This is a genomic window from Catellatospora sp. NPDC049111 (assembly GCF_040648615.1).
Taxonomy (GTDB): Bacteria; Actinomycetota; Actinomycetes; order Mycobacteriales; family Micromonosporaceae; genus Catellatospora; species Catellatospora aurea.
The window spans coordinates 1-56,475 of sequence record NZ_JBEZEB010000019.1 but is presented as its reverse complement, the minus strand read 5'-3'; the positions used below and the strand labels follow the sequence as shown (position 1 = coordinate 56,475).

General features: G+C 71.0%; 51 protein-coding genes (1 of these 51 only partly in view). 22 read left to right on the top strand and 29 right to left on the bottom strand.

Annotated features, from left to right (window positions below; genetic code table 11):
• Positions 1 to 311, bottom strand: partial view of an NUDIX domain-containing protein gene (locus tag AB0B66_RS24430; RefSeq protein ID WP_360534140.1) — the 5' portion only. The gene continues 196 nt to the left of window position 1, outside the view; only the first 311 of its 507 coding nucleotides appear in the window; the start codon lies at positions 309 to 311; its stop codon lies beyond the left edge, outside the window.
• A 108-nt stretch (positions 312 to 419) separates the two neighbouring features.
• Here AB0B66_RS24430 and AB0B66_RS24425 point away from each other — a divergent pair, with 108 nt between their 5' ends.
• From AB0B66_RS24425 to AB0B66_RS24415, 3 genes are all read left to right on the top strand, one after another.
• Positions 420 to 1,202, top strand: coding sequence for a hypothetical protein (locus AB0B66_RS24425; RefSeq protein WP_360534137.1), 783 nt, complete (start codon positions 420 to 422; stop codon positions 1,200 to 1,202).
• 225 nt (positions 1,203 to 1,427) lie between these two features.
• Positions 1,428 to 2,258, top strand: coding sequence for a DUF3152 domain-containing protein (locus tag AB0B66_RS24420; protein WP_360534134.1), 831 nt, complete (start codon positions 1,428 to 1,430; stop codon positions 2,256 to 2,258).
• Positions 2,259 to 2,298: 40 nt separating this feature from the next.
• A complete protein-coding gene (locus AB0B66_RS24415; protein ID WP_360534131.1) occupies positions 2,299 to 3,324 on the top strand; it encodes a hypothetical protein in 1,026 nt (341 codons plus the stop codon).
• On the opposite strand, the gene AB0B66_RS24410 is transcribed toward AB0B66_RS24415, so the two are convergent.
• Positions 3,258 to 3,635, bottom strand: coding sequence for a hypothetical protein (locus tag AB0B66_RS24410; protein WP_360534128.1), 378 nt, complete (start codon positions 3,633 to 3,635; stop codon positions 3,258 to 3,260). The two genes, AB0B66_RS24415 and AB0B66_RS24410, sit on opposite strands and share 67 nt — an antisense overlap.
• A gap of 156 nt (positions 3,636 to 3,791) precedes the next feature.
• Between AB0B66_RS24410 and AB0B66_RS24405 the strand changes: the two genes are divergently transcribed.
• Positions 3,792 to 4,634 (top strand): hypothetical protein, encoded by an 843-nt coding sequence (locus tag AB0B66_RS24405; RefSeq protein ID WP_360534125.1) that lies wholly within the window; start codon positions 3,792 to 3,794, stop codon positions 4,632 to 4,634.
• A gap of 65 nt (positions 4,635 to 4,699) precedes the next feature.
• Here the strand turns inward: AB0B66_RS24405 and AB0B66_RS24400 are convergent, their stop codons facing one another.
• Positions 4,700 to 5,728 carry a LacI family DNA-binding transcriptional regulator gene (locus AB0B66_RS24400; protein ID WP_360534122.1) on the bottom strand — a complete coding sequence of 343 codons (1,029 nt, stop codon included), beginning with the start codon at positions 5,726 to 5,728 and terminating at the stop codon, positions 4,700 to 4,702.
• A gap of 190 nt (positions 5,729 to 5,918) precedes the next feature.
• On the opposite strand from AB0B66_RS24400, the gene AB0B66_RS24395 reads away from it, so the two are divergent.
• The 5 genes from AB0B66_RS24395 (at position 5,919) to AB0B66_RS24375 (ending at position 14,483) form a co-directional block, all read left to right on the top strand.
• Positions 5,919 to 7,814 carry a beta-L-arabinofuranosidase domain-containing protein gene (locus AB0B66_RS24395; protein ID WP_360534119.1) on the top strand — a complete coding sequence of 632 codons (1,896 nt, stop codon included), beginning with the start codon at positions 5,919 to 5,921 and terminating at the stop codon, positions 7,812 to 7,814.
• Positions 7,815 to 7,881: 67 nt separating this feature from the next.
• Positions 7,882 to 9,171, top strand: a complete 1,290-nt coding sequence (locus AB0B66_RS24390) for a sugar ABC transporter substrate-binding protein (protein ID WP_360534116.1) — start codon at positions 7,882 to 7,884, stop codon at positions 9,169 to 9,171.
• Between the two features lie 165 nt (positions 9,172 to 9,336).
• Positions 9,337 to 10,230 carry a sugar ABC transporter permease gene (locus AB0B66_RS24385; RefSeq protein ID WP_360534113.1) on the top strand — a complete coding sequence of 298 codons (894 nt, stop codon included), beginning with the start codon at positions 9,337 to 9,339 and terminating at the stop codon, positions 10,228 to 10,230.
• A gap of 11 nt (positions 10,231 to 10,241) precedes the next feature.
• A complete protein-coding gene (locus AB0B66_RS24380; RefSeq protein WP_360534110.1) occupies positions 10,242 to 11,051 on the top strand; it encodes a carbohydrate ABC transporter permease in 810 nt (269 codons plus the stop codon).
• Between the two features lie 126 nt (positions 11,052 to 11,177).
• Positions 11,178 to 14,483, top strand: coding sequence for a discoidin domain-containing protein (locus tag AB0B66_RS24375; protein ID WP_360534107.1), 3,306 nt, complete (start codon positions 11,178 to 11,180; stop codon positions 14,481 to 14,483).
• 71 nt (positions 14,484 to 14,554) lie between these two features.
• On the opposite strand, the gene AB0B66_RS24370 is transcribed toward AB0B66_RS24375, so the two are convergent.
• Entirely contained in the window at positions 14,555 to 15,727 is a 1,173-nt protein-coding gene (locus tag AB0B66_RS24370; protein ID WP_360534104.1) for a serine hydrolase domain-containing protein, read from the bottom strand.
• 413 nt (positions 15,728 to 16,140) lie between these two features.
• Between AB0B66_RS24370 and AB0B66_RS24365 the strand changes: the two genes are divergently transcribed.
• Positions 16,141 to 16,362 carry a hypothetical protein gene (locus tag AB0B66_RS24365; protein WP_360534101.1) on the top strand — a complete coding sequence of 74 codons (222 nt, stop codon included), beginning with the start codon at positions 16,141 to 16,143 and terminating at the stop codon, positions 16,360 to 16,362.
• Between the two features lie 33 nt (positions 16,363 to 16,395).
• Here the strand turns inward: AB0B66_RS24365 and AB0B66_RS24360 are convergent, their stop codons facing one another.
• Positions 16,396 to 16,599, bottom strand: a complete 204-nt coding sequence (locus tag AB0B66_RS24360) for a hypothetical protein (protein WP_360534098.1) — start codon at positions 16,597 to 16,599, stop codon at positions 16,396 to 16,398.
• 213 nt (positions 16,600 to 16,812) lie between these two features.
• Here AB0B66_RS24360 and AB0B66_RS24355 point away from each other — a divergent pair, with 213 nt between their 5' ends.
• From AB0B66_RS24355 to AB0B66_RS24345, 3 genes are all read left to right on the top strand, one after another.
• Positions 16,813 to 18,018: a helix-turn-helix transcriptional regulator gene (locus tag AB0B66_RS24355; protein WP_360534095.1), complete on the top strand. Its 1,206-nt coding sequence runs from the start codon at positions 16,813 to 16,815 to the stop codon at positions 18,016 to 18,018.
• Complete coding sequence (locus tag AB0B66_RS24350; protein WP_360534092.1) at positions 18,015 to 18,884, top strand: hypothetical protein; 870 nt, start codon at positions 18,015 to 18,017, stop codon at positions 18,882 to 18,884. The genes AB0B66_RS24355 and AB0B66_RS24350 overlap by 4 nt, the downstream gene beginning before the upstream one ends.
• A gap of 121 nt (positions 18,885 to 19,005) precedes the next feature.
• Entirely contained in the window at positions 19,006 to 20,493 is a 1,488-nt protein-coding gene (locus AB0B66_RS24345) for a hypothetical protein (protein ID WP_360534089.1), read from the top strand.
• Between the two features lie 7 nt (positions 20,494 to 20,500).
• On the opposite strand, the gene AB0B66_RS24340 is transcribed toward AB0B66_RS24345, so the two are convergent.
• The 7 genes from AB0B66_RS24340 to AB0B66_RS24310 all read right to left on the bottom strand — a co-directional run bounded on the left by AB0B66_RS24340 (position 20,501) and on the right by AB0B66_RS24310 (position 26,050).
• Positions 20,501 to 21,160 (bottom strand): hypothetical protein, encoded by a 660-nt coding sequence (locus tag AB0B66_RS24340; RefSeq protein WP_360534086.1) that lies wholly within the window; start codon positions 21,158 to 21,160, stop codon positions 20,501 to 20,503.
• A 40-nt stretch (positions 21,161 to 21,200) separates the two neighbouring features.
• Positions 21,201 to 22,247, bottom strand: coding sequence for a hypothetical protein (locus AB0B66_RS24335; RefSeq protein WP_360534083.1), 1,047 nt, complete (start codon positions 22,245 to 22,247; stop codon positions 21,201 to 21,203).
• 51 nt (positions 22,248 to 22,298) lie between these two features.
• The gene (locus AB0B66_RS24330; RefSeq protein ID WP_360534080.1) at positions 22,299 to 23,111 is read right to left on the bottom strand and encodes an ATP-grasp domain-containing protein; all 813 of its coding nucleotides are present in this window, start codon (positions 23,109 to 23,111) and stop codon (positions 22,299 to 22,301) included.
• An 80-nt stretch (positions 23,112 to 23,191) separates the two neighbouring features.
• Positions 23,192 to 24,229 (bottom strand): serine hydrolase domain-containing protein, encoded by a 1,038-nt coding sequence (locus AB0B66_RS24325; protein WP_360534077.1) that lies wholly within the window; start codon positions 24,227 to 24,229, stop codon positions 23,192 to 23,194.
• Positions 24,226 to 25,188 (bottom strand): hypothetical protein, encoded by a 963-nt coding sequence (locus AB0B66_RS24320; protein WP_360534074.1) that lies wholly within the window; start codon positions 25,186 to 25,188, stop codon positions 24,226 to 24,228. The genes AB0B66_RS24325 and AB0B66_RS24320 overlap by 4 nt, the downstream gene beginning before the upstream one ends.
• Complete coding sequence (locus tag AB0B66_RS24315; protein ID WP_360534071.1) at positions 25,185 to 25,523, bottom strand: PadR family transcriptional regulator; 339 nt, start codon at positions 25,521 to 25,523, stop codon at positions 25,185 to 25,187. Before AB0B66_RS24315 ends, AB0B66_RS24320 begins: the two co-directional genes overlap by 4 nt.
• Positions 25,524 to 25,657: 134 nt before the next feature.
• On the bottom strand, positions 25,658 to 26,050 hold the full coding sequence (locus AB0B66_RS24310) for a DUF6220 domain-containing protein (protein ID WP_360534068.1): 393 nt from the start codon (positions 26,048 to 26,050) through the stop codon (positions 25,658 to 25,660).
• A gap of 192 nt (positions 26,051 to 26,242) precedes the next feature.
• Here AB0B66_RS24310 and sigJ point away from each other — a divergent pair, with 192 nt between their 5' ends.
• Both sigJ and AB0B66_RS24300 read left to right on the top strand, forming a co-directional pair.
• Entirely contained in the window at positions 26,243 to 27,157 is a 915-nt protein-coding gene (gene sigJ, locus AB0B66_RS24305) for an RNA polymerase sigma factor SigJ (RefSeq protein ID WP_360534065.1), read from the top strand.
• Between the two features lie 19 nt (positions 27,158 to 27,176).
• The gene (locus AB0B66_RS24300; protein WP_360534062.1) at positions 27,177 to 27,875 is read left to right on the top strand and encodes a DUF6193 family natural product biosynthesis protein; all 699 of its coding nucleotides are present in this window, start codon (positions 27,177 to 27,179) and stop codon (positions 27,873 to 27,875) included.
• 52 nt (positions 27,876 to 27,927) lie between these two features.
• On the opposite strand, the gene AB0B66_RS24295 is transcribed toward AB0B66_RS24300, so the two are convergent.
• Entirely contained in the window at positions 27,928 to 28,839 is a 912-nt protein-coding gene (locus AB0B66_RS24295) for a GNAT family N-acetyltransferase (protein WP_360534059.1), read from the bottom strand.
• A 156-nt stretch (positions 28,840 to 28,995) separates the two neighbouring features.
• Between AB0B66_RS24295 and AB0B66_RS24290 the strand changes: the two genes are divergently transcribed.
• Both AB0B66_RS24290 and dinB read left to right on the top strand, forming a co-directional pair.
• Complete coding sequence (locus AB0B66_RS24290) at positions 28,996 to 29,550, top strand: TIGR03086 family metal-binding protein (RefSeq protein WP_360534056.1); 555 nt, start codon at positions 28,996 to 28,998, stop codon at positions 29,548 to 29,550.
• Positions 29,551 to 29,612: 62 nt separating this feature from the next.
• Positions 29,613 to 30,803, top strand: coding sequence for a DNA polymerase IV (gene dinB / locus AB0B66_RS24285; protein WP_360534053.1), 1,191 nt, complete (start codon positions 29,613 to 29,615; stop codon positions 30,801 to 30,803).
• A 4-nt stretch (positions 30,804 to 30,807) separates the two neighbouring features.
• On the opposite strand, the gene AB0B66_RS24280 is transcribed toward dinB, so the two are convergent.
• The 5 genes from AB0B66_RS24280 to AB0B66_RS24260 form a co-directional block, all read right to left on the bottom strand.
• Positions 30,808 to 31,425 carry an MBL fold metallo-hydrolase gene (locus AB0B66_RS24280; RefSeq protein WP_360534050.1) on the bottom strand — a complete coding sequence of 206 codons (618 nt, stop codon included), beginning with the start codon at positions 31,423 to 31,425 and terminating at the stop codon, positions 30,808 to 30,810.
• 212 nt (positions 31,426 to 31,637) lie between these two features.
• Positions 31,638 to 33,167: an ankyrin repeat domain-containing protein gene (locus AB0B66_RS24275; protein ID WP_360534047.1), complete on the bottom strand. Its 1,530-nt coding sequence runs from the start codon at positions 33,165 to 33,167 to the stop codon at positions 31,638 to 31,640.
• Between the two features lie 240 nt (positions 33,168 to 33,407).
• Complete coding sequence (locus AB0B66_RS24270; protein WP_360534044.1) at positions 33,408 to 35,906, bottom strand: reverse transcriptase domain-containing protein; 2,499 nt, start codon at positions 35,904 to 35,906, stop codon at positions 33,408 to 33,410.
• Positions 35,907 to 36,035: 129 nt separating this feature from the next.
• Entirely contained in the window at positions 36,036 to 36,545 is a 510-nt protein-coding gene (locus tag AB0B66_RS24265; RefSeq protein WP_360534041.1) for a hypothetical protein, read from the bottom strand.
• Between the two features lie 83 nt (positions 36,546 to 36,628).
• Positions 36,629 to 37,645, bottom strand: a complete 1,017-nt coding sequence (locus AB0B66_RS24260; RefSeq protein ID WP_360534038.1) for a WYL domain-containing protein — start codon at positions 37,643 to 37,645, stop codon at positions 36,629 to 36,631.
• Positions 37,646 to 37,709: 64 nt separating this feature from the next.
• On the opposite strand from AB0B66_RS24260, the gene AB0B66_RS24255 reads away from it, so the two are divergent.
• A complete protein-coding gene (locus AB0B66_RS24255; RefSeq protein ID WP_360534035.1) occupies positions 37,710 to 38,171 on the top strand; it encodes a hypothetical protein in 462 nt (153 codons plus the stop codon).
• Between the two features lie 81 nt (positions 38,172 to 38,252).
• Here the strand turns inward: AB0B66_RS24255 and AB0B66_RS24250 are convergent, their stop codons facing one another.
• The 5 genes from AB0B66_RS24250 to AB0B66_RS24230 all read right to left on the bottom strand — a co-directional run bounded on the left by AB0B66_RS24250 (position 38,253) and on the right by AB0B66_RS24230 (position 44,106).
• A complete protein-coding gene (locus AB0B66_RS24250) occupies positions 38,253 to 39,116 on the bottom strand; it encodes a sugar phosphate isomerase/epimerase family protein (RefSeq protein ID WP_360534031.1) in 864 nt (287 codons plus the stop codon).
• Between the two features lie 69 nt (positions 39,117 to 39,185).
• On the bottom strand, positions 39,186 to 40,370 hold the full coding sequence (locus AB0B66_RS24245) for a substrate-binding domain-containing protein (protein WP_360534028.1): 1,185 nt from the start codon (positions 40,368 to 40,370) through the stop codon (positions 39,186 to 39,188).
• 33 nt (positions 40,371 to 40,403) lie between these two features.
• The gene (locus AB0B66_RS24240) at positions 40,404 to 41,408 is read right to left on the bottom strand and encodes an ABC transporter permease (protein ID WP_360534025.1); all 1,005 of its coding nucleotides are present in this window, start codon (positions 41,406 to 41,408) and stop codon (positions 40,404 to 40,406) included.
• Positions 41,405 to 42,403: an ABC transporter permease gene (locus tag AB0B66_RS24235; protein ID WP_360534022.1), complete on the bottom strand. Its 999-nt coding sequence runs from the start codon at positions 42,401 to 42,403 to the stop codon at positions 41,405 to 41,407. Before AB0B66_RS24235 ends, AB0B66_RS24240 begins: the two co-directional genes overlap by 4 nt.
• 191 nt (positions 42,404 to 42,594) lie before the next feature.
• Positions 42,595 to 44,106: a sugar ABC transporter ATP-binding protein gene (locus AB0B66_RS24230; protein ID WP_360534019.1), complete on the bottom strand. Its 1,512-nt coding sequence runs from the start codon at positions 44,104 to 44,106 to the stop codon at positions 42,595 to 42,597.
• A 437-nt stretch (positions 44,107 to 44,543) separates the two neighbouring features.
• Between AB0B66_RS24230 and AB0B66_RS24225 the strand changes: the two genes are divergently transcribed.
• Positions 44,544 to 48,104: a ThuA domain-containing protein gene (locus AB0B66_RS24225; RefSeq protein ID WP_360534016.1), complete on the top strand. Its 3,561-nt coding sequence runs from the start codon at positions 44,544 to 44,546 to the stop codon at positions 48,102 to 48,104.
• Positions 48,105 to 48,318: 214 nt separating this feature from the next.
• On the opposite strand, the gene AB0B66_RS24220 is transcribed toward AB0B66_RS24225, so the two are convergent.
• Entirely contained in the window at positions 48,319 to 49,578 is a 1,260-nt protein-coding gene (locus AB0B66_RS24220) for an AI-2E family transporter (protein ID WP_360534013.1), read from the bottom strand.
• 229 nt (positions 49,579 to 49,807) lie between these two features.
• Between AB0B66_RS24220 and AB0B66_RS24215 the strand changes: the two genes are divergently transcribed.
• Positions 49,808 to 49,978, top strand: a complete 171-nt coding sequence (locus tag AB0B66_RS24215) for a hypothetical protein (RefSeq protein WP_360534010.1) — start codon at positions 49,808 to 49,810, stop codon at positions 49,976 to 49,978.
• A gap of 38 nt (positions 49,979 to 50,016) precedes the next feature.
• Here the strand turns inward: AB0B66_RS24215 and AB0B66_RS24210 are convergent, their stop codons facing one another.
• From AB0B66_RS24210 to AB0B66_RS24200, 3 genes are all read right to left on the bottom strand, one after another.
• On the bottom strand, positions 50,017 to 50,769 hold the full coding sequence (locus AB0B66_RS24210) for a class I SAM-dependent methyltransferase (protein ID WP_360534007.1): 753 nt from the start codon (positions 50,767 to 50,769) through the stop codon (positions 50,017 to 50,019).
• A gap of 99 nt (positions 50,770 to 50,868) precedes the next feature.
• A complete protein-coding gene (locus AB0B66_RS24205; protein WP_360534004.1) occupies positions 50,869 to 52,158 on the bottom strand; it encodes a S1 family peptidase in 1,290 nt (429 codons plus the stop codon).
• A 106-nt stretch (positions 52,159 to 52,264) separates the two neighbouring features.
• Complete coding sequence (locus tag AB0B66_RS24200; protein ID WP_360534001.1) at positions 52,265 to 52,717, bottom strand: DUF4440 domain-containing protein; 453 nt, start codon at positions 52,715 to 52,717, stop codon at positions 52,265 to 52,267.
• A gap of 61 nt (positions 52,718 to 52,778) precedes the next feature.
• Here AB0B66_RS24200 and AB0B66_RS24195 point away from each other — a divergent pair, with 61 nt between their 5' ends.
• Together AB0B66_RS24195 and AB0B66_RS24190 are read left to right on the top strand one after the other, a co-directional pair.
• Positions 52,779 to 54,068 (top strand): aldehyde dehydrogenase family protein, encoded by a 1,290-nt coding sequence (locus AB0B66_RS24195; RefSeq protein ID WP_360533998.1) that lies wholly within the window; start codon positions 52,779 to 52,781, stop codon positions 54,066 to 54,068.
• A gap of 69 nt (positions 54,069 to 54,137) precedes the next feature.
• Complete coding sequence (locus tag AB0B66_RS24190) at positions 54,138 to 54,623, top strand: hypothetical protein (RefSeq protein ID WP_360533995.1); 486 nt, start codon at positions 54,138 to 54,140, stop codon at positions 54,621 to 54,623.
• Positions 54,624 to 54,712: 89 nt separating this feature from the next.
• Here AB0B66_RS24190 and AB0B66_RS24185 read toward each other — a convergent pair whose 3' ends face one another.
• Together AB0B66_RS24185 and AB0B66_RS24180 are read right to left on the bottom strand one after the other, a co-directional pair.
• A complete protein-coding gene (locus AB0B66_RS24185) occupies positions 54,713 to 55,501 on the bottom strand; it encodes a hypothetical protein (protein ID WP_360533992.1) in 789 nt (262 codons plus the stop codon).
• Positions 55,502 to 55,597: 96 nt separating this feature from the next.
• Positions 55,598 to 56,119: a GNAT family N-acetyltransferase gene (locus tag AB0B66_RS24180; protein WP_360533989.1), complete on the bottom strand. Its 522-nt coding sequence runs from the start codon at positions 56,117 to 56,119 to the stop codon at positions 55,598 to 55,600.
• Between the last annotated feature and the right edge of the window lie 356 nt (positions 56,120 to 56,475).

Genomic DNA, 56,475 nt, shown 5'->3' with positions numbered 1-56,475 from the left:
GACGTCGTGCGTACCAGGAAGATGTCGTTGACGACGCCGTCGAAGCCGGTGATGTGGCCCTCCCGGACGACCTCCTGATGCCACACGTGCGGCGGATCGGCGGCCAGCGCCAGCCCGATCTCCTCGGTGAGCTCGCGCCGCAGCGCGGCCAGCGGTGTCTCGCCGGGCTCGATCCCGCCGCCGGGAGTGCCCCACACCACGATCGGCTCGGGCTTGTCGAAAGCCCATCGGCACAGCAGCACCCGGTCCCGTTCGTCCAGCACGATGGCGCGTACACCGGCGCGCAGCCGGGGGAAGGTCGACGGCAGCATACCGACGAACCTATCCGCATCGACCGTACGCGCGCCCCCGCATTTCGCCCCGCCCGCCGGTACAGTCGACGCCTCGACCTGCGAAGGGCGGCCACCATGCGGGTGCAGATGACGAGCGCTGCGGCCCGCACCGGCCGGGTGAACGAGGACTTCACCGGTGCCACGGCGTCGGCGGCGGTGCTGCTCGACGGGGCCGGCATCCCCGGCGCGGAAGCGGTCTGCCGGCACGGCGTCGCCTGGTACGCCCACCGCCTGGGCGGTTGCCTGCTCGGCCTGCTCCCGCTGCGCGACGATCGCAGCCTCGCCGCGGTGCTCGCCGAGGCCATCACCCAGGTGACCGGTGAGCACCGGGACACCTGCGACGTGGCCGACCCGATCAGCCCGTCCGCGACCGTGGCGATGCTGCGGATCTCCAGCGGCCTGGTCGAATACCTGGTGCTCGGGGACACCGTAGTCGTGCTGGACATGTCGCACGGTGCGCCGCTCGTCGTCACCGACCCCCGTGAGCTGGTCATCAGCCGGTCGTACCAGCCTGCATACGAGGCGGCCGCCGAGGGCAGCGACGAGCGGCGGCGGGTCCTGCGCGAACTGCGCGCCCACCGCAACGCGCCGGGCGGATTCTGGCTGGCCAAGGACGACCCACGGGCCGCCGACGAGGCGCTCACCGGGAGCCGCCCGGTCCCGGAGCTGTCCGGTGCCGTCCTGCTCAGCAACGGGGCCGGCCGTTTCGTGGACCGGTTCGGGCTCGCCGACTGGCCCGGACTTCTGGCGCTCCTGGCGTCGAGCGGGCCCGCCGAGGTCGTCCGCCGGGTCCGGCAGGCGGAGGCGCGCGACGCGGTGGCGGCCGACGACGCGACGATCGCCTACTGCACCGGAATCGACGAGTCCTGACCCCGCCGAACCGCGGCGGCGCAGAAGGTGATCACCGCACTGCGGACGCACCGGTTCTTCAAAGGTTCTTGATCGTCTGCTGCCTACCGTCCGTCCGTGGCGAACGCGACGCGGACCGCACCCGCGAGAAAAACCCCCGGCACAGGCACCGCGCATTCCGGTCTCCCGAACTCGTCCGGCACCCACCCGGGCGTCCCGGAACCGGGCATCGGCCAGGACCGCTCGGTGCGATCGCGTCCGGTCCTGCGGAGGAGAACGGCGCTGCGGCGACACGGCCGGCTCGCGTTGCTGTGCCTGGCGGCGGGAGCCGTGCTGGTCGGACTGGGGCTGCTGCGCGGAGTCGACGAACCGGCCGCGCAGCCGAGGCCCGTGGCGGGCGACAAAATCTCCCCGGCGCCGTCGTCCGTCCCGGCGTCGCCGGGCCCGTCGGCGTCACCGGCACCGGTCTACCAACTGCCTGGGGACTTTCCGGCGTCCGGGCCCGGCACCTGGAAGTACGCGAGCGGTCAGGGTGCGGTGCTCGGCAGCGCGGGCGGGCTGCGGCGGTACCGGGTCGCGGTCGAGTCCAACGTCGCCGGGGCCGAGCTGGCCGAGTTCACCCGGACCGTCGACCGGACGCTCGGCGACCCCCGCGGCTGGATCGGCGGACGGGAGCGCCGCCTGCAGCGGGTGCCCGCAGGCTCGGCGTACGACTTCACGATCTACCTGGCCACCGGCGAGACCACCCGCAGGCTCTGTGCCACCGGCGGGATGGACACCCGGCTCGACGGGGTGTCGTACACATCCTGTCGCCTGCCCGGACGCGTCGTGATCAACCTCAACCGCTGGCGGCTGTCCGTGCCCGACTATGTGAACGGGCGGGTCGAGCTGTCGGTGTACCGCAGCTACGTGATCAACCACGAGGTCGGCCACGAGTTCGGCCGCGACCACGAGCGCTGCCCCGGCAAGGGCCGACCAGCGCCGACGATGCAGCAGCAGACGTACGGCCTGCGCGGCTGCCGCGCCAACCCCTGGCCCTACCTCGACGGCAAGCGCTACGCCGGCCCGCCCCTGTGACCCGTTGCCACCATGCGGCGATCATGGCACGCTTCCGGCGATGGAACCGCTGAACGAGATCACTCAGGTGTCCGGGCGATCACCGGACGCTGCCGCGGACGGCCACGCGGCCAAGGCCGACCGGTTGCTGATGGTGATCGAGCGGTTCGCCGAGCTGGTCGACCCGCCCGCCGAAGACGTGATCGCGCGGATCCTGACCGACGCGGGATGGGGTCCCGGTGACCCGTTCGGCCGTGGCTTCGCGTCAGACGGCATGACCGCGGCGATCTTGCGCGTCACCGGTGGCGCGCGGGTGAGCTTCGAACTGGCCGACTTCGGGTGCTCGGAGGATCTCGACTACGACGACTTCGAGGACGACGACGCCTACTCGGCTGCCGTGGACCAGCAGTACCTCGACGCGCAGGCGGGGGTGGCGACCGTGTCCGCCCGGCTCGGCCTTCCTCCCGCGGACGACCTCGCCGTCGACCCGGTGCTCGACGGGTCGCGGGTCCGGCTGCGGGCCGGGCACTGGGCGGTGACCGTCGCGGCCGTACAGGAGGACACCGACCTGCCGATCCTTCTCGAAGTGGACCTGAGCTACGGCGCGGACCTGCCCGGCCGCCTCGCACAGCTCGTACCGCCTCCGTCGGACATCATCCCGGTCGACTGGGACGCGGTGTCGTCGCGCCTGCACGTGACCCTGCCCGCCGACTACCGCTGGCTGGCCGAACGGTACGGCCGCGGCACGTTCGGCGGCCGCGTCACGGTGCTGCCGCCGTCCGAGCTGTCCCCACCGCTGCTCGGACCCCTGCAAGGCCCGATGCGGTACATGACAGCACGAACGCTGCCGGTCGCGACGACCTCGGACGGCGCGCTCGTGTCCTGGGTGCTGGACCCGGAGGAACAGGCCGACTGGTGGCGCCTGCGTTTGTCCAAGCCGGGACATCCGGACGAGGAGATCGAGGCGGGGCTGCTGCAGTTCCTGGTGGTGACGCTGTCCGGGGCGTACCGGGCCCGGTGTCAGGACTCGTGCCGCGTATGCCGTCCGGCACCTTCGGCGGGCGGGAGCGGCTCTGGCTCGGTGTAGCCGTACGCCCGCTCGGCGAGCATCTGGCCGAAGACGCCGTTGAAGCTGCCGCAGTCGCGGCACTGGAAGTTCTCGTCGAGCCGAGGGCCGCCGCAGTGGTCGCACCGGCCCTGGTCACGCGGGTCGTGGTAGTCCTGCAGTGCCAGCCGCAGCGCCTGCGCGACCGGCTCGCTCAGCATGATCCGCGACTCGCGACCGTCGACGCGCACGGTCAGCTCGGTGCGTGCCGGGGCGTGCGGGTCGAGCGCGTGAATCCGCGCCACGAACCCGCCGATCTCACCCAGAATATCCGCCGCCTGCTCACTCGCCATGCCCCGACCGTACGACATCCACGACCATGACTCGCCTCTAGCCGCGTCCACGGGCGGATCTGGAAGAGTTGTGGTCGCTCTGACGACCACAACTCTTCCAGATCCGGGCCAGTACAGTCATGCAGGCGTTGAGCCTGGTCTCGCTGGAGTGGATACATGAAGTTCGACCCGATGCGGGTCCCGGAGAACGTCCGGCACCTGGTGCCACTGGCCGAGAGGTGGAGCGTGCCGGAGGACGGCGAACGCGCCGACCTGCTGAAGGCCGGGTCCGACGCACAGCTGCGCGAGCTGGTCGACGCGGTGACCACGTCGGTCGACGATCTTGACCGTTGGCTCTGCGGCGACGAAGCCCTGTCCCCCGAGCCGTCCGACGAGTACGTCGCGTTCAGTTGCCTGTCGATGGCGGCCGATCTCGCCGACGTCTTGTTGGCGAAGCGGTCACGGCCGGTGCGCCCGACACCGCCCATGCCCCCCACAGCCGAGATGAGAGAACGGCTCATCCCGGGGCCGGACGGCACCAGAAGGACGGCCGCCGAGTGGGCCGAAATCGCGCGGAAGAAACCGGCGAGGCGGCCGGCGTCCCTGTGGACAGAGCGAGCCGTCACGCTGATCCGCGACTCTCGTGACGTGTCGGGGGTGCTCCGGTGGAGAGTCGAGCACGTGCACCCCCGCCCGAAGTGTCACCTGAGGCTCCGCGCTTGCGGCGTCGATGTGGCGGCCCATGGATCAGACCTGTTCGTGGGCCTTAAGGAGATCCGGCGGCAGTTGGAGGAGACCGGACATCAGATCGCTGTGCAGGGCGCTCGGCTGAACACGCAACCCTCGGGCATGCTGCTGTCCATGACGCTGGGCCAGCAGGCTTATCTCCTCACCGTGGGAGCGTCGGTGAAGATGGAAGACATCGTGGACATCTTCGATCCAGCTGACGTGGAGACCTTGGCCTCGGTGGATGAGCAGGAAAGGTTCTACCGCGGCTGGCTCATCGACCTTAGCCGTTGAGCGAGCCGGTGTGGACGCAGATCCGGTGGGGCCGAGCACGGTCCATGCCGCGTGTCGGCGGATCTTCATCCCTGCTGGGGGAGGGGGCCGGTGGATTCGCGGACGACCAGGCGGCAGGGTTGGCGGATGACGCCGGAGGACGGGGTGCCGTCGAGGGCGGCGAACAGGTGCATGACCGCGGTCGCACCGAGCTGTTCCAGGTTGAGGTCGACCGTGGTCAGCGGCGGGCGGCAGTCGGCGGCCATCTCCTCCCAGTTGTCGTACCCGATGATGGCGACGTCGTCGGGGACCCGGCAGCCGTGCTCCTGTAGTGCCTGCGCGGCTCCGGCGGCGATCTGGTCGTTGCCGCAGAAGATCGCGTCGATCTCCGGGTGGGCGGTGATCAGCATGCGGGCGGCGTGCCGGCCCCAGCGCTGTGACCATTCGCCGTACAGCGGCTCGCCGCCGACCAGCTCCCATCCGGACTCGGCGAGCACGGCCTGCAGGCCGGTGACGCGGTCGCGGGCGGCGCGGTAGCTCTGCGGCCCGGTGATGTGGGCGATGTTGCGCCGGCGCAGGCTGACCAGGTGTTCCATGGCGATGCGCCCGCCGCCCTCGTCGTCGGCGAGCACGCTCAGGTCGGCGGGGTCGGTGGACTGGCCGTACACGTAGACGACCGGCACCGGGATGTCGCGGCTGAGCGAGGGGCGCAGGTCGTTGCTGTCGCCGAGGATGATGAACCCGTCGACCTGCCGGGCGAGCAGGGTGCGGATGTAGTGCTGGCGGCGGATGGCGTCGCCGCGGGCGTCGCACAGCAGCACCGACATCTGCTCGTTGCCGAGAGCGTTTTCGGCGCCGAGCAGGATCGGGATGGAGAAGCGCCCGCCGAGTTCGTCGGTGAGCAGGCCGATGGTGCGGGTGCGCCCGGAGATGAGCCCCCGGGCCAGCACGTTGGGCTGGAAGCTGAGCTGGTTGGCGGCCTGCAGCACGCGCAGCCGGGTGTCGGGCGCGACCTCGCCGCGCGCGTTGAGCGCCTTGGAGGCGGTGGCCACGGAAACCCCCGCCAGCCGGGCCACGTCGGTGAGGGTCACCGACGTCGATCGCCGCCTGCCCATGGAAAGCCTTTCGCTCGTTTTTCGACAACGTGTCGGAGCATACGCACCAAGGCATTGCCGTGGCTAGCGCTGTCCACGTTATCGAGATGTGATACGACGGCCATCTTGCCGAAAAGGTTTTCGGCGTCCATCGTTGCTCCAACGTCGAAGTGACCGCGGTCACGAGAGTCTGTTGGAGGCGGAGATGACGGTGGCGGCGCGAACCGCCGACCTCACCGGAGGTCGGCCCGTGGTGCCGTCGCGAGGAGTCCTGCGACCGCTGGGCCTGAGCGAGGTTCGGATCACGGGGGGCTTCTGGGCGCAGCGGCAGGCGACCAACAGTCGGGCGACGCTCGACCACGGTCGCGAATGGATGGACAAGCTCGGCTGGACCGGCAACTTCACCGCTGAAGTGGGCCGGGGCAGCGCCGAGCGGCGCGGTCGCGAGTTCTCCGACTCCGAGGTGTACAAGCTGATCGAGGCGATGTCGTGGGAGACCGGCCGGCAGGCCGACCCGGCCCGCGACGCCGAGATCGCCGAGCTGACCACGATGATCGCCGGTGCGCAGGCCGCCGACGGCTACCTGCACACCGCGTTCGGCCGGGCCGGGCAGCGCGCCCGGTACGGCGACCTGGCCTGGGGGCACGAGCTGTACTGCGCCGGGCACCTGCTGCAGGCGTCGGTGGCGCGGGCCCGCACCAGCGGCGACGACGCGTTGCTGAACGTGGCCCGGCGCGTGGCCGACCACGTGTGCGAGGAGTTCGGCCCGGCCGGGCGCGACGCGGTCTGCGGGCACCCGGAGATCGAGCCGGGGCTGGTCGAACTGTTTCGGGCGACGGGGGAGCAGCGCTACCTGGACCAGGCGGCGCTGTTCGTGGCCCGGCGCGGCCGGCGTACGCTGCCGCGGCACGAGTTCGGCTGGAGCTACTTCAGCGACGACATCCCGGTGCGGGAGGCCAAGGTGCTGCGCGGGCACGCCGTGCGGGCCCTCTACCTGGCCGCGGGCGTGGTCGACCTGGCCGTGGAGACCGGCGACGACGAGCTGCTGGAGACGGTCGCGGCGCAGTTCGACCGGACCCTGGCCCGGCGCACCTATCTGACCGGCGGCATGGGCTCGCGGCACCTGGACGAGGCGTTCAGCGACGACTTCGTGCTGCCGGCCGACCGGGCCTACTCGGAGACCTGCGCGGGCATCGCGGCGATCATGGTGGCCTGGCGGCTGATGCTGGCCACCGGCCGCGAACGCTACGCCGACGTCATCGAGCGCATCCTGTACAACGTCGTGGCCACCGCGATCGGTGACGACGGGCGGTCCTTCTTCTACGCGCACACGCTGCACCAGCGGTCGCTGACCGCGGTGCTGCCCGGCGACGTGGAGCAGCTCGGTTTCGGCGGCGGCCCGCGCGCGCCGTGGTTCGAGGTGTCGTGCTGCCTGGCCAACACGGCCCGGATGCTGGCCAGCCTGTCCACGTACGTGGCTTCGGTCGACGACGACGGGCTGCGCGTGCACCAGTACGCCGACGCCGACATCGACACGACGCTGGCCGACGGGCGGCGGGTCGGACTGCGGATGCGGACCGGCTACCCCGACGACGGCACGGTCGGCATCGAGGTGACCGCGGTCGAGCCCGGCCCGTGGACGCTGGCGCTGCGGCTGCCCGCGTGGGCGGCGGGTGCCGCGGTCACGGTCAACGGGGAACCGCAGCCGGTCGACGGCGACCGCTTCGTGCTGCGGCGCGACTTCGCCGTCGGCGACCGGATCGTGCTGGCGCTGCCGATGCGGCCCCGGTTCACCCGCCCCGACCCGCGCATCGACGCGGTCAGAGGCTGCGTGGCGGTGGAGCAGGGGCCGGTCGTGCTGTGCGCCGAATCCGTCGGCGGCGAGCTGGACCTGGACAGCCTGCGGGTCGACGCGGGCACCGATCCGGCCGCCGACGGCGGGGTCACGGTCCGCGGGGTGGCCGAGGAACTGCCCGAGCGGCCGTGGCCGTACGCCGACGCGGGTCCCGTCGGGCAGCGCACCACCCTGGACGTGCCACTGGTCCCATACCACCGCTGGGCGCGCAGCGGACCCTCCACCATGCGGGTCTGGCTGCCCACCACCTGATTCACCGCGAACGCACCACCGCACCTCCGCTCCACTGCTCGTCTACATACCGATGGAAGGAGAGATTGTGAGATCTAGAGGACTTCGGGCGCTCGCCGTCACGGCGGCGGCCCTGCTGGTGACCGCTGTCGCCGCGTGCGGCGGCGACGACCCGGAGGCTCCCGGCGCGTCGGGCACCGCCGGTGTCGACGACGGTGCGCAGCTCACGCTGTGGACCCGTGCGGCCACCGAGTCGATGTCCAAGGCGTACGCCGACGCGTACAACGCCACGCACAAGAACAAGGTGACCGTCACCTCGTACCCGAACGAGGAGTACCCGGCGAAGCTGGCCAGCGCGGCCGGCGCGAAGGCGCTGCCCGACCTGTTCGGCGCGGATGTGGTGTTCGCGGCGCAGTACGCCTCGCAGGGCCTGTGGACCGACCTGACCGAGCGCCTTTCGGCCAGCGGCCTGAAGGACAAGGTGTCGCCCGGACACCTCAACGCCGGCACCTGGGAGGGCAAGAACTACGCCGTCCCGCACACCGTCGACATGTCGGTGATGCTCTACAACAAGGACCTCTACACCAAGGCCGGCCTGGACCCGGAGAAGGGCCCGACGTCGCTGAAGGAGTTCGCCGAGCACGCCCGCAAGATCGACAAGCTGGGCGGCGACGTGAACGGCACCTACTTCGGCGGCAACTGCGGCGGCTGCGTCGAGTTCACCTTCTGGCCCTCGGTCTGGGGCGCGGGCGGCGACGTGCTCGACGCCAAGGGTGAGAACGCCAAGGTCGACTCCAAGGAGATGGCCGACGTCTTCGCGCTCTACCGGGCGCTGTACGACGAGGGCGTGGCAGCTCCGGCGTCCAAGGACGAGGCCGGTCCGACCTGGCTCGGCGCGCTGCAGAGTGGCAAGATCGGCATCGCCCCCGGGCCGTCGGTGTGGCTGGGCCTCATCGAGGAGAAGGGCGTGAAGATGGGCGTCGCGCCGATCAGCGGGCCCGACGGCGGCGACTCCACCTTCATCGGCGGTGACGCGATCGGCGTCGGCGCCACCAGCACCAAGGCTGCCCAGGCGTGGGACTTCCTGCTCTGGACCATGTCCGACGAGGCGCAGGTCGAGGTCATCGCCAAGAACAAGGGCGTGCCGATCCGCACCGACCTGGCGTCGAACAAGTACTCCTCGGCCGACCCGCGCATCGTGCTCATCAACAGCCTGGTCGCCAAGGGCAAGACGCCGTACGCGAAGAACTTCAACGCCTCCTTCAACGACCCGCAGAGCCCCTGGCTGCAGACGGTCCGCGGAGCCCTGTTCGGTGACGCCGCCAAGTCCCTGGCCGACGGCAACACCGCGATCACCAAGTCACTCCAGCAAGGCTGACCCGACCCGGCCCGGCCGCCACCCCTCACGCGGCGGCCGGGCCACCCAAGACCGACCCGGAGACGCGATGACTGCGACATGCTCGCCCGCTCGCGCGGCCTTGATCGCCGCCTTCCTCCGCTGCGCTGCGGAAAGCACCGAGCGGCCGCGACCGCTGGCTTCGAAATGGTGACCCTGCTGCGGCGCAACGCCGCTCGCAGCCGCGCCGTCCTCGGAGCGCTCTACGCGACGCCCACCGCGGTCATGGTCGGCCTGTTCTTCCTGGTGCCGCTGCTGCTGGTCGGCTGGATGTCGCTGCACAAGTGGCCGCTGCTGGGCGCGCCGACGATGAACGCCCCCGACAACTACACCCGCATCGCCGACAACGAGCTGGTCGCCTCGGCGGTCTGGTTCACCGTCAAGTACACGGTGCTGATGACGGTGGGGCTGTTCGTGGTCGCGTTCGGGCTGGCACTGCTGGTGCAGCAGCGCCGGCGCGGGGTCGGCTTTTTCCGTACGGCGTTCCTGCTGCCCATGGCGGTCGGCTTCGCCAGCGCCTCGCTGCTGTTCCTGGGGCTGCTGTCCGACGAGATCGGCCCGATCAGCGACCTGCTGCGCAAGCTCGGCGTGATCGACGGCTACGTCTCCTGGACCAGCGGCAGCTCGGAGTCCGCGCTGGGTTCGGCGATGGTGCTGGTCCTGTGGCGCTTCGCCGGGTTCAACATGCTGATCCTGCTGACCGGCCTGCAGGCGATCCCGCTGGAGGTGTACGAGGCGGCCCGCATCGACGGCGCGAGCCGCTGGCAGACCTTCCGCCGGGTCACCATTCCGCTGATGCGCCCGACGATCGCGCTGGTGCTCACCATGATGATCACCGGTTCGCTGCTGGCCTTCGACCAGTTCTGGATCCTCACCCGCGGCGGCCCGGACAACAGCACCACGTCCCTGGTGATGGTGATCTACCGGGAGGCGTTCATCCGCCTCGACCTCGGCTCCGCCGCCGCCATCTCGGTCGCGCTGCTGGCCGTGCTCGTCGTCTTCAACGTCATCCAGCTCGGCGTGCTGCGCCGGCGCTCCTAGGAGAGGCATCCATGACCAGGTCTTCCTTCACGAGCCGGTGGAGCTATTACGTCACCGGCACGGCGCTGGCGATCCTGTTCCTGTCGCCCCTGCTGTGGAGCGGCTGGGCGTCGCTGCGCACCGGCACCGGCTTCGGGCTGGAGAACTACGACCGGCTGTTCACCTCCGACAACGGCATCCGAGTGCACCACATCGTCAACAGCATCACCGTGAGCGCGCTGACCGTGGCGGGCACGCTGCTGGTGGCGACTCTCGGCGGGTACGCCTTCGGCCGGTTCCGCTTCCCCGGCCGGGACCTGCTGTTCCTGCTCACCCTGGCGATCCTGATGGTGCCCTACGCGACCATCCTCATCGCGCTGTACGTCCTGCTCGGCTGGATCGGCCTGCAGGACAGCCTGATCGGCCTGAGCCTGGTGCTGATCATGTTCCAGCTGCCGTTCTCGATCTTCATGATGCGCAACTCGTTCGAGGCCGTGCCCCGCGAGCTGGAGGAGTCGGCCCAGGTGGACGGCTGCAACAGCGTCTCCACGCTGATCCGGATCATGCTGCCCGCGGTGAAGCCCGGCCTAATCACCGTCGGCCTGTTCGCGTTCCTGACCTCGTGGAGCGAGTTCTTCGCGCCGCTGATCCTGCTGAACTCGACCGACCGGTTCACGACGACCCTGGCCGTGGTCAACATGCGCACCGCCAGCCACGGCTCCATCGACTACGCCGCACTGGAGGCCGGGGTGGTCTTCATGGCCGTGCCCTGCCTCCTGCTGTTCGCCTTCATGCAGCGCAGCTACGTCCGGGGGTTCACCTCCGGCGCGCTCAAGGGCTGAGCAGCCCGACAGCCCCCGGCCGTGCCCGCTCCGCCTACCCGGCGGGCGCGGCCGGGTCACCAGACCTCTCACCGCCGAACACTCACCGCGTTCCCCCCAACCGTCCCCCAAGTGGAGGTGAACAACATGCCACTGCTTTCGCGCCACCGGCGCAGAAGCCTGGCACTCGGCCTGTCCGTTGCACTGGCCGCCGGAGTGGTCGCCGTACAGGCGAGCAACCCGGCGATGGCGGCGCAGACCATCGGCTTCCCCACGTTCAGCGGCCCGGCCATCCCGGCCCCGCCGGTGGCCTACACCAGCGGCAACATGATGCAGGCCATCTACAACGCGGAGTCGGGCGGCACCGACTTCTGGATGGACCGGCTGCTGGCCCGGCCCGGCAACGACCCGGCCGGCACCTGGCTGATGACCCGCGGGCGTGCGCTGTACATGAAGACGCACACCCCGGGCACGCTCGGCTTCGCCGGCCAGGCCGCCTACTGGGAGAGCATCAACAACGGCAACGCGTACACCGTCGCGGTCACCCCCGGCACGTTCACCGAGCAGGTGAACTCGCGTTGGCAGGCGCCCAGCCACTGGAAGAGCGTGCACACCAGCGGCTCGATCACGATCAACCAGACGAAGTTCATCACCGACAACAACGTCGCCGTGACGAACCTGTCGATCACCAACGGCGGCAGCAGCTCCACTACGCTGCAGCTGCGGGCCACCTCGCCGTTCGCCACCTCGGGCAGCGGCAGCGAGCTGACCGGCCAGGTCAACGCGTACAACAACCTGACCACGCTGTATCCGCGGCTGACCGGTGACGGGTTCACCGTCTCCAGCGGCGGGCTCAACCGCTCGGTGACCATCGCGGCGGGCGCCACCGTGACCGCCAAGGTCGTCATGGGCTTCGTCGCCAACGAGATCCCGGCGTCGCTGAGCGAGTACAACGCTTACGCCGGCTACAGCAACGCGACCGCGTTCGCGACGCACGTGCGGGCGTACAACCTGTGGTGGGCACAGAACCTGCCCTACATCGACGTCGCCGAGCCGGCGATCAAGAAGAACATCTACTACCGCTGGTGGCTGATGCGCTTCAACAACCTCGACGCCGACATCCCGGGGCAGACGTTCCAGTTCCCGACGTCCACCGAGGGTGTGCTGGGCTACAACAACGCCATCGTGCTGACCCAGCCCATGCACATCGACGACCTGAAGTACCTGCGCAACCCGATCTACGCGTTCGGCAACGTGCTGTCGACCGGGCAGGTCTCCAAGGGCGGGCGCTTCCTGGACAACCCGGGCGACCCGGAGAACTGGTCCAACAGCTACACCCAGTACATCGGCGAGGCGGCGTGGAAGGCCTACCAGATCTACGGCGGCCAGCCGGCGATCGCGGGCAACATCGCCAAGTACAGCGAGGGTGACGTCAAGGGCCAGCTGGCCTTCTACGACACCAACAACAACGGGCTCATCGAGTACGACTGGGGCGCGCTGACCGGTAACGACGCCGACGCGGTGTCGTTCCACTACCGCTCGGGCCGGATGGACCGCGCGGAGTCGGCCTACCAGTACTCGGGGGCGCTGGCGGCGGCGCAGGCCTACGACGCTATCGGCAACACGACCAAGGCCGCCGAGATGCGCACACTGGCCACGCGGATCCAGAACGCGATCACCGGCGTGCTGTGGAACTCCAGCCGGCAGCTGTTCGAGCACCGGTACCCCGACGGGACCTTCAACCCGTGGAAGGAGATCAACAACTACTACCCGTTCGCGGTCGGCGCGATCCCGAACACCGACACCTACAAGCAGGCGCTGCGGCTGTACGACAGCCCGCAGCAGTACCCGATCTTCCCGTTCTACACGGCCAACCAGGTGGACAAGGCGGCCGCGGCCGCGCAGGGCCAGCCCGGCTCGAACAACTTCTCCACCATCAACTCCACGGTGCAGTTCCGGCTCTACTCCTCGGTGCTGCGCAACTACCCGAACTCGTGGATGACCGCGCAGGACTACAAGAAGCTGCTGTACTGGAACGCCTGGGCGCAGTACCCCAGCGGCAACACCCAGTACCCGGACGCCAACGAGTTCTGGGCCGACTGGAACGGCAGCTCGATCCAGTACCGCTCCTGGATCCACCACAACATCCTCGGCTCGTCCAACTGGACCGTGATCGAGGACGTGGCGGGCCTGCGGCCGCGCAACGACAACAAGGTGGAGCTGTCACCGATCAACATCGGCTGGACCCACTTCGCGATCAACAACCTGCGCTACCGCAACGCCGACCTGTCGATCGTCTGGGACGACCCGGCCGACGGCGTGGTCCGCTACACCGGCATCCCGCAGGGCTACTCCATCTTCATCAACGGCAACCGCGTCGCCACCGTCAACAGCCTCGTCCCGTTCACCTGGGACCCGGCCACGGGCGCGGTCACCACCAGCGGCACCGTCGCCTTCAACACCGCGGTCTCGGGCCTGCAGGCCCCGACCCAGGTGGTGCACAGCGAGGCCCGGATGACCGACATCATGGCCAAGGCCGGCGTCGACCTGACCGCCAACCTCACCAACCTGGCGGCCATGGGCACGGCCAGCGCCTCCTTCACCGGCTCGGGCACCAACCTGGCCGGGGCCCGGGACGGCTTCCCGATCAACGAGCCCTACTGGGGCGCGGGCGGCTCGTCCAACAGCCAGGACTGGTACGAGGTCAACTTCGGTTCGCCGCAGACCTTCAACGAGGTCCGGCTGTACTTCAAGGACAGCCGCCCGGCCAGCAGCACCTACCGGGCTCCGTCGGCGTACGACATCCAGTACTACAACGGCAGCGCCTGGGTGACCGTGTCCAGCCAGGTCAAGAGCCCGTCGGCGCCGCGTGCCAACTACAACGTGGCCACCTTCACAGCGGTCAACGCGCAGCGGGTACGCGTGCTGGCGACCAACGCCTCCGGCGCGAAGACCGGTCTCACCGAGATCAAGATCTTCAACCGGGGCGGTGTCCAGCCGCCGGACCCGCCGGTGTCGACCAACCTGGCCCTGTCGGGCAGCGCGGTCTGCTCCTACACGTCCTCGTGGGAGGCCTGCTCGGCGATCCACAACGGTGACGAGCCGACCAGCTCCAACTACGGCGGCACCAACCAGGGCAACCGCTGGGGCACCTGGCCGGAGACCGGCACCCAGTGGGCCGAGGTCCAGTGGTCGTCGGCCCAGTCGGTGAAGCAGGCCCAGGTCTACTTCTTCGACGACGAGCAGGGCATCGACATGCCGTCGACCTGGAAGCTCCAGTACTGGAACGGCAGCGCCTACGTCGACGTGCCCGGCGCGAGCACGTACACCCTCACCAAGAACGCCTACAACACGATCAACTTCACCTCGGTGAGCACCACGAGACTCCGCGTCTCCCTCACCGCCACCGGCACGGCCTCACTAGGCCTCCTGGAGGTCAAGGCCTTCGCCTGATGAACAAGGAAGGGCACCTTCACATCGCTCCGCGATGTAGAAGGTGCCCTTCCCATCATTCAGACCGGGTTTCAGCTGGTCGGGCTGGGTGCGGGGGTCGGCGGCGGCGTGGTCGGCAGGTTGAGGCCCGCGTACACCTGGTTGAGGACCGTCGGCAGCAGGACGTTGGCCGTCGTGCGGCTGGCCGGGTCGAGGGTCAGGTTCGTCCAGATCACCATCGTCACGTCGTTGGCCAGGTCATGGCCCATGAACGAGTTGAAGCCCGGCATCTCGCCGCCGTGGAAGTGCAGCGCCACGTTCGGCGCGATCCGCTGGTACGCGATGCCGTACCCGTACTGCTGCCCACTGGCCCCGGCGGCCGGGTCCTCGGCCTGGAAGCTGCCCAGCCACTGCCGCTGCATGTCCGTGTTGAAGACCTTGCCGGTGGCCAGTGACTTGATCCAGGTGGCGATGTCCTCGGCGGTGGAGATCGCTCCGCCCGCGGCGGCCGCGTACGACGGGTTCTGGTTCGTGTAGTCGATCGGCGCCAGCGTCCCGTCCCGCATGGCTGCCTGCATCTCCGCGGAATACGGCTCGTCGGTCATCGCGTAGGCCGAGCCGCCGTAGAGGTAACCGTGCGAGCCGGGGGCCGGGATCGTGTTGTCCTCGGGCGCGGGCAGCGACGTCTGGTCCAGCCCCAGCGGGCCGTACAGCCGCTCCTGGAACTGCCCGCCCAGCGGGCCGCCGCCGACCTTCTCCGCGACCAGTCCGAGCAGGATGAAGTTGGTGTTGTTGTACTCGTACTCCGTGCCCGGCGCGGCGTTCGGCGGGTGCCGGAACGCGATGTCCAGCACTTCCTGCGGCGTCCACACCTTCGCCGGATCGGCGTCCATGGTCGCGGACAGCTCCGGCGCGTCCGTGTAGTTGTACAGGCCGCTGCGCATCCTCAGCAGCTGCTCGATGGTGATGTTCTCCCCGTTGGGCACGTCCGGGACGTGCGCCGAGATCGGGTCGCTGAGCTTGAGCTTGCCGTCCTGGGCCAGGAGCAGGATCGTCGCGGAGGTCATGGTCTTGGTGTTCGAGCCGATCCGGAAGTGCGTGCTGGTCGCGGGCGGCGTCTGCGTGCCCCGCTGGAGGGTGCCGGACAGCACGGTGTTGACACCCTGCGGCGTGCAGACCAGCACCACCGCTCCGGGGACGAGCATCTGCTTGACGGCGGTGTCCACGGCGGCCTGCAGGGACGCCTGGTCGATCTGCTTCAGCACGGATCCCCCCGGTGACGGTGCGGCCCCTGCGACGGGCGGTGCGCAGGCCTGCGTGACGGGGGCGGTTGACGCTGGTGTGCCGGGCGACGCGACCGCAGCCGACCAGCTCACGGCCAGCATCGCCGCGCATGCCAGGCGAGCGCCCGGGGCCGGTGACCATGGTGTGCCGCGCCGATGGCGCAGATCCGTTCCGCTGACCGCCCGAGAACGCCTCAACATCGCCATCACGGCCTTCGTCGTGGACTCCGTGCCGGAAACGCCGCTTGTGCCGGACCGTCGACGGCACCGAACCCGTCCATCGTAATTCCCGACACGGGCTCGTTTCGCCTGGTCACGGCATTCGTGGACCGCAGTTGCCGGAGCCGGCCGGTAAATCCGTCGAGCCTGCCGCCGGGCGGTGGGAGCATGGCCCGATGCAGATCGACGGCGATGCGCGCGGGCGAATGGTCGCGCCGAAGAATCTCATGATCAGCGAGTACCAGTTCGAAGTGCGCAGCTGCAGTCCGAGGACCCTGGCCGAACCGCTGTTCCTGCGGCGGGGCGAGGCGATGTGGACCTACGACGACGGCCTGGTGGTCGAGCGCCTCGACGGCAGGGTCACCCGGCACCCGAGCGGCGGACGCCGTCGGCGGTGAGAAGTCGGCGTCCGCGCACAGAAGTGGCGCGGTTCAGCCGTCCCGGCGGTGTCCGGCGGCCTGCCGTTTGTGCTCGTGGCACAGCGCGGCCGTCGGCTGGCCGCAGTTGCCGCACCAGGTGAGGGGCACCTCGTCGGCGGGCACGGTGGGTCTGCGCCGCCGGGCCGACCACAGGCCGGTGAGGAAGCCGACGGCCAGGCCCGCGATCGCTGCGGCGAGCGTGTCCAGCCCCGACATGGTCCGTCCTCCGTTCGCGGTGGCGGCGCCGGGACGGGTGAAGCACTGGTCATGGGCGTCGCGGCACCGGGTCCGTGCCGGGGTGCGCGCTGCGGGCGCGTACTCCGGCCCTGCCTTCGACAGTATTGAGGTTCACCGTTGTGGGTGGCACCATTTGGCACCACGGGCTCTAATCTGGAGTCAGCGCCACTCGCCTACCTCGTAGGACACGCGATGAAGTCACCCGAACGCCCGTCACCCGAACCGATCGGCGACAAGATCAGGCGGCTGCGTGAGATCCGCGGCTACTCCGTGCGGCACGCGGCCGCCCTGGCCGGGATCTCGCACACCCAGTGGGGGCGGATCGAGAAGGGGCAGCGCAGCGCCGACAACCGCTTCCAGCTCGCGGACATCGCACAGGCGCTCAAGGTCTCGCTCTCCGATCTGACCGGGGCGGCCGGACTGGTGGCGGGGGACTACGCGCACACCCGCACCGCCGTCGCGCAGACCATGCAGGCCGTCATCGAGGCCGACCTCGAAGACCCGCCGCTGGCCGAACCGGTGCCGCTCGACCTGCTCACCCAGCGGCTCGAACTCGCGCAGAGCCTCCGCTTCAAGTGCGACTACACCGGTGCCTCGTCCGTGCTGCCCGAGCTGCTGAAGGGCCTGCACGCCGCGTCGTTCGGCGCGGACCGGGTGGGCGCGCTGCGGGGCCTGGTGCTGGCGCAGGAGACGGCGTCGTTCGTGGTGCGGTACCTCGGCGACCCGGCCGGCGCGGTCATGATCGCCGACCGGAGCCGCCAGGCCGCGGCCGCGCTCGGCGATCCCGTGATCATGGGCCTGTCCGCGTGGACGCAGGCGCACGCCGCCGCCGGCTGCGGCCTGTACTCGCGCGCCCAGCGCATCGCCGACCGGGCCGTCGCCGACCTGGAGCAGGCCGCGGGCCTGCCGGACGCGCGGGAGATGCTCGGGCAGTTGCTGATGGTGGCCGCGTTCACTCGGTACGCGCAGGGCGATGTCGGTGGGTCCGTCAGTGCCGTTGCCGAGGCCGAGCGGCTGGCCGAGCTGACCGGGCAGAGCGCGGCGCTGGGCCTGAACTTCGGCCCGACGAACATCAGGTTCTGGCAGGTCAACATGGACGCCGACGGCGCGGACCCGGGACGTGCCGTGGAGATCGCCAGGTACGTGAACCCGAACGACGTGCCGGTCGTGTCCCGGCAGGCCGGGTTCCACATCGACGTGGCGCGGGCACTGGCCAACATCGGGCAGGACCAGGCGGCCATCCGGCAGTTCCTGATCGCCGAGCGCGTCGCGCCGCAGCGGGTGCGCATGTCGCCGATCGTGCAGGAGACCGCGCGCGGCATGCTGGAGCGGGCGCGCCGCGGCACCGGCTGGGTGGAGCTGCGGGGTTTCTGCGAGCGGGTCGGCGTCGGCCTGTGACGGCACCGCGGATCACCGTCGTGTACGCGAGCGAGCAGCCGCCCGCCGGCTGGCAGGCGTCGGTGTTCGTCGCGGGCCCGATGCCCCGCGATCCCGACCTGCCGTCGTGGCGGCCGGAAGCCCTGCGGCTGATCGAGGAGCAGTGGTCGGCCGGCGGGCCGATGGTGGTGTTCGTGCCGGAGCCGCGCGACCGCCACCATCCGCCGGTCGACTACGCGCACCAGCTCTGGGAGGACCGGTGGATGTCGGTCGTCGACGCGATCCTGTTCTGGGTTCCGCGCGAGATGCCCGGCACGCCCGGCCTGACCACCAACGTCGAGTTCGGCCGGTACGAGGGCAGCGGCCGGGTGGCGCTGGGCATGCCCCCGCACGCGCACAGCGTCCGCTACCTGCGGCACTTCGCCGAGCTGCACGAAGCTCCGGTGGCGGACACGCTGCCGCAGACCGTCTCCGCCACGCTCGGTCTGGTGGGGCGCGGGGCCTGGCGTGAGGCGGGCACCCGGGACGTGCCGCTGCTGGTCTGGCGTACGCACGCCTTCCAGACCTGGTGGACCGCCCTGCGGTCGCGTGGCGAGCGGCTGCTCGGGGCACGGGTGCGGTGGACCTCGGGTGTCGCCGCGGCCTCGTGGGTGCTCGACGCGACGGTCGCGGATCCCGCCGACCGCGTCGAGTCGCAGCGCGTGATGTGCCTGGACGGCTCGGGCGCGGTGACGGCGGTGCTGGCGAACAGCTCGCCGATCCCGGAGCGCCGCCGGGCCACTCAGGCGATGCTGCGCGAGGCGGGTTACCTCGTCACGGGCGAGGGCGTACAGAGGATTCGGGAGCAGGCACAAGCCCTGGAGGCTCTGCGAGAAGACCGTGCGTGACCTGCCGCGGCGCGACGAGCGCGTGCCGAAATGACTATCTGCCGGACAGAGAGTGACTGGACAGTTACCGTTTGGGCATAATGTCCCACTTTGGCGGTTGCTGTTCTCTGTGAGGCGCACCATGCACGTATCCCGGCTTCGTCCCCTGCTGATCACCTGCGTCCTGCTGGCCGGCGGGTGCACCGCGGCCTTCAACGCCGACTCGCGAGCCACGTCCCGCACGGTCATGCCGAGCGAGCTGACCACCGTCGTGGCGGGGGCCACCGGCGCGGAACTCGCGGTCCACGCCAGCCGATCATTGTTCGGCCAGGCCCCGGCCGTCGTACTGGTCGGCGAGCAGGACGCGCCGAGCCTGGCGCAGGCCGGTTCCGTCGCGGTCGAACTCGGGGTGCCGGTGCTGCTCACCGCGGCGACCGACACCACGGCGGCCGCGGTGCGCGAGGAGCTGGGACGGCTCGCGCCCGAGACCCTGATCCCGATCGGCGACGCGGCCACCGGCTGGGCCAAGGACAACGCGGCCAAGGGCCAGGAGGTCAAGCCGTACCAGGGCGGCGGTCTGCCCCGGCTCGGCGCCGTGGCCCCGCTGGACCAGCTCGTCGTGCTGACCCTCGACCGGGCTGATGCCGCGGCCGCGACGGCCACCGCGAAGGCGAGCCGCGCGCAGGTGCTGGTGCTCAAGGACCCCGACCCGCGCGCCGACGACGAGGTCATCAAGGCGCTCACGGGTCGACCGACCGCCCGCGTGATGGCCCTTGGCGGCGCGTTCGGGCCCGCCGAGCGGCTGCGCAACCGGATCGCCACGGCCGCCACCGGCACGCTGCTGCCGGGCGGACGCCAGGTGGTGTTCCCGAACCGCCGCCTGATCGCCCTCTACGGCCACCCCGGCGACTCCGGTCTCGGCTCGCTCGGCGAGCAGGGCGTCGAAGCCGCCGTAAAGCGCGCCCGCAAGGTCGCCGCGCAGTATGCCGAAATCGACAAGGGCCTGGTGGTGCCCGCCTTCGAGATCATCACCACGGTGGCTTCCAGCGACCCGGGGCCCGATGGCGACTTCTCGAACGAGTCGACGGTCGAGCACCTGCGCCCCTGGGTGGAGGCGGCCCGCACGGCGGGCATCTACGTGCTGCTCGACCTCCAGCCCGGCCGGACCGACTTCCTCACCCAGGCCAAGCGGTACGAGGAACTGCTGGTGCAGCCGCACGTCGGCCTGGCGCTGGACCCGGAATGGCGGCTCGCCCCGCACCAGCGGCACATGGTGCAGATCGGCTCGGTCGGCGCCAACGAGATCAACAAGACGGCGGCCTGGCTCGCCGAGCTGACCCGCAGCCGGCAGCTCCCGCAGAAGATCCTGATGCTGCACCAGTTCCGCACCGACATGATCACGGGCCGGACGGGCATCGACACCAACCTCGACGAGCTGGCCGTGGTGATCCACGCCGACGGCTTCGGCTCGGCCAGCGAGAAGATGGCGACCTGGGACAACGTACGCGCCGAAGCGCCGAACCAGGTCTGGTGGGGCTGGAAGAACTTCTACGACGAGGACAAGCCGACGTTCTCGCCGAAGGAGACCATCGCGGTCGAGCCGTCCCCGGTGTTCGTCTCGTACCAGTGAGACCAGCTCACGTGGCCGTCATCGGATACCCGATGGCGGCCACGTCGTCGTGCAGGTCGGAAAGGGCCGTCGTCGGGTTCAGCGACCGTACGAGCGCGTCCGTCAGCGGCCGGTGCGCGATCACCTGCCCGACGGCGGCCGGGTCCACCTCGATCTCGTAGTAGTCCTCGGCGAACGCCACATACCTGTCGACGATGTCGTCCAGCAGGATCGCGAGCATGCCGGCGCCGTCAACGGAGTCGTCAGGCGGGAAGACGATGCCCTCACCCGCGTGCCAGCGCTCGTCGTCGGCCAGCCGCCACAGCACAGCGGTCGCGCGGAGATGGCCCTTCCCGTCGCTGAAAGCGGGCTCCGCCACCTGTGGGCCGAATATTTCGGGCAGTCCGTCGAGCAACCCTGGCCACAGTTCGCGGCCCCGTTCGCGGAAGGGAGACATGGGGGACTCGTGGTTGAACACGCGGATGAACACGCCGTCGGAGGTGAACACGATGGACCACTCGTCACCGCTGCCGTTGCTCATCAGCGCGGCCTCGGCGTCGCCCCAGTCACGCGTGTAGACGTAGTACGGATCCGTGTCGAAGACGCGCTCCAGCACGGCGAGTGCTTGACATCGACCGCGCAGCACGTCGATGGCGGGCAGCGCGGCGGCTATGTCGTAGACGTTCACCGGACGACCCTAATCCAGACGCTCCTGCGGAGGCGGCCGGTCAGTTCCAGTTGGTCGCGGTGCAGGTCGTGATCTCGCAGTCCTCGCAGAGGTACAGCGTGCGCCAGCCGTGGCCGTACTCGCGGAGGTAGTTCTGCACCGTGACCACATGGAACATCAGACGGTCGCACGAGCGGCAGTGCGGGTTCGGATAGAGGCCTATCGCGGGCCCGCCCGCCGTGCCGAAGACACCCGGCGTCGACAGGATGTGCCAGTTGGCGTAGACCAGGTCGGCGTCGTACGGCCGGAGCAGGACCGTGCCGAGGCCGCGCCCGCCGTCGTTGTCGACGACGTCGTCCTCGCCGCCCGGCTCGTCGGATGTGAGGACCTCGTCGTGCCACCGGCCGTCGTCGCCGACAGCCGCGGACAGCGTCCAGCCCAGGGAGCCGCGCGGGCTCGCCAGGTGAACCTGCTCGGCTGGCCAGCGCGGCATCCCGGGGATCTCGGCGATGCGCAGTGACAGGTAGTGCCAGGCCACCGGGGTCGCATCCGGATCGCGTACGACCCGGGCGAGCGGCAGCCCGACGGGGTGGTCCGCGGTGAGCAGCTCCGCGGGATCGGACGCCGGGCGCAGGTGCACGGCCCGCCGGTGTGCGGAGAACCGGCGCTGCGCGGGACCGGTGGGCGGGGTCCAGACGCCGCAGTCTTCGAACTCCTGCCGGTCCGCGCCGCCGCGCACCAGCTCGGCGATCGCGGCGTGCGCGGCCTCGGTGCCGATCGCGGCCAGCGCCCACGCCTCCCGGTACGACCCGCGTTCCCGCAGCCGCCCCACCAGGTGTTCGACGCAGGCGTCGGGCGCCCCGTCGAGCAGGATGCACATGTCGTCGAAGCCGATCTCGAACCCGTCGAAGAGCCGGGTGACGACCTCTTCCTGATGGGGGCGGAACAGCTCCGGGCACACGCCCGCCACGTACGCGAACTCCTCGCCAAGGCCTTCGCGCAGCCGGTCGTCGGTGGCCGCGCGGCCGAGCAGCTCCACCAGCGCGGTGACGTCGGCGGCCGTGTTCGCGGAGGAGGAAGCACCGCTGTGGCTGGTCTCGATCGGCATCCGCGGACTGTACCGAACGGTCCCGACGTCATCCGGCCGCCGTCGAACTGATCACGTGGCGAGAGCGAACGGCCGGTCCCGGGCAGCGACGCGAGCATCAGGTCCCGCCGCGCGGAGCACCACGTCCAGGACGCGGTCGGGGTCGGCGGCGTAACCGGTGCTGAACCAGGCCATGTTCGCCTCCACGACGGCCCAGTGCTCCTCGCCGCGGTCGGCGTCACTGGCCAGCCCGACGTCCACGACGACGGCGCTGGGCAGGCTGTCCGCATGGGCGTCGAGCAGGTCCTCGGCGAAGTCGAGCACGGCGTCGCGGTGCCGACAGGCGTCGAGCGGGGCGGGGTCGAGGCGGCCGCCGGTGGCGTACCGGCTGGCGGCGTGCACGGCCCCGTCGAGGACGAACAGCCGGTATTCGACGAGGAACGTCACGATGTCGCTGACCAGCACCGGGGTGTCGGCGGGCAGGCGCTCGTCGCCGGGCAGGCGGGAGCCGTCGGCGTACACGGCGGCGGGCAGGTGCTTGTCTCGCGGCGGCTTGACGAACATCGGCGTACGCGACCAGCGCGCTTCGCCGAGCGTGGTCAGGGTGATGTCGCGGCGGGTGTACTCGTACGGCAGCCGCGTCAGCCAGGCGTCGTCGGGCTCCAGCAGGGCCAGGCCGAGGTCCGGCGCGACCGCGCCGGCGAAGACGGGTCCGCCGTACAGGTGCGCGCCCGTGCTCTGGCGCAGCCGGTCGGGCACCACCGGTCCGGGCAGCTGCTCCACGGCCAGGCCACGCCGCCGGGCCGCCGCGGCGAGCAGCTCGGCGGTGCTGTCGGGGCGCGGGGGCAGCACCAGGAAGTCGGTGTCGGGGCGGGCAGTGGTCATGACCGACGATTATGGCGACCCGCCCCACCGCCGTCGTCCTGTTATCCGTGGACGACCCGGCGGGGCGAGGTGCCCGGCCGTCAGCCCTGACCGCCGAAGACGAACCCGAAGCGGCGCAGGACGTCCTCGGTGCTCGGCGACCGGCCGGTGTCGGTCGTGATCGAGACCGTCAGCTGCCGTGAGGCGTCCCGGGTGTGGAAAGAGAAGGTGTCGAAGCCGAAGAAGCCACCGTGCTTGCCCCAGACGGCCGGGCCGTCCGGCAGGTGGACCCGGACGAGACCGAGGCCGCTGTCCGTTCCGGGTGTCGTCCACGGTGTCGGAGTGAGCATCTGCTCCAGCTCGGCGGGCCCGAGCAGCTCGCCGCGCAGCAGAGCGGCGAAGAACCGGTTGACGTCGTGCGCCGTCGAGACGATGCCGCCGGAGGCCCACGCCGTGGAACGGTCGAAGACGCTGACGTCGACCGGCCCGTCCGGGCCGGGCAGGTAGCCGTGTGCGTGCGGCCGGGGCAGGCCCGGGTCGTCGTCGCGGACGACGGTGCCGAACAGCCGCAGCGGCTCCAGGATGCGACGCTCGACGTGTTCGGCGTACGTGCCGCCGGTGGCCTGCTCGACGAGCATGCCCGCCAGCACGTAGCCGGTGTTGTTGTACGCGACGGCGGAGCCCGGCGGGAACTGCGCGCCACGCTGCTCGACGAGGGCGACGGTGTCCTCGGGCCGGATCCGCAGACTCCGCCGCGACAGCACCACCTCGACGTCCAGCCTGCCGTCCACGGCCCAGGCGTCGGTGTAGTTGTACAACCCCGCCGTGTGCATGAGCAGTTGCCGGACGGTGATCGCCGCGCCGTCGCCGAGCAGACCGGGCAGCCACCGGTCGACAGTGTCGTCGAGGGACAACCGGCCGTCTCCCACCAGTTGCAGCACCGCGGCGGCCGTAAACGTCTTGGTGACGCTGCCGATCCGGAAGTGGCCGGACGGGTCGACCGGTGCGCCGGTTCCCCGTGCGGAGACTCCGCTCGCCATCGTGTACGAGCCGGTGCCGGCGTGCACCTCGGCGAGCGCGCCCACCGCGCCGGCGACCACCAGCGCGTCCAGGGCCTCCCGCAGCCGGGGTGCGGTCACAGTCGGGCCTGCCTGCGCGCCAATGCCGCACCGGTGGCGACCAGGATCGCCGTGACGGCGGCTGGGGCCAGGATCCAGATCATCCTGCTCTCGTTGCCCTGGTGGCTGGGCAGGTACTGCTGGCCCAGCGCCGAGAGAGTGATCGGCAGCGGAAGCACGGCCGCCGCCAGCGCCGCCCGCGCGTCCACGAACGACCACGCCAGCGCGCCCAGGCAGACGGCCACCAGCGCGAACGGCTGCATGCCGAGTGAGCCGTCGAACGACGTCGGCAGCAGGACGACCGACAGCGGCACGGCGAGCAGCCACCACAGGGGGTTCCCGGGCACGGCGGGCCGTCGGCGCAGCAGCGGCACCATCAGCACGATGCCCAGCGGCAGCGGCCAGAACTGGTAATCCGCCAGCCGGTCCTCCAGGAAGTACCAGCTCGCCTCCGCCCATCCAGTGGTGTTCCGGCTGTCCGGGCGGACCGTCGTGACGTAGAAGTGCAGCTGTGGGCCGATCTGCGCCCACAGCTCGCAGACCAGCGCCGCCCCGGCGACCGCGGTGGCCCGCCCGTAGCGGCCCCGGGCGGCCAGCAGCAGGGCCGGCACTCCGAGGACGGTCGCGCCGACGAACCCGAGTTCCGACTCCAGCCGCAGCCCGTGGCCCAGCAGGTCGGAGAAGACGACCCGGCCGCCCCGGGCCACGGACACCGCCGCGCCGTAGGCGAGCAGCAGCAGCGCGGCCACCCGTACCGCCGACAGCAAGGCCTGCCCGACCGGCAGGCCCGCTGCTGTGCCCACCCGTGCACGCAGCGCACCGAGCACGAGCGCGCCTGTCTCGCGCAGCGGAGGCCGCCCCTGCCCGGCCTCCGCCGCGTCCATGAGCGTGCCGAGCATTTCCGCGCCGCGGTGGTCCCGGTATGCCTTCGGGTACAGCCGCAGCAGCCGCTCGTAGCGGCTCGTCGTCTCCGCGCTCACGCCGGCACCGCCCCGGGGCCTATGGCCGGTGCCGTCTTCGGGACCCGCTCGGTGACGATCCGGGCTGCGTCGGCCAGCCGTGCCGCCTCCTCGCGCAGGGCGACCAGCCCGGCCTCGGTGAGCGTGTAGTAACGCCGGGCCCGGCCGTTGACGATCTGCTCGTCGGAGACCCGCACGAGCTGCTCGCCGGCCAGCCGGTCGAGTGCGGCGTACAGCGTGCCGGTGGCCAGGCGCACCTGCCCGCTCGACAGCTCGCCGGCACGTTTGATGATGGCGTAGCCGTGCAGCGGTTCGTCCTGCAGCGAAGCGAGGATGTAGTACGTGGGTTCGCGCATCCTCATAGGAGAGACAGTCACGAACGCAAGATATTCTGATGATCTACGTATGTAAAGAGGTGCTGGCGGGCCGGGCCGACGGCGTACCCCGACCCGCCAGGGAGCCCTGGTGTTCCGCAGGTCTCGACGCGCGGTCACGCGGCCGGTGTCGCGGACTTCGCCGGCGCCCAGGCCTGCCGGGCGAGCAACCCGACCACCGCGACCATGGCCAGGCCGTTGACCGCGTGCAGTCCGAAGACCAGCGGTCCGGCCGTGTCGCCGAGCGCGCGGGCGAGCTTCGCGATCACCACCTGGACCGCGGTCAGCCCGGCGACCGCGGCGGCCAGGCCGATGAGCCGTCCCGGCAGCCGGCCCAGTGCGCCGACGGCCGCCATCACCAGCGGCAGCAGGAAGATGACGTAGCCCAGCACGTGGTGGGGCCGGTAGGACGAGCCGTCGGGGTCGGCCGCGCCACTCGCGGCGAAGTAGAACTCCGCCACGACGACCAGCAGGAGCAGGGCGGCCAGTGCGGCGAACGCTTTTCGCATCGGATCTCTCCTCGAACTCGGTCGCATCCCGCAGTGGCCCGCTTGCCGAGCCCTTCGCGGATGCTGGATGGTGTCTCACCGACCCGACGACACACCAGCGGTGGATGTGAGGTGACGTGCCGGACCTCACAATCCGATGCGCCGCGGTGCCGTACCGCCCAGAGTGGACGTGATCAAGGGAGGCGACGGGACATGGGTGATCGGCCGGAGTCGGCAGGCGCACCGGGTGCGGAACTGGACGCGGTCATGGCCGAGCGGCGTCAGCTGATCAATCTGGCGTACCGGCTGCTCGGCTCGCTGGCCGAAGCCGAAGACGCGGTGCAGGAGACGTACGCCCGCTGGTATGCCCTGTCCGACGAGCAGCGGCAGGCCGTCGAGTCGCCCGGGGCGTGGCTGACGAAGGTCGCCGGCCGGATCTGCCTGGACGTGCTCGGTTCGGCGCGGGCTCGCCGGGAGCGCTACGTCGGCGAGTGGATCCCCGAGCCGCTGCCCGGCCGCGGGACCACCGGCGATCCGGCCGACCGGGTCACCCTCGACGAGTCGGTCAGCATGGCCTTCCTCGTCGTGCTCGAGGCGATGACCCCGGCGGAGCGGGTCGCGTTCATCCTGCACGACGTGTTCTGCCACTCCTTCGCCGAAGTCGCCGAGATCGTCGGCCGCACCCCGGCGGCCTGCCGCAAGCTGGCCTCCTCCGCGCGCGCCCGGGTCCGCGCGTCCCGGGCCTCGGCGGCTCCGGCCACCGAGCACGCCGCCCTGGTCAAGGACTTCAAGCAGGCCTGGGAGAGCAAGGACATCCAGGCCCTGATCGCCCTGCTCGACCCCGCCGTCACGGCGATCGCCGACGGCGGCGGCCGGATCAGCACGGTGGTCCGGCCGGTCGAGGGGGCGGAGCACGTCGCCCGCTACGCGGTCGAGATCGCGGGCTGGATTCCCGGCCTGACGATCCTGGAGTGTACGGTCAACGGCCTGCCCGGCCTGGTGGCCCAGAGCAACGGCGTCACGGTGACGGTGATGGCCTTCCACGTCGCCGACGGCCGGATCGCCCGGATCTGGGGGGTGCGCAATCCCGACAAGCTCCGGTCGTGGACGGTGGCATCGCCGCCCTGACGCCGTGCATCATGGCGTGATGACCGACACGGGGGAGTCGTGGGGCGAGGCGGCCGACTGGTATCCGGACATCGTCGCGACAGGCGATACGCGCCGCGCGTGGCAGGACGAGTTCGACCGGCAGGGCCTGGCGCTGCGAGCGGAGCTTCGCGACGGTGGGAACCCTTATCGCAACGCGACCGTCTCGGCCGGTGAGTTGCGTGCGGAACTGCTGCTGAGCCCTTGGCAGCGGAGGTTCTGGCTCTTTCTGCGCGACGGCCGTCGGACCCTGCTGTCGGGGTACGCCGCGGACCTGGCGGAGGCGGCGGGCGCGGCGCGGCTGTGGCTCGACGGGGCACGGCCCGGCGAGGCGGCGGCGGCGTGGCCGTTCCTGGGTTCGGTGGCCCTCGCCGAGGCGCGCGAACGGGGCGACCACGGCGAGGCGACCTGGCTCTGGCTGTACGAGAACCACCGCGCCGATTCGATCGGCGTGCGGCTGCGTGCCTTCGTCGCGCTGGCGTTCCACGAGCCCCGGTTGCGCGCGTTGCGGCCGTACACCAGCCATTGGACGCTGTGTTTCAGCAGGACCGACCAGTGGCCGTACAGCCGGGACCTGCCTATGGTCGATCCGGTGGCGACCCCCGACCGGTACGTCGTGCGCTTTCGTGACGGCCGGGTCCACGACGAGACCGACGCCGCCGGCACGCTTCGGCTGGTGCTGGCCGAGCTGCCGGAGTGACCGCGGCTCGGCGGAATACGCCGCCTGCCGAGACTCGCCGCGCTCTTCGACGTCAGCGAATCACGGCGAGGTTGGCCATGTCGACCACCGGCCGGTAGCCCAGCGCGGTGTAGAGGCTGTTCGAGGCCGGGTTGGCCTGGTCGGTGTACAGGCACGCTCGCCCGCCCGCGGCCTGGATGCGCCGGGAGACCTCGGCGACGGTGTTGCCGGCCCAGCCGCGGCCGCGCTGCTCCGGCGGCGTGTACACGGGACCGATCCGGGCCACCCCGAACGACGGCGGATTCGCCCCGGTCAGGTGCACCGGCTCGCCGTCGGCGTCCAGCCAGAACCACAGGTCTCCGTCGCGCAGCCGGCGCAGCAGCTCGTGCCGCTCGGGCGCTTCGTGCGCACTGGCGCCGCGGGCGCGACCCGCCTGCTCGTCGGCGTCGCCCATGAACGCCTCGAACCACTCGGCGACCAGGTCCAGATCGTCCTCGCGGGCGGGAGCCAGCCTGCCGGGCACTGGCTTCGGCGGGACCAGGTCGCCGAGTTCGTACAGCCTGGTGTGGTGGCGGACCGCGACCCGGCCGTCGAGCAGCCGGGCGAGTTCGGCGGCGCACCGCTCGACGGCCGGCAGGGCGCCGTTGACGGCGAGCACCTCGTCGCCGCGTTCGACCAGCGTGCGGGCCAGTCCCACCGCCGCGGCATCGGGCATCGGCAGCAGGAACATCGGGTACGGCGCGCTGGTCGCGGTGCGCATCCCGGTCCCGACCACAGCGCCGGAGTCGTCGTGCACGACGAGCCACCAGTCGCGGTCGGGCGGTGCGATCCCGTCGGCCCGCTGCGACAGCTTCCGGTGGGCGTTCGTCGTCACGACGGTGTTGACGACCGGGTCGGCGGCGAGGTGCGCACCGGCTACGGCCATGAACTCGCCGGGATCGGTGAGGAACCGCAGCCGCAGCCCTGTGTCCGGGATGTCGATCATTTTCGAAGGCTAGCCAGCGGCGGGACACCCGGCAACGGAGTAACGCGCCTGGCCGCCGGTGTCCGAGCCGGGAAGTAGCATTCGACGGTCTGACCGGATCGGCGTGCGAGCCGGGCCTCGCGCGTCGGTCCGGGCCGAGTCGAAGGAGCTGACGTGATGGCGGGTCCCGCTGACGAGCACCGCAGTACCGCCGAGCAGTTCACCGAACGCGTGCGCGGCGTGGCCCCAGGCGACTGGGATCGTCCGGCGCCGTGCCCCGGCTGGCTCGCCCGTGACGTGGTGGGTCACCTGGTCGAGTGGTTTCCGGGCTTCCTCCGGGCGGGCACGGGGATCGAGCTGCCGAAGGGTCCTCCGGTCGCCCAGGACCCGGTCGCCGCCTGGACCGTCCACAGCGACGCGGTGCAGGCCCTGCTCGACGACCCCGCCACGGCGGACAAGGTCCTCACCAACCCGAACCTCGGCGTGCTGCCCCTGGACCAGGCGGTCTCGATGTTCTACACCACCGACGTCTTCCTGCACACGTGGGACCTGGCCAGGGCCACCGGGCAGGACGAGCGGCTGGACGCCGAGCGGTGCGCCGTGCTGCTGGAGGGGATGCTGCCGATGGACGCCGTACTGCGCACCAGCGGTCACTACGGCCCGAAGGTCGAGGTCCCCGACGACGCCGACCCGCAGACCCGCCTGCTCGCCTTCATCGGCCGCACCCCCTGACCTGGTCCGCGCGGTCGTCGAGGATCGCCGGTGGATTCGTACGGGTGTACTAAGATGTCGGCATGACCGGCTCGGCGACGATCCTGCACGCGGATCTCGACTCGTTCTACGCCTCGGTGGAGCAGCGGGACGAGCCGCGTCTGCGAGGCCGGCCGGTCATCGTCGGCGCCGGTGTGGTGCTGGCCGCCAGCTACGAGGCCAAGGCGTACGGCGTGCGCACCGCGATGGGCGTGCGGGCCGCGCTCGCCCGGTGCCCGAAGGCGATCGTCGTCCCGCCCCGCATGGCGGCGTACACCGAGGCCAGCCGGGCGGTGTTCGAGGTCTTCGACGACACCACGCCCATCGTCGAGCCGCTCTCCATCGACGAGGCGTTCCTCGACGTCGCGGGGCTGCACCGGATCGCCGGCACGCCCGTGGCGATCGCGGCCCGGCTGCGCCGCGACGTGCTCGACCGGGTCGGCCTGCCGATCACCGTGGGCGTGGCCCGCACCAAGTTCCTCGCCAAGGTCGCCAGCCGGGTCGCGAAACCGGACGGGCTGCTGGCCGTCGAGCCCGCCGACGAGCTGGCCTTCCTGCACCGGCTGCCGGTCGAGGTGCTGTGGGGCGTCGGCGCGGTCACCTCCGCGAAACTGCACCAGCGCGGTATCCGCACCGTCGGGCAGGTCGCCCGGCTCGGTGAAGCCGCGCTGGTGTCGATGCTCGGCCAGGGCGCGGGCCGACACCTGCATGCCCTGGCTCACAACCGCGACCCGCGACCCGTCGTCACCGGCCGCCGCCGCGCGTCGATGGGAGCCCAGCGCGCTCTCGGCCGCGGCCCGCACACGGTCGAGTTCCTGGAGGCCGCGCTCGCCGGGCTGGTGGAGCGGGTCACCCGCCGCATGCGCGGCGCGCAACGTCCCGGCCGCACCGTGGTGCTGCGGCTGCGGTTCGCCGATTACACCCGGGCGACCCGCTCGTCGACCATGCCGAAGGCGACGTCGCAGACCCAGGCGGTGCTCGACGCCGCCCGAGCCCTGCTCGCGACCGCTGCGCCGCTGGTCGCCGAGCGCGGCCTGACACTGATCGGCGTGTCGGTCGCCAACCTGGACAGCACCGGCCACATCCAGCCCGAGCTGCCCTTCGACGACCTGCCGCGCGACGCGCTGGACACCGCCGTCGACGCGGTGCGCCGCCGCTTCGGCACGACCTCCCTGCAACGCGGCACACTGCTGGGCACCGACACCGGCCTGGTCATGCCGATGCTGCCGGATTGAACCGCTACACGACCACGGTGTCGCCCAGCGGGATGCGGGTGTAGCCGATCCGCTCCTCGCCGCCCAGCCAGGCGTCGAACTGCCGCAGTCCGAGCTCGTTGAGCACACCGTCGTGGATCGGGAACGCGCGGCGCGGCCGCACCGCGCGGGCGAACCGGATCGCGTCGCCGATCTTCAGCCACGGCCCGGCCGCCGGGATCAGCAGGGTCTCGACCGGCTCGGACGGCACGAACAGCGAGTCGCCGGGGTGGTAGACGCCGTCGACGACGAAGCCGATGTTGGCGCAGCCGGGCAGGCCGTCGATGATCTCGGCATGCTCGCCGCCGACCGCCCGCACCGTGAACCCGGCCGCGGTGAAGACCTCCCCGGGCGAGACCGCCTGGACCCCGTCGCCCAGCTCAGCCGCCAGCCCGGGATGGGTGTGCACGGTCAGCTCCGGGTTGCGCTCGCGGGCCGCCCGGAGCAGGTCGACGTCGACGTGGTCGGCGTGCTCGTGGGTGACGAGCACCGCGGCGACGCCGTCGAACGACACCGGCTCGGAGTAGACGCCCGGGTCGATCACCAGGGCCCGGTCGCCGTCGTCGATGCGTACACAGGCGTGGCCGTACTTGGTCAGGCGCATGGTCAGAACCCCCGTTCGCCTGCGAGCGCAGCACGCAGAACTGGTTTGCCTCCGGGCCGGCGAGCACGGCGGACCCGTGCTGTACGCGTCGCGGTGGTTGGCGGCCATCGTAACGCCGAGATCCGAGGTCCGCTCGACTCCGGTGGCGCGGTGCGGGCGGGCCCCCGAGAAGACACTGGGCGGCTGAGGACCGCCCGTCATCCCGGCCGCGTTCATGCGCCGTTCGGTGGGGGTGCCGTGACGGGTTCGAGCAGTGCGGCGGTCGACTGTCGGCCGAAGTGCCTGGCCCAGTCGAGTGGAGTCGCGTCGAAGCGCCGATCGCGGAGGTCGGGGTCGGCACCCAGGTCCAGCAGCCGGCGGGTGAGCTCGACGTTCCCGTTCACCGCGCTGTGGTGCAGGGCCGTCTCCCACGCCTCTTCGACCGGGGCGTCGCCGCGCCCGTAGGCGTTCACGTCGAAGCCGAGCTCAGCGAGCAACGTGACCGTCTCGACGGGCGCCTTGGCCGCGGCCCAGACGATGAGCCCCGGGCGGCTGCGACGGGCTTGGGCCACGGCGTCGGGATACGCGGCGCGGACCCGGTCCAGGGTGGACCGGTCGGCGCGGAACGCCGCGGCGATCAGGTCGCGTACCGGGTCGGGGCCGAGCGACGCGCCACGCGCGAGGAGATAGTCGGCGATCTCGGTGTCGCCGTAGACCTGGGCCAGCTCGACCGGCGTCCGGCCGTCGCCGGGACTCCACGAGGGCCCGTCGCCCTCGAACGGTGAGCGGAAGTCGACGCCGTGCTCGACCAGCAGCCGGACCCGGGCGGGCTGGTGGTGCTCGACCGCCCAGCGTAGCTGGACGCGCAACATCTGCGCGGGCGTGGCCAGGTCCGGGATCCGTTTCTTCCACCGGCCGCCGTCGCCGGTGCCGAGCCCGTACTCGAACAGCAGCTCCAGGTGCGAGTCGTCGGGCTCGAACATCCGGTTGTACAGGGTCTGGGCATCGTTGGGGTCGGCACCCGCGTCGAGTAGCAGTCGGCCCAACGTCCGCCAATGCGGGTGGCGGGGCTGGCGCCGCCGGCCCAGCTCGCCGTGGCCGAACACCCCCGTCAGCAAAGTGAAGGGTGACGGTAGAGCGTCGAAGAGGTAGCCCTCGTTGGCGTCGGCACCGGCGTCGAGCAGCCGTCGGGCGACTGCCAGCACACGCTCGGCCGGCACGGCTGGGTCGAATCGCGAGTAGACGAGGTAGTACAGCGGCCGCCACCGGAACGGGCCGCCCCGCTCGACCACCCGCCTCGGCTGCTCGGTGAGCAGCCGGTCGACGTGGTCCGGGCGGGCAGCCGCGGCGGCGGCCCAGATGTCGCCCGTGGTCAACTCGGGATGCTGAACCAGAAGCTGCCGGGCCTGCGCCCAGCGCTCCGGCCCGTCCTCGCGGCTGTACGTCAGGCAGGCGAGGCGGCAGAACTCCTCCGCCGGGTCGCTCGCCGGTGCGGCACCGAGCGCGGTGTCCCAGCCGTGATCGGCCACGGTTTGCAGGTATCGCGCGAGCCGAGGCCAGCTGGAGAACCCGTATTCGCGGGCTACGACGAATTGTGCCGCGCTGAGCTGCAAGCCGCCGGCGTCGGGCGCGCCACCCGGATGGTGGCGGGCCAGCCGCGCGACGGCATCGGGGTCGCCGGCCCGAACGGCCCGCTGCAGGGCACGGGCCTGCCGACGAAAGCTTTCGAGGTGCGGACGGTCGGGCATGTCCAGGATCGGCACCATGGCCTCCTCTCGTCTGCCTGATGTCCGCTTGGTCAGGTCGAAAGGAGAGCACTCGTGACACGTGACGCACACGCCAGGTGGGCTGTGCCCATTCCCGCGGACCGGTGGCTTCCTGGCAGCCGCCGCGATTATAGCCAGATCGCGGCATGCGAGTCCCGGTCGGTGGGCGGGCCGATCGGCCCGCCCACCGGCGCGGTCAGTCGATGGCGTGGGACGCCACTGGCCACGGGCGGGGCCTCAGAACGGGGGGTTGTCCACGTCTGCTGTGGCCCAGGGGTCGTCGTTGGTGCCGCGGCTGTCGTTGCTGCCGTGGCTGTCGGTGCGGCGGGCGCCCAACAGTTGCAGTGGCACCAGTTCGGTGTTCAGGAACCGGAATGTTCCGAACCGCTCCCGGATCTCGGGGCCGTAGACCGACAGGATCCAGCGCCAATACGGGGTCAGCCTGAGCTGGGCGCCCTGGGAGATGGTGGTTCCCCGGGCGATGAAATCCCGGGTCAGGCTCTCGGTGGCGGCCGTGTCCGTGGGGGCGGCCGGGTCCAGCGGCTTCAGCAACTGCCGGTAGTAGCGGGCCCAGTCGTTGTCGCGGGTGTTCCAGCCCGCCTCGGCGGGGCCCGGCGGCACGGCGACGCGATCGCGGCGGCGAACCGCCTCGGCGAACTGCCCGGCCATGATGTACGGGTTGCGCAGTCCCAGCCCACCGGCGGTGACCGGCCAGTACAGCCAGGCCTCCGGGATCGCCTGCGGTGGGGTCTGCCGGTCGGCGTCGGTGCGGGCCCCGACCAGGGCGATGACGTCCTTGCACAGGGCGTCGGCGATTCCCTGGCCGGGGCCGACGTAGTCGTCGACGAACCGGACCAGGGCGGCGTTGGCCTCGGCGCGGTGGTCGTCACCCAAGTCGGCTCCCAGTGCGATGCATCGGGCCAGGTGGGTGAGGTCCGCGTTGATGATGTCGACCTTCGACAGCACCGCCTCGGCGGCCATGACGCTGCCGCGGCTCTGGGCCAGGTGCTGCTGGAAGCCGGCTTCGTGCACCGACCACTCGCCCCGCTGGTCGAGGGTGAGCATGCCCCACCGGGGCAGCGGCCCCGCCATGGCCGCCGGGAGTTCGCCGCCGATGCAGACCGCTCCGAACTTGTCGTCGTTGAGCGTCAGCCCGCAGGTCCGGAAGAACGCGGTCACGTGTTCCCGGGCGGCGACGGCGGCATCGGGATCCGGGGTGAGCAGACAGATGTCGTCGACCACCCGAATGACGCGGACCGCGGCGCGCTGCTGGACGTAGGTCTCCATACAGCGTCCGATCAGCTCGGCCAGCAGCGCCGAGAGCCGGTAGCCCATGGGCACGCCGCGGGTGGCGGACCGGGTCTCACCGAGGTCGCCGGTGGAGCCGGAGCCGTCGGTCGCCGCCAGGGGCATGGCCAGGAACCCGGCAACCAGATCCAGTTCCGGCGGGCGGATCCCGAGGCCGGCCAGGATGGTCAATACCAGGTCGTGGGGGATGCTGGAGTAGTAGTCACGCAGATCCAGCTTCACGACGCAGAGCGGTCGGTCAGGGAAAGCGGCCCGCGCCAGCTTGATCTCGGCGTTCACCAGTGCCACCACCGGGAAGAACATGTCGCTGTCCTGCTCGTACGGGTCGACCGCGGTGACCTCGTGGAGTTTGTCCAGGTGGGCGCGTCGCTGGGCCAGGACCGATTTCCGGTAGGGATCGTCGTGGATGAACTCGAAGCCGGCGCGCGCCTGAGGGTCCCGTGCGGTGCCGAGATCCGCGATCCAGGGAATCGTTTCCGGGTCCGATTGCCGGCCCGCGGACCCTGCGAACTGCTGCTCGCCGTCCGTGACGGACTTGGGGACGTTGAGCGCCCACAGGAGCTCCGACCGGTGGTCCGCCGCCTGTCTCTGTCGCCAGTCGCCGAAAACGTCGGACAGTTCCCGCTCCCACCGGCGGGCGAGCACGTCGAGCAGACAGGTGGTGGGAAGATCCTGATCGGTGTAGAGACGCCACTTGTTTCTGGTCCATGCGGCCCGGGTGACCACGCCGCCGGCCGGCCACTGCAGGGCGTCGGGGCCGGTTCCCAGCAGGGTGAGGACGTCGGCGAGCTCCGCGGAGAGCGTGTGGTCCTGGATCAGGCGGCGCGCCTCGGCCCGCAGCCGAGCGGGTTGATACTGGTCGTTGTGGATGAGGCTGAGGGCCTCCTGCAGCGAATCCTCGCGGGTCGCCACGATGTGGTCCTTCGCCGGGTCGGCCTCGGAGACCCCGGCGAGCAGGTTCTCGATCAGGCCACGATGGTCGTTCGGACGGGGTGGCGTCAGAACATGCTCACGCAATTCGTGCAGCTGTCGCGTGGGCGGGATCCGCTGAAGGCTGTCGCCGCTGGTCGCCCACTGCTCGAGGAGGACTCCGAACCGGAAGACGAACTCCGAACGCAGGCGTCCTGCGGTCAGTTCGTCGGCCAGCCGACGGGACCAGCGCTCGACCAGGTCGGCGGAGATGCCCTGACCGGGAAGGGTGTCGTTGGCCAGGACGCCGAGATCGGCCAGTTCGGGATGGACCCTTCCGCCCGCGTAGGTGAGGTCGGCCAACCCGCGATAGAGGTGTCGTAGCCGCTGGTGGGGATCGGTCGCGGCCTCGGCCTGGAGGGTGAGCCGGTCGTAGGCCTCGCGCAGCCGGCTGTGCTGTGCCCGCAGCTCTCGGAGCTTGACCGCGGTGACGAACTGGGTGGTCGAATCGGAACGCATGGCCGCAGACCGTAGTGTCGGGGTCGGACAAAACCCGATCACCGCGTCCATCCGGAAGATCGGCGCCGCGCCACTGCGTTCGTCGGCCGAGCGGAGTGAACCTCCCTCGCCGACCGGCGTTCGGCGTGGTCAGGCTGGTGGGTCGTCGCGATACAGATCCGATTTCACGCCTCCGCGGCCCCAGCGTGTCGCCGTGAGTTCAGGCCGTGGGCGGATGGGTTTGGGCACCCAACCCCACTCCCTGGTGTCCGGCGCGGCGTCGTCCCAATCCGCGATCGACGCGAACGGATCATTGTCGGGCTCGGCCGCGACGGCGCAGGTCTCCCGGGTCACCATGGCGGGGTGAAAGCGCGTCTCCTGGGCGACGTCGCAGTCGTCGGTCCGGGAGGCGACCAGGGCGCCGCACCGCTCGCAGGCGATGCACGGGTTCCATCCCACCAGCGACCAGCAGCCGGTGTCCACCAGGTCGTAGACGAATCGTGTGCCGCGCACGTCGCCGGGTGAGAGCACGAAGGTGCCGACGATCCTGCCGCTGCCGTATGCGGCCTCGTCGATCGCGTAGGTTCCGGGGTCGAGCCGCGGCGGGTTCACGCGGTGGTGGCTCAGCAGCGACCAGTGCGGTCCCGCCGGCAGGTCCACCAGCTGTACGGGGACGCTCAGCGCGTTTCCGCAAGCCGTGCACCGGAAGCTCTCCACCGCCGGAGTATGCCCCGCCGACCGGATCAGGGCACCCCAGATTCGCGACGCGCACCTGTACCGACCGTTCTGGCGGCCGACTCGTCAACGGGGTCCGCGTACGTGCGGGCCAGCTCTTCGACGGTGGCGGCGATGCGCCGGCGCAGCGAGACCGGTTCCAGCACCTCGACCTGCGCACCCAGGCGCAGGAACTGCATCTCGGCGTGGCTGTCGGTCTCGATCGGCACGCGGGCCAGGATCCAGCCGTCGGGTTGGCGCTCACCGGCCGCGGCGGCCTCGGCGACGGCCCGGCCCATCAGGTGCGGCAGCAGCTCCAGCGCGGCGGGGGACAGGCGCACCAGCGCCTCGCCCCGCACCAGCCGGGCACGGAAGTCGGTGATGTGCTCGTGCCAGTGCGCCGCCAGATCGAACCCGTCCGGCCAGGTGAACTCGTCGGGCAGCACGGTCAGTTCGCGGAGCTGGCTGACCCGGAAGGTGCGCAGGCCCCGCGCGGCGCGGGCGACCAGATACCACTTGCCCGCCTTGAGGACCAGGCCGTACGGCTCCAGCCGGTGCTCGGCGCGGCCGGTCCAGTTCTCGTAGGTGACGGCCAGGGCACGCTGGTGCCATACGGCGTCGGCGAGGGTGGCGAGGTGTTCGGAGCTGTCGCCGTCTTCGTACCAGCCGGGGGTGTCGAGGTGGAAACGCTGCCGCATGCGGGCGCTGCGCTCGCGCAGCGCGTCCGGGAGCGCGGCGGCGAGCTTGAGCTGCGCGGCGGCCACCGCCTCGGCCAGGCCGAGGTCCGCGGCGACCCCCGGCAGCTCCGCGAACACGAGGCCGCGGGCTTCGGCGGGGGTCAGCCCGGTGAGCTGGGTGCGGTAGCCGTCGACCAGCCCGTAGCCGGTCGTGTCGCCGTAGACCGGGATGCCGGCGGTGCCCAGCGCCTGCATGTCGCGGTAGATGGTGCGGACCGACACCTCCAGCTCGGCGGCGAGCTGGTGCGCGGTCTGCCTACCGCGGCTCTGCAGCAGCAGGACGATGGAGAGCAGCCGGTCGGCGCGCATGGCCGAGATTCTGCCGCCGAGCACTGACAGAACATGTCAGGGGTACGCCCCTAGCGTCTCCCGCATGACGAACACTGATTTCGACTTCCTCGCCGGCTCCTGGGACAGCGTGCAGCGGCGGCTGGTCAAGGTGCTGGCGGGCTGCGACGAGTGGTACGAGTTCGACGCGACCCTCGACTGCCAGGTGCTGCTCGACGGCACCGGCGTCTTCGACGTGCTGCGCGCCCCGGAACGGGGTTTCGAGGGCCTCACGCTGCGCCTGTTCCACCCCGACGAGCAGGTGTGGCGTATCTGGTGGGCCTCGAAGAACAGCGCCGGCCTGCTCGACGAGCCGGTGGTCGGCCGCTTCGACGGTCCCGTCGGCACGTTCGAGTGTGACGACGTCTGGGAGGGCACCCCGATCCGGGTCCGCTACCGCTGGTCGAAGACCGATCCCGCCCATCCCCAGTGGGAGCAGTCCTTCTCCACCGACAACGGCACCACCTGGGAGGTCAACTGGACGGCCGACTTCACCCGCCGCTCCTGAGCCGAACGGCGGTGATCGCCGTTTCCGGTCGAAACCTGTGGTCTGGCCCCACACTCTGAACGGAAACGGCGATCATGCCGGTCAGGCGCGCAGGGTCGCGGTCACCTCGCGGAGGTAGGCGAGGCCGGAGGTGGCCAGCTCGTCCTGGGTCGGGGCGAGCGGCCGCCAGATCGCGGCGGCGACCGCGATGGCCTCGTTCTCGCCGGTGAAGGACTCGATGCAGATCGGGCCGCGGTATCCGGTGCCGGCCAGCGCGCCGAGCCAGCGCGGCCAGTCGAGGTGGTCGCGCCCCGGCGCGCCCCGGTCGCTGCCCGACACCTGCACGTGCACGATGCGCGGCCCGGCCAGGGCGACGGCCGCGTACGGGTCGGACTCCTCGATGTTCATGTGGTAGCTGTCGAGCATGATCCCGACGTTGCCGGGCAGCCCGTCGATCGCGTCCAGGGTCTGTGCCATGGTGTTGACGACCGAGGTCTCGTACCGGTTCAGCGCCTCGATGCCGATCGCGACCCCGCGCTCGCCCGCGTAATCGGCGACGGGCTCCAAGGCGGACCGCAGCTGCCGGTAGCAGTCGACGCGCTCGTCGGCCGACATGCGCCAGAGGCGGCCGACCGCCGCGTAGACAGGACCGCACACGCTGGGCGCGCCGAGGACGGCGGCGGCGTCGACCAGCCCGCGCAGGTAGTCCTGCGAGCCGCGTACCGTCGCGGCGTCGGTGCAGACCAGGTCCCGGCCCGGCGGGGTGACCGCGAGCACCGCCGCGGCGGCCAGGCCGTGTCCGGCGAGCAGCTCGCCGACCAGCTCGGGGGACCAGTCGCCGGGGTTCTCCACGGGGATCTCGATCGCGTCGAAGCCCCAGGCCGCGATGCGGGGCACGAGCTCGCGCAGGGCGTCGTCGTCCACGGGTGAGGTCCAGATCCACGGGTTGGCGCCGATGGCGAACACAAGACACCTCTTTCACGGTGGAAGGCGGCCGCCCCGGGAGGAGGGCGGCCGCCGTGGTGGTGCGGGCAGTTACTTGCCGCCCCAGTCCTTGGGGTAGCCGGGCAGGGTGGCGCAGCCGCACATGGCGTAGTGCAGCGGCGGCATGTCGGCCTGCACGAACTGGCTCAGGTTGTCCTGGGTGATGGTCGGCTGGGGCAGCTTCCAGGGGCTGGCCACGGCCTCGCCGTTGAGGATCTTCAGGGCCGCGATGACCGGCGTGCGCCACTGGTACGTGGGGTAGGTCGGGGCGATCGCGGTGAGCTTCTTGTCCTGCCACATCTTGAGGAAGTCCTGCTGGTCCTCGCCGACGATGGCCGGGAACGGCTTGCCCGCGTCCTCGAACGCCTCGGCCGCGGCGACGGCGGTGGCGCCGGCGTCCATCCAGATGCCGTCGATGTCGCCGAAGCGCTGCAGGTAGTTGGTGACGATGGTCTTGGTCTTGGCCGCGTCGCCGTCGGTGAACTCGACGCCGACGACGTCCAGCTCGGACTTGTCGAAGACGACCTTCGCCGCGCCCCAGCGGGCTTCGAGCACGTCGACGCCGGGCAGGATGCGCAGCGCGAGGATCTTGCCCTTCGGCTTGACCTTCTCGACGAGGAACTCCGCGCCGGTCGCGCCGAACGCGTACCCGCCGATGGGGTTGATGAAGGTGACCGGGCACTTGGTGTTGACGCCACGGTCGAACACGATGACCGGCACCTTCGCGCAGGCCTGCTCGACGGCCGGGGTCAGCGTCGCGGTGGTGTTCGGGGAGACGATCAGCGCGTCGCAGCCCTTGCCGAGCAGGTCGGTCATGTCGGAGATCTGCTTGTCGTCCTTGCTCTCCGCGTCGGCCACGGTGAACGTCTTGATCTCCGGGTGCAGCTTGACCTCGGCCTGCATGTTCTTGAAGCCGACCTGCCGCCACGGGTTGCCGACGCCCGCGTTGGAGAAGCACAGGTGGTACGGGCCGGCCTTCTTGTACTTGGCGGTGTCCACGGTCTTCGGGTCCAGCGCCTGCTCCCACGGCTTGTCCGCGGGACCGGTGGCGGTCTTGGTGCGCAGCGCCAGCTCGTTGTCGTGGTCGGCCTGGACGAAGAACTTCGACGTCTCGCCGGTGCCGGCGCCGCTGGGCCCGGCGCTGGGCGACGCGCCGGGCACGTCGCTGGTGCAGCCGACCACGCCCACCGCCACTGCGGTGCACACGGCCAGCAGGATAGGGGTGCGTCTCCTCATGGGTTGTTCCTCTCGGTAGCGGTTCAGGGCGGTTCAGGTGCGGCGGCGCAGCGTGCCGACGGCGACGGCGGCGAGGATGATCAGGCCCTGCACGGCGGAGCTGAGCGCCCCGGAGACGCCGAGCAGGTTGAGCAGGGTGAGCAGGGTCTGCAGGGTGAGCGCGCCGAGCATGGCCCCGGCGACCGAGCCGCGCCCGCCGCCGAGCACCACCCCGCCGAGCACGACCGCGGTGATCGCGGTGAACTCCAGGCCCTGCCCGACCTGGAAGGACACCCCGCCGAAGCCGCCGAGCAGGATCGCCGCGACGGCCGCGCAGGCCCCGCTGACCGCGAACGCGATGGTGCGCATCCGGGCTGTGCGGGCACCGGCGAGCCGGGCCGCGCGCGGGTTGTCGCCGACGGCGAGCAGCACCTTGCCGAAGTCCGAGCGCATCGCCAGCACGGCGAGCACCGCGACCCCGGCCAGCACCAGCACCGCGTACGGCAGCTGGCCCAGCACCGGCACGCCGTCGATGCCGCGGCGGCCGAACATCCGGAACTCCTCCGACAGCGCCCCGCGCGGCGAACCGCCGGTCCAGGTGTAGACCGCGCCGACGAGCACCAGGTACATGCCGAGGGTGGTGATGAACGACGGCACCTGCAGCAGGGTGGTGACCACACCGTTGACCAGGCCGATGAGCAGGCCGAAGCCGAGCAGCAGCGCGATGACCGGCCAGGTCGCGGCCGGGTCGCCGTCGATGAGCCGGGCGGCGATCACGACTTCGGCAGTGACCAGCGAGCCCACGGACAGGTCGAAGTCGCCCGCGACGATGACGAAGTACTGCCCGGCGGCCAGGATGATCAGCGGGGCGGCGCGTTTGAGGAACGCCAGCAGCACGGGCGGGTCGTAGAAGTCGGGCTGGCGGATGCCGACCGCGACCAGCAGCAATACCAGGATGATCAGCACGGGCCGGATGCTGCCCGCACCCCAGCCGCTGCGCCCGCCGCCGCCCAGCCCGGACTTCACGGCCGCGGCCGGTGTAGCCACTTCAGTGCTCATGCCACGGCCGCCTTCCGCCGGTCGGAGGTGCGGCGCAGGCGCAGGGCGTACACCGCGACCGCGGCGACGATGACCACGCCGCGCACCATCTGCTTGAAGAAGGAGTCCACTTCGAGCTGGTTGAACACGCCGTCGATGACGGCCAGCAGCAGCACCCCGCCGACGGTGCCGGTGACCCCGCCGCGGCCCCCGGCCAGCACGGTGCCGCCGAGCACGACCGCGGCGATGGACTCCAGGTCGTAGCCGCCTTCCGCGCCGACCCGGGGCGCGCCCGCGCCCAGCCGGCTGGCCAGGTAGAGCCCGGCGATCCCGGCGCACAGCGAGCAGATGACGTGGGTGCGGATCAGGACCCGGTCGGTGCGCACCCCGGACAGGCGGGCCACGTCGAGGTCGCCGCCGGTCGCGATGAGGTGGTGGCCGTAGCGGGTGCTGCGCAGGGTGAACCAGACCGCGGCGGCGACCGCGGCGAACAGCAGGAACGACAGCGGCACCGGGCCGAGGCGGTCGTAGCCCAGGTGCTGGAACGAGGTCGGCACGCTGCCCGCCGGTCCGGCGTACCCCTGCTCCAGGTAGCCCTTGATGAGCAGGCCGACGCCGAGCGTCGCGATGAACGCGTTGATCCGCAACTTCGTGACCAGCAGCCCGTTGACCAGCCCGATCCCGGCCGACACGGCGAGCACGGCGAGGATCGCGGGCAGCACCATGCCGTCGGAGCCGGCCATCGTCTCGGCGGCGACCAGCGACGTCAGACTGATCACGTACGCCACCGACAGGTCGAGCGAGCCGGCGAGGATGGCGATGGTCTGCCCGACCGCGACGATGCCCAGGCCGGCGGCCCGCTGTAGCAGGCTGATCGTGCTCGACTCGCTGAACAGCGAACCGCCGTCGAGGGCGACCAGCGTGCCGCCGACGATCAGCGCCACGGCCAGCGCCGCCCACACCCCGTTGGTCGCGTCGAGCTGCGGCAGCCGCAGCCGGGAGCGCAGCTCGCTCATGCCTTCTCCTCGCTGCGCTCGTCGGCGGCATCTTCGAGCCTGCTGATTCGCTCGCTTTGCTCGCTCATGCCTTCTCCTCGCTGCGCTCGTCGGCGGCATCTCCGAGCCTGCTGATTCGCTCGCTTTGCTCGCTCATGCCTTCTCCTCGCTGCGCTCGTCGGCGGCATCTCCGAGCCTGCTGATTCGCTCGCTCATGCCGTCTCCTCGCCGGTGGCGCCGGTGGCCAGGCCCATCACGGCCTCCTCGCTCGCTCCGGCAGGAAGTTCGCCGGCGATGGCGCCGTCGCGCATGACGACGATGCGGTCGCTCATGCCGATCAGCTCGGGCAGTTCCGACGAGATCATCAGTACCGCCGCGCCGTCGTCGGCGAGCCTGCGGATCAGGTCGTGGATCGCGGCCTTCGCGCCGACGTCGATGCCGCGGGTGGGCTCGTCGAACAGCAACACCCGCGGTGTCATCGCCAGCCAGCGGGCCAGGATCACCTTCTGCTGGTTGCCGCCGGACAGGTAGCGGATCTCCTGACCGGTCCCGGCGGCGTGCACCTCGACGGCGTCGAGCAGCTCGCGCACGGTGGTGGCGCGGGCGGTGCGGGCGAACCAGCGCGGCCGCACGGCGTGCTGGGCGAGCAGGGCGTTGTCGAGCACCGACTGGCTGAGCGCGAGCCCTTCGGCCTTGCGGTCCTCGGTCACGTACGCGATCCCGGCCCGCACCGCCTGGCGCGGCGAGCGCACCCGCACCGGCACCCCGTCGAGCAGCAGCTGCCCGGTGCGGAAGCCGTCCACACCGAAGACGGCGCGGGCCAGCGCGGAGCGGCCGGAGCCCTGCAGCCCGCCGACGCCGAGCACCTCGCCGGAGCGCAGTTCGAGGTCGACCGGGCGCAGGCGGCCGTTGCCCGCGGCGGACAGCCGCAGCCGGGCCGCGCCGGCGCTGCCGGGGGCGGCGCGTTCGGGGTAGTAGTGCGACAGCTCGCGGCCGACCATGTGGCGGACAAGCGTGTCCGCGGTGGCCTCGGCGGTGTCGAGGGTCGTGACGCGGCGGCCGTCCTTGAGCACGGTGATGCGCCCGGACAGGTCGAAGACCTCGGTGAGCCGGTGCGAGACGTACAGGATGCCGATGCCGCGCTGCTGCAACCGCCGGACCAGCCCGTACAGCAACTCGACCTCGTGGTCGGCCAGCGCGGCGGTGGGCTCGTCCATGATGAGCACCCGCGCGTCGAGCGCGAGTGCCTTGACGATCTCGACGACCTGCTGCTGGGCGACGCTGAGCCGGCCGACCCTGGTCTGCGGCGCGATCGCGGTCTCGCCGATGCCGGTGAGGAGTTCGGCGGTGCGGGCCTGCATGGCGCGGCGGTCGACCAGCCCGCGGCGCATCGGTTCGCGGCCGAGGAACACGTTCTCGGCGACGGTGCGCTCCGGGAGCAGGTTGAACTCCTGGTGGATGATGCCGATCCCGGCGGCCTGCGCGGCGCGGGGGTCGGGCAGCGTCACCGCCTGCCCGGACAGCTCCAGCGTGCCGGCGTCGGGCTGGTACACGCCGCTGGCGATCTTCATCAGGGTGGACTTGCCGGCGCCGTTCTCGCCGACCAGCGCGTGCACCTGTCCGGAGTGGAGGTCGAGGTCGACGTCGTCGAGCACGCGTACCCCGAAGAACGCCTTGCCGACGCCGCGCATCCGCAGCAGGGGAGTGTCGCTGTCTGGCTGCACCGCACCTCCTCGATCGTTTCGGGTTGAGGCACTTTCGTTGGCAGGGCAACAACTTTTGCTGTACTGATCGGAAGTCTTGGCGTCGGACGTTAAACGTTGACGCTCGATCTAGCAAGCCCGCAACGAGCCGGAAATGGTCACGGTTCTGCATTGATGTATCTAGCAGGGAAGATGTGAGCGCTCACGCGACTTTTTCTGTCCCGGACCGTAGTTTCGCCTAGCAGGCAACGAACTTTCCGTGGTTCTTCTAAAACTGGCATCGCCAGGATATTGACGCGGTCCTCTGGCTCGGGCCATGCTCGGCTTCGCGCTCCCGTTAACGAAACCGACACATGTCGATGCCGAATCCCTGTCCGGCATGGGAGTGCTGCACGGTCATGTGTCGCGGCGGACGCATGACGGACCCGACCGTCCTTTTAGGGGTAGAAGGAGACGGCATGAGCCGCCGCAGACCTGTCCTTGGCGCGTTCCTCGCGCTGGCCACCGCAATAGCCGTCAGCGTGGTGCCCACGGGCGCCGCCACGGCCGCACCGGCATTCCGCGCGCTGGTGTTCAGCGAGACCGCCGGCTACCGGCACGGATCCATCGCCGCCGGTGTCACCATGTTCAACCAGCTGGCCGCGGCCAACAACTTCGAGGTGGTGTTCAGCGAGGACTCCAGCGTCCTGAACACCTCCAACCTCAACACGTTCGACGTGCTGGTGATGTTCCAGACCTCCGGCATGGTCTTCGACAACGACTCCCAGCGCACCGCCACGCAGAACTTCCTGCGCAGCGGCAAGGGCATCGTGGCCATCCACAACGCCACCGACATGGGCATCGAGTCGGCCTTCCCGTGGTGGGACGCCACCATCAACGGCGGCGCGCACATGCCCGAGCACTCGCCGGGCTCGCTGCAGGGCTACGCGCGGGTGGCCGACAAGGTGCACCCGTCCACGGTCGGCCTGCCGGACAACTGGCAGCGCACCGAGGAGTGGTACAACTTCGACGTCAACGCCCGCGGCCAGGTGCACGTGCTGGTGACGGCCGACGAGCGCACGTACAACCCGGGCGGCGCGGCGATGGGGCCCGACCACCCGATCTCCTGGTGTCGCGAGGCCGAGGGCGGCAAGGTGTGGGCCACCGCCATGGGCCACGACGACGCGTCCTACAGCGAGACCAACTTCCGCAACCACGTCCTCGGCGGCGTGCGCTACGCGGCCGGAAATGCGGCCGGCGACTGCGGCGGCACGGTGTGGAGCAACTTCGAGAAGGTCACCCTCGACTCCAACACCGTCGACCCGATGGCGATGGACGTCGCCCCCGACGGCCGGGTGTTCTACGTGCAGCGCGGCGGCAAGGTCGCCATCTTCAAGCCCGCCCAGCAGCAGACCGTGCAGGCGGCCCAGCTGTCGGTGTACACCGGCGGTGAGGACGGCCTGGTCGGCATGGTCCTCGACCCGAACTTCGCCAGCAACGGGTGGATCTACCTCTACTACTCGCCCGCGTCGAGCTCGACCGACGTCAACCGGCTGTCCCGGTTCACGGTCAGCGGTGACACCATCAACCTGTCCACCGAGCAGGTCCTGCTCAGCGTGCCCGCGTACCGGGACCGCACCTTCAGCGAGCCCGGCCACACGGGCGGTTACCTGGCCTTCGGGCCGGGCGGCAACCTGTTCCTGTCGACCGGTGACGACACCCCGCCCAACCTCGACCCGGCCTGGCAGGGCTACGCGCCGCTCGACTGGCGGTCCGGCAAGAGCTTCCTGGACGCTGCCCGCAGCGCCGGCAACACCAACGACCTGCGGGGCAAGCTGCTGCGCATCCACCCGGAGAGCAACGGCACCTACACCATCCCCAGCGGCAACCTGTTCGCCCCGGGCACCTCGCTGACCAAGCCCGAGATCTACGCGATGGGCTTCCGCAACCCGTTCCGGTTCGAAGTCGACATGCAGACCGGCTGGGTGAACCTGGCCGACTACGGACCCGACCGGGGCGGCGCGACCACCAACCGCGGCCCGGAGGGCCTGGTCGAGCTGAACGTGATCAAGCAGGCAGGCAACTTCGGCTGGCCGTTCTGCCACGGCAACAACCAGCCGTACGCGCCGTACAACCCGACCACCGGCGTCGTCGGGGCGAAGTTCAACTGCAGCGCCCCGGTCAACGACTCGCCGAACAACACCGGCCTGCGCAACCTCCCGGCGCTGGTCCAGCCCCAGATCTGGTACGGCTACGGCGTCTCGCCGACGTTCCCGGAGATGGGTGAGGGCGGCTCGGCGCCGATGGGCGGCCCGGTCTACCGCTACAACGCCTCCAGCACCTCGGCGACGAAGTTCCCGGCGTACTACAACGGCGTGCACTTCTTCTACGAGTGGTCCCGCAACTACATCAAGGAGATCCACTTCGACTCCTCGGGCAACCTGGTGAAGATCAACCCGTTCCTGCCGGGTGGCGGCTTCATCAAGCCGATGGCAATGCGCTTCGGCCCCGACGGCTCGCTCTACGTGCTCGAATGGGGATCGGAGTTCGGCGGCGGCAACAACGACTCCGGGCTCTACCGCATCGACTACGTGCACGGCGGGCGCGCTCCGGTCGCCAAGGCCACGGCCACCCCGACCAACGGTCTTGCCACGCTGAACGTGTCGTTCTCCAGCGCCGGCTCGTACGACCCGGACGCCGGGGAAACCATCTCCTACGCCTGGGACTTCGACAGCAACGGCAGCACCGACTCCACCGCCGCGAACCCGACCCGGGCGTACACCAGCAACGGCAACTACACGGCGAAGCTGACCGTCACCGACAACACGGGCCGGTCCTCGTTCGTCAACATCCCGATCACGGTCGGCAACAACGCCCCGGTCGTGAACATCACCTCACCGCCCAACGGCGGCATGCTCGACTTCGGGCAGGACGTCGCGTACAGCCTGAGCGTCACCGACGCGCAGGACGGCACGATCAACTGCACGCAGGTGTTCACCAACCCGGCCCTCGGCCACGACGACCACGCCCACCCGACCACCGACCTGTCCGGCTGCTCCGGCACCATCAACACCGGCAACCTCGGCGGCCACCCGGACGGGGCAAACCTGTTCTACCTGCTCAACTCCCGCTACCAGGACAACGGCAACGGTTCGGTGGCGCGGCTGACCGGCTACGCCAACGTGGTGCTGCAGCCCAAGCACAAGCAGGCGGAGTACTTCACCAGCCAGTCCGGCATCCGGGTGATCGCGCAGTCCGGCGCGGAGAGCGGCAACCGGATCGGCGACATCAGCAACAACGACTGGATCATGTTCAACCCGATGAGCGTGCAGGGCATCACCAGCGTCAGCTACCGGGTGTCCTCGCCCAGCGGCGGCGGCAGCATCGAGCTGCGCGCCGACTCCCCGACGGGCACCCTGCTGGCGACCAACACGGTCGCGGCCACCGGCGGCTGGGACACCTACGTCCAGCAGTCGGCCGCGAGCGTGGCGTCGCTGTCCGGCACGCACCAGCTGTACATGGTGTTCAAGTCGAGCGCGAACAACGGCTTCGACGTCGACTCGTTCACCTTCGGCGGCTCCGGCGTCGGCACCACCCCGAGCGGGGGGATCGCCGGCAAGACGTACACCCTGACGGCCCAGCACAGCAGCAAGCTGGTCGACGTCAGCGGGGTGTCCACGGCGGACAACGCGACCGTGGTGCAGTGGCCCGCCACCGGCGGCAACAACCAGAAGTGGCAGGCCGTCGACGCGGGCAGCGGCTACGTCTACCTCAAGGCGGTGCACAGCGGCAAGTGCCTGGCGGCCTCGGGCGGCTCCACCGCCGACGGGGCGGCGATGGTGCAGCTGACCTGCACCACGAACAACAACATGAAGTGGCAGGCGGTGCCCACCTCGACCACCGGGGTGTACCAGCTCAAGGCCGTCCACAGCGGTAAGTGCCTCGACGTCAACGGGGCCTCGACCGCCGACAACGCCGCGATCATCCAGTGGACCTGCCACACCGGCGCCAACCAGACCTGGCGCCTCACCCAGGTATGAGACCCGCCGGCCCGATCACACCTGGGTGACCGGGCCGGCGTCGCCCCGCCTGCGTTGATCATGAACTTAAGTCAGTGTTCGACGGCGTGTCGCCACCCCAGTGCCGTGATCACCTTCGCCCGTATCGCGGTCGCCTTGGTGATCACGGCGGCAGGGTGGTGACACGCCGTCGAACGCGTCCATAAGTTCATGATCAACGCGGCAGGGCGGGGACTCAGGGCGCCGGGTCGGCGCTCACCACGACCGCCTCCGGGGCGGGCGGGGGCTGGTAGTGGGTCAGGTGTCGTAGGGCGGTGTTCAGGACCGCGACCAGCGGGACCGCCACCAGCGCGCCGATGATCCCGGCGACGGCGACCCCGGCGGCCAGCGCCACGATCACCGCCAGCGGATGGATGGAGACCGCCCGGCCCATGATCAGCGGTTGCAGCACGTGCCCCTCGACCTGCTGCACCACGATCACCGCCGCGAGCACGATCAGCGCCGTCAGCGGCCCCTCGTCGACCAGGGCGACGAGCACCGCCACCGCCCCGGAGACCGTCGCCCCGACGATCGGGATGAACGAGGCCAGGAACACCAGCGCCGCCAGCAGGAAGGCGAACTCGACCCGCAGCAGCACCAGGGCCAGCCCGATGCCGACCGCGTCGATGAACGCCACGATCACGGTGGCCCGTACGTACGCGACCAGGGTCAGCCACCCGGCGTCGCCCGCCTCCAGCACCCGGCGGCGCGCCCGGCGCGGCAGCGCGATCATCGACAGGTGCCACAGCCGCCGCCCGTCCCGCAGGAAGAAGAACGTCACGACGATGATGAGCATCGCCGTGATCAGCACCTCGAACCCCATGCCCGCCGTGGCGAACAGGCCGCTGGTCAGGTTCTGCCGGTTGTCGGTGACCCAGGCGCCCGCCGCGTCGAACGTGCCGTCGAGCTGGCGGGTGGACAGGTGCAGCGGGCCGGTGCGCAGCCACTCGCGGACCTGCTGCAGGCCTGCGGCGGCGTTCTCGGCCAGGCCCGGCATGCCGTCGATGAGCTGCGTGACCAGCAGGGTGAGGAAGCCCACCGTCAGCAGCACCCCGCCGAACACGACGATCGCGGTGGCCAGCGAGGCGGGCAGCCGCAGCCGCTCGTGAAGCAGCCGCACCATCGGCGCGAGCAGTGCCGCCAGCAGCAGCGCGATGGCCAGTGGCACCAGCACCTGGGCGAGCCGCCCCGCCAGCGACAGCAGCACCCAGCCCACCCCGGCCAGCACGAGCAGCCGCCAGCCCCACGCGGCGCAGACCCGCAGCCAGTACGGGACGGCGATGTCGGCCTCCTGGTGCGGCTCGTCGCCCGCGTCGTCCTCGGTGTCCAGCGGCAGCAGCGGCGGGGGAGTGCGGGCCGACTCCAGCCGCTGCCGGGCGGCGCGCAGTCCGGCCCGCCACCGGGCTGCTTCGATCGGCGGTGGGGCCGCGGTGACGGCGGCTTCGGGCAGCGGCATGGCGGGCCTCCGGGGGCGGTGAGGAAGGCCGGCGGCCCGCCCTGCACCGGGGCAGGGCGAGACCGGCTGAGCCTCCGGGTACCCGGAGCCGGGGGCGGCAAACGGCTGCCCACAGTCCGGTTGTTTCCGTTACTGGCTGTTATCTGTCGCACATCCCGGGTACCGTCGTGGCCAGGTGCCCCGGACCTCGGAGTATCGCCCCCGACTGTTGATCCACTTGGAGCCCGCGTTGTCCGCTGCATCCGCGAACCGTCCCGACCGGCCCAACCCGCCGGCCACGCTGGTCTTCAGCGCACCGGAGGAGCCCCGGACGGACATCCGTGACACGGCCGCTCCGCGCCCGGTCGTCGTCGACCCCTTCGCCCCGCCGGTGGCCGGCAGCGCGAACGCCGGAGCCTGATCCATCCCCGCCCGCCGTGGCGGCGGCGCGAGGTGTCGTCAGCGGTCGGCGGTGTGCACCGGTTTGCGCCAGACCGAGACGTGGCTCTCGCTGTCGGAGGTGAACGGGGCCCCGTGCCAGTCCGCCAGGCGCTGTTCGAACTCCAGCCCGGCCAGCCGCGCCATCAGGTCGCACTCGGCCGGCCAGATGTAGCGGAAGTTGCTCGCGCCGTAGCGGGTGCTGCCGTCGTCGAGCTTTCGGTAGTGGTGCGAGGTCCCCTGCTGGGTGACCATGTCGTACGTGTCGAAGCCGACGTGCCGGTCGGTCACCGAGAACGGCACCGCCGACTGGCCCGGGGGCATCCGCCGGATGCCCGGGATCCACAGCTCGATCACGAACCGGCCGCCCGGCGCCAGGTGCCGGGCGGCGTTGCGGAAGCATTCCACCTGCTCGTCCTGGGTACGGACGTTGCCGATGCTGTTCCACACCACGTACACCAGCGAGAACTCGCCGGGCACCGTGGTGGTGGCCATGTCGCCGACGGCGACCGGCATCTCCTGCTCGGAGATCTTGCGCCGCAACTGGTCCACCATCGGCTGCGACAGCTCGATCCCGCTGACCCGCACGCCGCGGGCGGCGAGCGGCACCGCCACCCGCCCGGTGCCGATCGCGAACTCCAGCGCCGGACCCGACCCGGCCAGCCGGGCGAGGAAGTCCACGGCCGGATCGAGCGCGTCGGGTGCGAACATCTCGGCGGAGTTGTCGTCGTACCGTGCCGCGGTGGCTTCGTCCCAAAGATCACTACTCGTCATGGGCACGAGCCTGCCCACCTCGACCCGCTCGTGCCAGCCATTTACACCGCCACCGGGGCGGCGCGTACGCCGTCGCCGACATGCGCGCCGCCCCGAGGCTCAGTGCAGGATGTTGACGTTCAGTTCGCGTTCGGCGGTACGGATGCCCTGGTAGACGGTGTCGCAGTCGTCCTCGACGCCGCCGACGAGGATGCCGTACGCGACGTGGCTGGCGAACATCGGCGCGCCGCTGTCGCCGCGCTTGCTGCAGTTGGAGGTGCGGCCCAGGTTGCGCATGGACAGCCCGCCGAGGTTGGCGGTGAGGCCGAGTTCGGTGACGTGACCGCAGTTGGTCATCCGGGTGGCCATGCCGGTGGTGCAGATGCGCATGCCGAGCAGGCTCATCTTGTCCTCGGCGATGTGGTAGGTCGTGTTCTGGTTGGTCTGCGGGCTGTAGGTGACCAGCACCCAGGGCCGCGGGTCCCAGCCGGTCGCCACCGACGTGTCGCTGATCCGGATGATCGCCATGTCCCCGATGTACGTGTCGAAGATCCAGCGGTGCACCGGTCCGATGGCCTTGACGGTGAGCGCGGCGTTCTTGCTGCTCCAGGTGCCGAGGTTGTCCATGGCGCAGTGGCCGGCGGTGACGACGTACTTCTTGCTGTCGACCTTGCTCTGCGCGATGAACCCGGAGGTGCACGACGTGTCCGGGTGGTTGATCTTCACGCCGCCCCGCAGCGGCGCGTCGCAGTACGGCGAGTCGCAGCCGAGGAAGGGTCGGTAACCGCCGGACGTCGCCGCCAGCACCACCCCGTCGCCCAACCGGTCCTGCGCCGCCTTCACCAAGGCCTCCTGCGCGGCCGTCAAACCGCCCTTGCGGGGCACACCGAGCTGCACCGCGTTCAGATCAGGGCGCAGGCCCGCGCTCAGGAACACGGTCGCGTCGCGGTTGACCCGGATGACCTCCTCGCCCAGCCAGTCGTTGTCGGCGGCCAGGCGTGCCGCCGAGCGCTTCACGGACACCAGGTCGTAGCCGCCGGTCAGGCCCACCGCCTGCGCCGCCGACTTGACGACGGCCCGTGCGGGCTCGTCGACCTCGCCGGTGACGCCGACCTTGACCCGGTCTCCGTCGCGCACGTCGACCCATACCGCGCCGTATCGCGCGCCGAGGTCTTTCTGCAGCCGCTCGTCGAGGTCCGGAGCCACCAGCTGCCAGGCCATGCGCTCGCGGGCCTCGGCCTCGGAGATGCCGCGCTCCTTGGCGAATCCGGCCGCCTCCTCGGCGAACCAGTCGACGCCGGCGGGACTCGCCTCGGCCGTGGGCCGCGCGGCGGCGGATCCGGGCGGCAGCAGCGCCACGGCCAGGCCGAGCGCGCACGCGCTGAGGGCGGCCTGCTTCCATCGCACCATTCGTGTACTCCTCGGGCAGGGGAAATCGAGCCCTCACCATGTCCGGGCAGGAGATCCCGTGCCATCGCACGTCGTGCTTGCGACTGTCGGGCACGCAACAGCGGTGTCAGCCGGTGACGACCAGGCCTTCCCGCTCGTCGTCCCAAGCGGCGGCGCTGATCCGCCAGCCGGCGCAGGTGCGTGCGAACTGCATCGTCTTCATGCCCCGGCCGGTGAAGGCTGTCCCGTCCTGCACACCGGACTTGGCGTAGGAGCAGAAGTGCTGGGCGATGTCGCCGAAGACCTCGGTGCGCCCGGACAGCTCCCACTCCCGGAAGTCGGTCAGCGTCCCGCCTGCCAGCAGCGCCTGGCGGGGTGCGATGAAGCCGTCGACGTCGTACACCGTCGGCTCGCCGCCGCAGGTCTTCACGATCACCGCGCCGGGCAGGAACAGGCCGCGCAGCGCGTCGAGGCGCGTGGTGCCGTCCGGGCCGGAGACGAAGGCGGCGAAGAACACGCGCACGATCTCCGCGATCGCGGCGCGGTCCGCCCGAATTGTTTCGGAACTGTCGGCGGTCATGCAGGGACGCTAACTTGTCGTTGCACCACTTGCAGATCCAGAGAGCTAGGGAGTTCCGCTCGTGAACGTGTCCACCGCGGTGTCGCAGGCGGTCGCGGCCGCACCGGATCTGGCGTCGCTCGGCGGCGGACCGCGCCGCGCCATGCTGCACGCGTGCGCGGACGCGCTCGCCGCGGCGGGCGACGAGATCGTCGTGACCGCGCTGGCCGAGACCGGCCTGACCGAGGCCCGGCTGCGCGGCGAGCTTGACCGCACCACCGGCCAGCTGCGGCTGCTCGGCGACCACGCGGCCAAGCCGTGGCGGCGGGTGTCGGCCGGCGTCGCCGCCGGAGGTGGCGACGTGGTGACCGTGCCGGTGCCGGTCGGTCCGGTCGCGGTGTTCGCGGCGTCGAACTTCCCGCTCGCGTTCGGGGTGAGCGGCGGCGACACCGCGTCGGCACTGGCCGCCGGGTGCCCGGTGGTGGTCAAGGCGCATCCGGCGCAGCCGCGCACCGGTGAGCTGCTCGGGCAGATCCTCGCCCGCACCCTGCCCGACGGCGCGTTCTCGCTGGTCGCGGGAGGTCCGGAGGTGTCGCTCGAACTGGTGCGGGCACCCGGCATCCGGGCGGTCGGCTTCACCGGGTCGCTGACCGGCGGCCGGGCGCTGATGGACGCGGCGGCGGCACGACCCGATCCGATTCCGGTGTACGCCGAGATGGGTTCGCTCAACCCGGTGCTGGTGCTGCCCGGCGCGGCCGTTCCGGCGACCGTGTCAGCGCTGGCCGCGGCCGTCACCGGCTCGGCGGGCCAGCTCTGCACCAAACCGGGCCTGGTCGTGACGGGGTCCGCGGCGTTCGCGGAGGAGCTGGCACAGGCTGTGGCGGCGGTCCCGGTGCACCGGATGCTGACCGAAGGCATGGCGCAGGCGCACGAGAGCTGGCAGGCGCAGGCGGCCACGGCGCACCGGGTCGTCGCCGGTGTCGGCTCGCCCGCGGCGTTCGCGGTGGTCGTGGGCGTGGACGAGCTCGCCGGGGAGTTGCTGGAGGAGCACTTCGGGCCGTCGGTGGTGATCGCCGTCGGCGCGGCCGACGAGGTGCCGTCGCGGCTGGCGGGTTCGCTGACCGCTTCGCTGTTCGGCGCAGCCGACGACCGGGAGACGGCCCGTGCGCTGCTGCCGGGCCTGCTGGCGCGGGCCGGGCGCATCGTCTGGAACGGCGTGCCGACCGGTGTCGCGGTCTGCGACGCGATGCAGCACGGCGGCCCGTGGCCCGCGACGTCGGCGTCGTGGTCCACGTCGGTCGGCACCGAGGCGGTCGAACGCTTCCGCCGGCCGGTGGCACTGCAGGGGCTGCCGGCCGACCTGTTGCCGTAGCCGGGTCCACGTGTCGGGATGGCGTCGCCGACGCGCCACGGGACGCGACCGGTCCTACCGTCCCGGGGTATGAGACTCCGATTGGCACTCGTCGCCGCCGTCGCGGCGCTGGCATCCGTGTTCGTCGCCCCGGCCGCGGCCAACGCTGCACCGGACGACCTGGCCTGCTCCGCGGCGGGCAGTTACAGCCGTTATGTGAACGGCACGCCGAAGACGTTCTGGCTCGTCGCAACGGTGGGCAGCTACCGCTACTGGCAGGTGGTGGGGGCGACCACGGATTACTACCAGCGCAGCTACGTCGTGCGGTGCAGTGGCGGCGCGATCGCCGCGTCGGCCGACCTGACCGTCACCGCCACCGGCGGCGACCGCTGCGGCACGACCACCACCAGCCAGTACCGGTACGTCGGCGAGCGGGCCGCCCTCCTGCCGGGCCTTCCGTTCCCGGTCGAGTCCGACTACCGGTACTGGCACGTGTACCGCTGGGAGAGCTCGGGGTTCTTCGGGTTCTGGACGTACGACCACTCCGAGCTCGCCCAGTGCCCCACGGCCGGCTGACAACCCGCCCGGAACAAGGAAGGGCACCTTCTTATCGCTGCGCGTATAAGAAGGTGCCCTTCCTAACGGCCGACGGCCGCTGCCTGGGGTTATTGCAGGCCGAGCTGGGCGTAGAGGGCGTCCGGCGCGGGCTTCGCGCCCGGCGGTGCGGACACCGTCACCGGCGCGCCGAAGTCGCTGTATCGCAGCGAGGCGCTCGGCGCCCCACCCGCCGCGGGGATCACGAAACCGACCAGGCGGCCCTGGGCGTCCAGCGACGCGCTGAACGGATGGCGCTTCATGCTCTTGGGGAACTCCTGGCCCTTCGTGAGCCGGAAGCTGATGCCGTTGCCGGTGCCGACCTTGCTCAGGTCGATGGTGCCCTTGATCTCGGTGCCGCTGGTCACGGCACCGTCGACCTCGGCCGAGACGATGGCGTTGATCAGGCGGGCGGAGCCGCCCGGATCGTTCTTGCCCGCGGCGAAGGTCAGCTCGAAACTCGCCGGGACCTTGGCCGGGTCGAGGCTCAGCCAGCCGTCGCCGACGCCCTGCATCTGCTGCGACTTCATGTACACGGCGTCGCCGATCATCCTGACCTCGGTGGCCTTGCCCGCGAACGAGATCAGCGCGTCGCCGCGTTTGCGGGTGTTGTCCATGTGCGAGCGGGTGGTGACCTGCCCGCCGGAGACGTCGACGTCGGTGCGGAAGCTGGTCTCGTCAATGAACTTCGTGCCCGCGCGCAGCAGTTCGACCACGGAGGCGGTCGTCGCGGCGTCGGCGCTGACGACGGGGACAGGCGAGGGCGCGACATCCTCGTCGCCGGTGTTCCATCTGACGGAGCAGGCCATGGTCATCAGCGCACCGGCCAGGGCCCCGGCGATCAGCAATCGTGATCTCATGGCCGGTGAAGGTATCGCGCGGACGCCAGTCGCGCTGACCCCCCGCCACGCCTGTGGTGGTGGTTACCACGGGCGCGGCGGGCGGGCAGGGTGCGCTCAGCGATCCAGGTCGATCCAGTAGCGGCGTACCCGGACGTGCCCGGCGTCGCGGACCCCTTCGAGCACGCCGCCCTGGCTCTCGATGGTCCGGGCGGAGGCGAGGTTGTCCACCAGGCAGGGGATGAGCACCCGGCGCAGGCCCAGCACGGTACGGGCCTCGCGGAGCATCTCGCCCAGCGCCCAGCTCGCCAGGCCCCGGCGGCGCGCCGACGGGCGTACGCCGTAGCCGATCTGGCCGAGGTCGTCGTCGTACCGGTGCCGCATGGCGATACCCCCGAGCACCTGGCCGTCCTCGACGATCCAGCGGCAGGAGGCGTGCCGCTCGGCGGGGCAGGGGGCTCCGGCCCCGTGGTCGAGGTGGAGACGCCGCCCGACCCAGTCAGCGAAGCCTTCCGGCGAGTCGAGGTCGTCGTCGGCGTGGATGCCGAAGCCGTCCTCGTGCAGGCCGGGTCCCCAGTCGTCGCGGCACTCCTGGAACGCGGTGTAGAGGCTGGTCGTGGGTGCGATCAGTAAAGGCATGCGGGTCACCGTAGCCACGGCCGAGCCGGTCGACGAGCCGCTCCTCACGACTGCGGATCATGTCCAGAGGCCGCCTCTGCTCGCGGTTCGGCCGATCCGTTTGGAGGAGTACGAGCGCGCCGCGGCGGAACCTTCTCGGCGGTGGCGGAGCCCTTGAAAGCCGGTTCGGTGGATATGGGACCACTGCTCGCCCAGACGGAATCCGAGTCAACCTTGTGATCTGTGCCACAAAAGGAGTCGCGGGGCCCCGGCCGGGGGGGGGGCCCCCCCCCGCGCGCCCGGGGGGCGCGGGGGACCCCCCGGGGGGCCCCCCGGGGGGGCGCGGCGGGGGGCGCGGGGGCGCCCGTGACCCGGCC

Excerpts from the sequence above, each read along its gene's own strand:
- AB0B66_RS24235 (WP_360534022.1), bottom strand. The coding sequence starts at position 42,403 with ATGAGCGAGCTGCGCTCCCGGCTGCGGCTGCCGCAGCTCGACGCGACC.
- AB0B66_RS24405 (WP_360534125.1), top strand. The coding sequence starts at position 3,792 with ATGAAGTTCGACCCGATGCGGGTCCCGGAGAACGTCCGGCACCTGGTG.
- AB0B66_RS24280 (WP_360534050.1), bottom strand. The coding sequence starts at position 31,425 with ATGCGCCTGACCAAGTACGGCCACGCCTGTGTACGCATCGACGACGGC.
- AB0B66_RS24425 (WP_360534137.1), top strand. The coding sequence starts at position 420 with ATGACGAGCGCTGCGGCCCGCACCGGCCGGGTGAACGAGGACTTCACC.
- AB0B66_RS24375 (WP_360534107.1), top strand. The coding sequence starts at position 11,178 with ATGCCACTGCTTTCGCGCCACCGGCGCAGAAGCCTGGCACTCGGCCTG.
- AB0B66_RS24245 (WP_360534028.1), bottom strand. The coding sequence starts at position 40,370 with ATGAGGAGACGCACCCCTATCCTGCTGGCCGTGTGCACCGCAGTGGCG.
- AB0B66_RS24400 (WP_360534122.1), bottom strand. The coding sequence starts at position 5,728 with ATGGGCAGGCGGCGATCGACGTCGGTGACCCTCACCGACGTGGCCCGG.
- AB0B66_RS24260 (WP_360534038.1), bottom strand. The coding sequence starts at position 37,645 with ATGCGCGCCGACCGGCTGCTCTCCATCGTCCTGCTGCTGCAGAGCCGC.
- AB0B66_RS24380 (WP_360534110.1), top strand. The coding sequence starts at position 10,242 with ATGACCAGGTCTTCCTTCACGAGCCGGTGGAGCTATTACGTCACCGGC.
- AB0B66_RS24315 (WP_360534071.1), bottom strand. The coding sequence starts at position 25,523 with ATGCGCGAACCCACGTACTACATCCTCGCTTCGCTGCAGGACGAACCG.
- AB0B66_RS24270 (WP_360534044.1), bottom strand. The coding sequence starts at position 35,906 with ATGCGTTCCGATTCGACCACCCAGTTCGTCACCGCGGTCAAGCTCCGA.
- AB0B66_RS24360 (WP_360534098.1), bottom strand. The coding sequence starts at position 16,599 with ATGTCGGGGCTGGACACGCTCGCCGCAGCGATCGCGGGCCTGGCCGTC.
- AB0B66_RS24205 (WP_360534004.1), bottom strand. The coding sequence starts at position 52,158 with ATGGTGCGATGGAAGCAGGCCGCCCTCAGCGCGTGCGCGCTCGGCCTG.
- dinB (WP_360534053.1), top strand. The coding sequence starts at position 29,613 with ATGACCGGCTCGGCGACGATCCTGCACGCGGATCTCGACTCGTTCTAC.
- AB0B66_RS24190 (WP_360533995.1), top strand. The coding sequence starts at position 54,138 with ATGAGACTCCGATTGGCACTCGTCGCCGCCGTCGCGGCGCTGGCATCC.
- AB0B66_RS24300 (WP_360534062.1), top strand. The coding sequence starts at position 27,177 with ATGACCGACACGGGGGAGTCGTGGGGCGAGGCGGCCGACTGGTATCCG.
- AB0B66_RS24330 (WP_360534080.1), bottom strand. The coding sequence starts at position 23,111 with ATGACCACTGCCCGCCCCGACACCGACTTCCTGGTGCTGCCCCCGCGC.
- AB0B66_RS24200 (WP_360534001.1), bottom strand. The coding sequence starts at position 52,717 with ATGACCGCCGACAGTTCCGAAACAATTCGGGCGGACCGCGCCGCGATC.
- AB0B66_RS24255 (WP_360534035.1), top strand. The coding sequence starts at position 37,710 with ATGACGAACACTGATTTCGACTTCCTCGCCGGCTCCTGGGACAGCGTG.
- sigJ (WP_360534065.1), top strand. The coding sequence starts at position 26,243 with ATGGGTGATCGGCCGGAGTCGGCAGGCGCACCGGGTGCGGAACTGGAC.
- AB0B66_RS24335 (WP_360534083.1), bottom strand. The coding sequence starts at position 22,247 with ATGCCGATCGAGACCAGCCACAGCGGTGCTTCCTCCTCCGCGAACACG.
- AB0B66_RS24220 (WP_360534013.1), bottom strand. The coding sequence starts at position 49,578 with ATGCCGCTGCCCGAAGCCGCCGTCACCGCGGCCCCACCGCCGATCGAA.
- AB0B66_RS24355 (WP_360534095.1), top strand. The coding sequence starts at position 16,813 with ATGAAGTCACCCGAACGCCCGTCACCCGAACCGATCGGCGACAAGATC.
- AB0B66_RS24345 (WP_360534089.1), top strand. The coding sequence starts at position 19,006 with ATGCACGTATCCCGGCTTCGTCCCCTGCTGATCACCTGCGTCCTGCTG.
- AB0B66_RS24295 (WP_360534059.1), bottom strand. The coding sequence starts at position 28,839 with ATGATCGACATCCCGGACACAGGGCTGCGGCTGCGGTTCCTCACCGAT.
- AB0B66_RS24365 (WP_360534101.1), top strand. The coding sequence starts at position 16,141 with ATGCAGATCGACGGCGATGCGCGCGGGCGAATGGTCGCGCCGAAGAAT.
- AB0B66_RS24180 (WP_360533989.1), bottom strand. The coding sequence starts at position 56,119 with ATGCCTTTACTGATCGCACCCACGACCAGCCTCTACACCGCGTTCCAG.
- AB0B66_RS24290 (WP_360534056.1), top strand. The coding sequence starts at position 28,996 with ATGGCGGGTCCCGCTGACGAGCACCGCAGTACCGCCGAGCAGTTCACC.
- AB0B66_RS24385 (WP_360534113.1), top strand. The coding sequence starts at position 9,337 with ATGGTGACCCTGCTGCGGCGCAACGCCGCTCGCAGCCGCGCCGTCCTC.
- AB0B66_RS24185 (WP_360533992.1), bottom strand. The coding sequence starts at position 55,501 with ATGAGATCACGATTGCTGATCGCCGGGGCCCTGGCCGGTGCGCTGATG.
- AB0B66_RS24225 (WP_360534016.1), top strand. The coding sequence starts at position 44,544 with ATGAGCCGCCGCAGACCTGTCCTTGGCGCGTTCCTCGCGCTGGCCACC.
- AB0B66_RS24240 (WP_360534025.1), bottom strand. The coding sequence starts at position 41,408 with ATGAGCACTGAAGTGGCTACACCGGCCGCGGCCGTGAAGTCCGGGCTG.
- AB0B66_RS24410 (WP_360534128.1), bottom strand. The coding sequence starts at position 3,635 with ATGGCGAGTGAGCAGGCGGCGGATATTCTGGGTGAGATCGGCGGGTTC.
- AB0B66_RS24415 (WP_360534131.1), top strand. The coding sequence starts at position 2,299 with ATGGAACCGCTGAACGAGATCACTCAGGTGTCCGGGCGATCACCGGAC.
- AB0B66_RS24210 (WP_360534007.1), bottom strand. The coding sequence starts at position 50,769 with ATGACGAGTAGTGATCTTTGGGACGAAGCCACCGCGGCACGGTACGAC.
- AB0B66_RS24310 (WP_360534068.1), bottom strand. The coding sequence starts at position 26,050 with ATGCGAAAAGCGTTCGCCGCACTGGCCGCCCTGCTCCTGCTGGTCGTC.